The organism is Thermostichus sp. OS-CIW-20 (assembly GCF_054061455.1).
The window spans coordinates 1-48,828 of record NZ_JBSSEF010000020.1 but is presented as its reverse complement, the minus strand read 5'-3'; the positions used below and the strand labels follow the sequence as shown (position 1 = coordinate 48,828).

At 60.2% G+C, this 48,828-nt stretch carries 34 protein-coding genes, 2 tRNA genes, 1 pseudogene and 1 CRISPR repeat array; of the genes and pseudogenes, 18 read left to right on the top strand and 19 right to left on the bottom strand.

Annotation, left to right across the window (positions count from 1 at the left end; all coding sequences use genetic code 11):
* The first annotated feature begins 135 nt into the window (after nt 1–135).
* Nucleotides 136–918, top strand: coding sequence for an SAM hydrolase/SAM-dependent halogenase family protein (locus ACVWXC_RS08510; protein ID WP_011430711.1), 783 nt, complete (start codon nt 136–138; stop codon nt 916–918).
* Nucleotides 919–964: 46 nt separating this feature from the next.
* On the opposite strand, the gene ACVWXC_RS08505 is transcribed toward ACVWXC_RS08510, so the two are convergent.
* Nucleotides 965–1,438 carry an Hsp20/alpha crystallin family protein gene (locus tag ACVWXC_RS08505; protein ID WP_011430710.1) on the bottom strand — a complete coding sequence of 158 codons (474 nt, stop codon included), beginning with the start codon at nt 1,436–1,438 and terminating at the stop codon, nt 965–967.
* Nucleotides 1,439–1,942: 504 nt separating this feature from the next.
* On the opposite strand from ACVWXC_RS08505, the gene ACVWXC_RS08500 reads away from it, so the two are divergent.
* The gene (locus tag ACVWXC_RS08500; protein WP_457392127.1) at nt 1,943–6,070 is read left to right on the top strand and encodes a hypothetical protein; all 4,128 of its coding nucleotides are present in this window, start codon (nt 1,943–1,945) and stop codon (nt 6,068–6,070) included.
* A gap of 23 nt (nt 6,071–6,093) precedes the next feature.
* On the opposite strand, the gene ACVWXC_RS08495 is transcribed toward ACVWXC_RS08500, so the two are convergent.
* Together ACVWXC_RS08495 and ACVWXC_RS08490 are read right to left on the bottom strand one after the other, a co-directional pair.
* Nucleotides 6,094–7,155, bottom strand: a complete 1,062-nt coding sequence (locus ACVWXC_RS08495) for a histidinol-phosphate transaminase (RefSeq protein ID WP_011430707.1) — start codon at nt 7,153–7,155, stop codon at nt 6,094–6,096.
* Between the two features lie 83 nt (nt 7,156–7,238).
* Nucleotides 7,239–7,312 (bottom strand) — tRNA-Asp (locus tag ACVWXC_RS08490).
* A gap of 49 nt (nt 7,313–7,361) precedes the next feature.
* On the opposite strand from ACVWXC_RS08490, the gene ACVWXC_RS08485 reads away from it, so the two are divergent.
* Nucleotides 7,362–7,853: a hypothetical protein gene (locus tag ACVWXC_RS08485; protein ID WP_457410471.1), complete on the top strand. Its 492-nt coding sequence runs from the start codon at nt 7,362–7,364 to the stop codon at nt 7,851–7,853.
* An 18-nt stretch (nt 7,854–7,871) separates the two neighbouring features.
* Here ACVWXC_RS08485 and ACVWXC_RS08480 read toward each other — a convergent pair whose 3' ends face one another.
* Complete coding sequence (locus tag ACVWXC_RS08480) at nt 7,872–9,545, bottom strand: protein kinase domain-containing protein (protein WP_457392124.1); 1,674 nt, start codon at nt 9,543–9,545, stop codon at nt 7,872–7,874.
* A gap of 286 nt (nt 9,546–9,831) precedes the next feature.
* Here ACVWXC_RS08480 and alaS point away from each other — a divergent pair, with 286 nt between their 5' ends.
* On the top strand, nt 9,832–12,483 hold the full coding sequence (gene alaS, locus ACVWXC_RS08475) for an alanine--tRNA ligase (RefSeq protein WP_457410470.1): 2,652 nt from the start codon (nt 9,832–9,834) through the stop codon (nt 12,481–12,483).
* 50 nt (nt 12,484–12,533) lie between these two features.
* Nucleotides 12,534–13,502, top strand: a complete 969-nt coding sequence (locus tag ACVWXC_RS08470; protein ID WP_041438425.1) for a GDP-L-fucose synthase family protein — start codon at nt 12,534–12,536, stop codon at nt 13,500–13,502.
* On the opposite strand, the gene ACVWXC_RS08465 is transcribed toward ACVWXC_RS08470, so the two are convergent.
* The 3 genes from ACVWXC_RS08465 to ACVWXC_RS08455 form a co-directional block, all read right to left on the bottom strand.
* Complete coding sequence (locus tag ACVWXC_RS08465) at nt 13,499–14,236, bottom strand: DevA family ABC transporter ATP-binding protein (protein WP_011430702.1); 738 nt, start codon at nt 14,234–14,236, stop codon at nt 13,499–13,501. The two genes, ACVWXC_RS08470 and ACVWXC_RS08465, sit on opposite strands and share 4 nt — an antisense overlap.
* A gap of 178 nt (nt 14,237–14,414) precedes the next feature.
* On the bottom strand, nt 14,415–15,599 hold the full coding sequence (gene devC / locus ACVWXC_RS08460) for an ABC transporter permease DevC (protein WP_011430701.1): 1,185 nt from the start codon (nt 15,597–15,599) through the stop codon (nt 14,415–14,417).
* 9 nt (nt 15,600–15,608) lie between these two features.
* The gene (locus tag ACVWXC_RS08455) at nt 15,609–16,754 is read right to left on the bottom strand and encodes an ABC exporter membrane fusion protein (RefSeq protein WP_011430700.1); all 1,146 of its coding nucleotides are present in this window, start codon (nt 16,752–16,754) and stop codon (nt 15,609–15,611) included.
* A gap of 264 nt (nt 16,755–17,018) precedes the next feature.
* On the opposite strand from ACVWXC_RS08455, the gene murC reads away from it, so the two are divergent.
* Both murC and murB read left to right on the top strand, forming a co-directional pair.
* Nucleotides 17,019–18,551, top strand: a complete 1,533-nt coding sequence (gene murC, locus ACVWXC_RS08450; protein ID WP_099813067.1) for a UDP-N-acetylmuramate--L-alanine ligase — start codon at nt 17,019–17,021, stop codon at nt 18,549–18,551.
* The gene (gene murB / locus ACVWXC_RS08445; RefSeq protein WP_099883796.1) at nt 18,548–19,486 is read left to right on the top strand and encodes a UDP-N-acetylmuramate dehydrogenase; all 939 of its coding nucleotides are present in this window, start codon (nt 18,548–18,550) and stop codon (nt 19,484–19,486) included. Before murC ends, murB begins: the two co-directional genes overlap by 4 nt.
* Before the next feature lie 284 nt (nt 19,487–19,770).
* On the opposite strand, the gene ACVWXC_RS08440 is transcribed toward murB, so the two are convergent.
* From ACVWXC_RS08440 to ACVWXC_RS08430, 3 genes are read right to left on the bottom strand one after another with little or no spacing between them, the layout of a single operon-like run.
* A complete protein-coding gene (locus tag ACVWXC_RS08440) occupies nt 19,771–20,274 on the bottom strand; it encodes a cadmium resistance transporter (RefSeq protein WP_049749765.1) in 504 nt (167 codons plus the stop codon).
* A gap of 12 nt (nt 20,275–20,286) precedes the next feature.
* Nucleotides 20,287–20,427 (bottom strand): hypothetical protein, encoded by a 141-nt coding sequence (locus ACVWXC_RS08435; RefSeq protein ID WP_011430697.1) that lies wholly within the window; start codon nt 20,425–20,427, stop codon nt 20,287–20,289.
* Between the two features lie 4 nt (nt 20,428–20,431).
* Nucleotides 20,432–20,749 (bottom strand): hypothetical protein, encoded by a 318-nt coding sequence (locus tag ACVWXC_RS08430; protein ID WP_457392114.1) that lies wholly within the window; start codon nt 20,747–20,749, stop codon nt 20,432–20,434.
* Between the two features lie 95 nt (nt 20,750–20,844).
* Here ACVWXC_RS08430 and ACVWXC_RS08425 point away from each other — a divergent pair, with 95 nt between their 5' ends.
* Nucleotides 20,845–21,618 (top strand): DUF3598 family protein, encoded by a 774-nt coding sequence (locus tag ACVWXC_RS08425; RefSeq protein WP_457392111.1) that lies wholly within the window; start codon nt 20,845–20,847, stop codon nt 21,616–21,618.
* Here ACVWXC_RS08425 and ACVWXC_RS08420 read toward each other — a convergent pair.
* Together ACVWXC_RS08420 and ACVWXC_RS08415 are read right to left on the bottom strand one after the other, a co-directional pair.
* Nucleotides 21,584–22,366: an alpha/beta hydrolase gene (locus ACVWXC_RS08420; protein WP_457392108.1), complete on the bottom strand. Its 783-nt coding sequence runs from the start codon at nt 22,364–22,366 to the stop codon at nt 21,584–21,586. The two genes, ACVWXC_RS08425 and ACVWXC_RS08420, sit on opposite strands and share 35 nt — an antisense overlap.
* A 36-nt stretch (nt 22,367–22,402) precedes the next feature.
* Nucleotides 22,403–23,176, bottom strand: coding sequence for a ZIP family metal transporter (locus ACVWXC_RS08415; RefSeq protein WP_457392105.1), 774 nt, complete (start codon nt 23,174–23,176; stop codon nt 22,403–22,405).
* 467 nt (nt 23,177–23,643) lie between these two features.
* On the opposite strand from ACVWXC_RS08415, the gene ACVWXC_RS08410 reads away from it, so the two are divergent.
* Nucleotides 23,644–24,429: a DUF7933 domain-containing protein gene (locus ACVWXC_RS08410; RefSeq protein ID WP_457392131.1), complete on the top strand. Its 786-nt coding sequence runs from the start codon at nt 23,644–23,646 to the stop codon at nt 24,427–24,429.
* An 8-nt stretch (nt 24,430–24,437) separates the two neighbouring features.
* Here the strand turns inward: ACVWXC_RS08410 and ACVWXC_RS08405 are convergent, their stop codons facing one another.
* Together ACVWXC_RS08405 and aroB are read right to left on the bottom strand one after the other, a co-directional pair.
* The gene (locus ACVWXC_RS08405) at nt 24,438–25,439 is read right to left on the bottom strand and encodes an aspartate-semialdehyde dehydrogenase (protein ID WP_457392102.1); all 1,002 of its coding nucleotides are present in this window, start codon (nt 25,437–25,439) and stop codon (nt 24,438–24,440) included.
* Nucleotides 25,418–26,599, bottom strand: coding sequence for a 3-dehydroquinate synthase (aroB, locus tag ACVWXC_RS08400; protein WP_457392099.1), 1,182 nt, complete (start codon nt 26,597–26,599; stop codon nt 25,418–25,420). Before aroB ends, ACVWXC_RS08405 begins: the two co-directional genes overlap by 22 nt.
* 497 nt (nt 26,600–27,096) lie before the next feature.
* Between aroB and ACVWXC_RS08395 the strand changes: the two are divergent.
* Nucleotides 27,097–27,228, top strand: a pseudogene (locus ACVWXC_RS08395) (IS200/IS605 family transposase); the annotation flags it as partial.
* A 313-nt stretch (nt 27,229–27,541) separates the two neighbouring features.
* Here the strand turns inward: ACVWXC_RS08395 and ACVWXC_RS08390 are convergent.
* From ACVWXC_RS08390 to frr, 3 genes are all read right to left on the bottom strand, one after another.
* Nucleotides 27,542–28,477, bottom strand: a complete 936-nt coding sequence (locus tag ACVWXC_RS08390) for a M48 family metallopeptidase (RefSeq protein ID WP_099883810.1) — start codon at nt 28,475–28,477, stop codon at nt 27,542–27,544.
* A gap of 89 nt (nt 28,478–28,566) precedes the next feature.
* Nucleotides 28,567–31,278 (bottom strand): CBS domain-containing protein, encoded by a 2,712-nt coding sequence (locus tag ACVWXC_RS08385; RefSeq protein ID WP_457392095.1) that lies wholly within the window; start codon nt 31,276–31,278, stop codon nt 28,567–28,569.
* Between the two features lie 45 nt (nt 31,279–31,323).
* Nucleotides 31,324–31,872, bottom strand: coding sequence for a ribosome recycling factor (gene frr, locus ACVWXC_RS08380; RefSeq protein WP_457392092.1), 549 nt, complete (start codon nt 31,870–31,872; stop codon nt 31,324–31,326).
* A gap of 156 nt (nt 31,873–32,028) precedes the next feature.
* Here frr and ACVWXC_RS08375 point away from each other — a divergent pair, with 156 nt between their 5' ends.
* The 7 genes from ACVWXC_RS08375 (at nt 32,029) to ACVWXC_RS08345 (ending at nt 42,393) form a co-directional block, all read left to right on the top strand.
* Nucleotides 32,029–32,889, top strand: coding sequence for a PD-(D/E)XK nuclease family protein (locus tag ACVWXC_RS08375; protein WP_049749827.1), 861 nt, complete (start codon nt 32,029–32,031; stop codon nt 32,887–32,889).
* 79 nt (nt 32,890–32,968) lie between these two features.
* Complete coding sequence (locus ACVWXC_RS08370) at nt 32,969–34,090, top strand: ABC transporter ATP-binding protein (protein WP_457392089.1); 1,122 nt, start codon at nt 32,969–32,971, stop codon at nt 34,088–34,090.
* Entirely contained in the window at nt 34,084–35,013 is a 930-nt protein-coding gene (locus tag ACVWXC_RS08365; protein ID WP_457392086.1) for an ABC transporter permease, read from the top strand. The genes ACVWXC_RS08370 and ACVWXC_RS08365 overlap by 7 nt, the downstream gene beginning before the upstream one ends.
* A 139-nt stretch (nt 35,014–35,152) precedes the next feature.
* On the top strand, nt 35,153–36,709 hold the full coding sequence (crtH, locus tag ACVWXC_RS08360; protein WP_457392083.1) for a carotenoid isomerase: 1,557 nt from the start codon (nt 35,153–35,155) through the stop codon (nt 36,707–36,709).
* A gap of 159 nt (nt 36,710–36,868) precedes the next feature.
* Complete coding sequence (locus ACVWXC_RS08355; protein ID WP_457392080.1) at nt 36,869–37,690, top strand: cobalamin-binding protein; 822 nt, start codon at nt 36,869–36,871, stop codon at nt 37,688–37,690.
* Nucleotides 37,691–37,824: 134 nt separating this feature from the next.
* Nucleotides 37,825–39,991: a CRISPR direct-repeat array (repeat unit 36 nt; unit sequence GTTTCCAATTTCTAGGGATCCCCCCGAAGGGGGAAC).
* A gap of 310 nt (nt 39,992–40,301) precedes the next feature.
* On the top strand, nt 40,302–42,266 hold the full coding sequence (locus ACVWXC_RS08350) for an O-linked N-acetylglucosamine transferase, SPINDLY family protein (protein WP_457392077.1): 1,965 nt from the start codon (nt 40,302–40,304) through the stop codon (nt 42,264–42,266).
* Between the two features lie 43 nt (nt 42,267–42,309).
* Nucleotides 42,310–42,393: transfer RNA gene (locus tag ACVWXC_RS08345), tRNA-Leu, on the top strand.
* Here ACVWXC_RS08345 and ACVWXC_RS08340 read toward each other — a convergent pair.
* Nucleotides 42,394–44,523, bottom strand: coding sequence for a glycosyltransferase 61 family protein (locus ACVWXC_RS08340; RefSeq protein WP_457392074.1), 2,130 nt, complete (start codon nt 44,521–44,523; stop codon nt 42,394–42,396).
* Nucleotides 44,524–44,730: 207 nt separating this feature from the next.
* Between ACVWXC_RS08340 and ACVWXC_RS08335 the strand changes: the two genes are divergently transcribed.
* Nucleotides 44,731–47,430: a phycobilisome rod-core linker polypeptide gene (locus ACVWXC_RS08335; protein ID WP_457392071.1), complete on the top strand. Its 2,700-nt coding sequence runs from the start codon at nt 44,731–44,733 to the stop codon at nt 47,428–47,430.
* Between the two features lie 37 nt (nt 47,431–47,467).
* Here the strand turns inward: ACVWXC_RS08335 and ruvB are convergent, their stop codons facing one another.
* Nucleotides 47,468–48,580 (bottom strand): Holliday junction branch migration DNA helicase RuvB, encoded by a 1,113-nt coding sequence (gene ruvB / locus ACVWXC_RS08330; protein ID WP_457392068.1) that lies wholly within the window; start codon nt 48,578–48,580, stop codon nt 47,468–47,470.
* Between the last annotated feature and the right edge of the window lie 248 nt (nt 48,581–48,828).

Sequence of the window (48,828 nt, the reverse complement as noted above, 5' to 3'; positions counted from 1 at the left end):
CAGCATCGCGTAGTGACAACGGAAACGGACAGAATGCTATCGCTTCACCGCTGAGCAGTAATGCTCAGCAGTGTTCAGCGTAAATGTATCAGCTAAAAGTTCCCAGAGGGCTGGCAAGCGCTGCTTAGCTCGCCAATGAAGGTCATTAGCCTACTCACTGATTTTGGTCTTCAGGATCCCTACGTGGGCATTCTGAAGGGGGTGATTTGGGGGATCGCGCCCCAGGTTCAGTTTATCGACCTTAGCCACGAAATCCCGCCTCAGGACGTGGCAGCGGCCCGTTTTGCCTTGATGACGGCCTATCCCCATTTACCTTCTGAAACCATTCACCTAGCGGTGGTAGATCCAGGGGTGGGGAGCAGCCGAAGGGCAGTGGCCATCCAAACCCAAGGAGGCTATTTGGTCGGCCCTGACAATGGCCTCTTCAGCGGCGTTCTGGAGCAATCCCCACCTCTAGCTGCTGTGGAACTCAACCGACCCCGCTATTGGCGCACCCCCTCCCCCAGCCGTACCTTTCACGGGCGGGATATTTTTGCCCCCGTGGCCGCCCACCTGGCCAACGGGATCCCCTTGGCAGAGTTGGGGGATCCCTTGGATGTGGCCGAGCTGGTTCGCTGGGACTGGCCGCCACCTCAGGCAGAACCCGACGGCGGCCGCGGCGTGATCCAGTCCATCGACCGCTTCGGCAACGGCATCACCACTCTCCCTGGCAACTGGGTAGAGGGCCGCAACTGGAGGGCCTGGATCAAGGGGATCACCATCCGCTCCGCCGCCACCTTTGCCGAGGGAAGCGAGGGCGAGCTGCTTGCCCTGGTGGGCAGCTCCGGCTGGGTGGAGATCGCGCAAAACCGGGGCAACGCCAGCCGCACCTTGGATTTCAAAGTAGGGGACGAGGTGCGCGTGCAGTGGGATAGCTAGCCGAACTCCCTCCCCCCTGCCCCCTCTCGCTTGGGGAGAAGGGAGACTAGGCAGGCTGGCTTTCCACCGTTAAAGTTTCCGGCTCAGCTGCGGAAGTTGAGGTTCCTATCTGAACTTTGACCGCCCGCACGGCATCGGCCTTGGGCAGGGTGAGGGTGAGAATGCCATCCCGGTAGATGGCCGAGACTTTTTCCGGCTGAATGCTTTTGGCTAGCTTGAGGGTGCGTTGAAAAGGCTGAGGCTCCACCTCTTGGTAGCGTAATTCAGCACCTTCAGGGCCTTGAAGCTGGATCTCACCGCTGATGGAGAGCTGCTGGGCTGTGGCCTCGATGTGGAAGCGTTCCCGATTGGCCCCCGGCGCCCACAACTGGACGATGTAGGCTTCGCCGCTCTCCCAAACCTGTAATGGCGTGGGGAAGAAAGTGCGAGGGTGCTCTCCAGAGCTCTGCTGCCTCGGGAAGTCAAGGGTGCTTTGCTGCACGCGCACATCGAGGATGGGGGTGAAGTAAACCAATTGCATAGCCGCTCCTTGGGTAGTAGGGTGGACAATTCTTGAAAAACGGGTCAACAGGGGTAACAACCGGATCCCACCGTTCTACAGAACTCCCCCCACGTCGGAAAAAGCTGTATTGAGACGAGATGGGATCCAAACCCCGTTCTGCTTCAATGATCCAAGACCGCTGTTGCCAGCAGGGAGGGCAAACCGATCCAGCTAGGGGAGGATCCCATCACCTTTCTCCAAAGTTCACTTTGGACAACCTCATCTAGAGCCAGCGGGATCCCTGTCGCAACCTTTTCTCTGCCGGTTCGATCGGCTTCTGCTGAGAATGCTGCCGCCAGACAGCTTGACAGAGGCATGGGCGTTAGGGCCGCGCGGTAACAGCCTGGATTCTCTAACAGTTCAGCACAGTTTATCAAAGCTTAAAAGTCTAACTCTAGCTTCAATTGAAGTTGTTTGGTTAGTCTCTCAGTTTGGTAGCAAGTTTTGAGAGAGACCTGACAGACAAGGCAGGCCGCCTCTAAGATGGCCTTCAAACCAGGACAGCTTGAGCAGTGGGATCCCATGTACGTGTATTGCCCAGAAGAAGTTTTGGAGGCAGGAGCGCCATACAACCTTGAGGAGCTGATAGAACGGCTGGAGCAGGGGGATCGCACCCTTTTAAGCCGGTTGTTCGACGTTCGCTACCCCTACTGGAAACGCAACCTCCGGCGCAACGTTCGCTTGGTGGCTGATCTGCGCTATCTGGGAGAGGTGCCGGTTTTGGTCTTGTTTGGCCTTTGGGGGAGAGGCAGCCACGAGTACCGAGAGTTCCTGGAGCGGCGGCAGGATCCCAGCTATCAAGAGCGGGTGAGGAACTGGGTGTCTGACGATCAGCTACAGGCATGGCTGGCACAAAGGCAAGCGGAAAATGAACAAGAAGAAGCGCGGCAAAACCAGCTCCTCCCTCTGCCCAACGAACTGTACGATTGGACACAGTTTTTAAATACTCCCAACCGCCAGGAGCGGCTTGTGTTGGAAAGCGGGGAATGGGTTCGGCAAGTGCAAGCCCTTTCTCTAGAACAGCGGCGCCAAGTGTATCGGGCGGTAGAGCAATTCATCATTGGCGATGAGAAAGGGAATCTCTACTGGAAACTACCACTGTTTTATCCAGAAACTGAGGTTAGGTGCTGGCGGGAAGGCTCGATACATCTGGCTATCAGCCTGGTGCAGGTATGTGAGCAGGAAAAAGTCTTATCTCCATTTTTAATTGGAGTTTACGACCACGCTCCGGAGCAGAGAGAGCGGTTTGACCTGGGGCGCCGAACTTGTCTATTTGGGAGCGGGGCCGATCAGCCGGATATTCTCCAACACCCACAATCTTTAGAGATTTGGAAGCGATATGCCCGCCGCGCCTACCCCGACTACATAGTTGCAGATGAAAACGTCTGGCTGGAAATCCAGGAGACTACAGAGGGGAACTTAGCTTTGTCGATGGAGGAAGAAGAAATTCTCCAAAGCACCTCTATGCCTCTACTAATCAACGGGCGAGCTGGGAGCGGCAAATCTCTGATGTTGTATTACCGTTTTGCTGATTACTGCAGCCATTACCTGAAGGATTCAAGCAAAGGAAGCTTTCAGTACCGTCCTCTCTTTTTAACCTATAGCCCGAGTCTAGTACAGCAAGCCCGCAGCAAGGTAAGTACAATTTTGCGGGTCAACCATCGTTACCGAGAGAGAGGCAGTGACTTCTCAGAAGGGGAAATTGAGCGATGTCAAGCTTTCTTTAGCACCTTCCAGGACTACCTGTTAAGCTGCCTTCCACCAGAGAGACAAGAACGCTATCAACCGGAGCGATATGTCAATTTTTATCGATTCCGGAGCTGGTACCGCGGCCGCAGTGATGTAGAATTAGCTTGGCATACGATTCGTACTCTGATCAAGGGCTATGGAGTAAGCGACTACTTGGATCCAGATTGCTATCGGGAATTGCCTCAAGCCGACCGCACTGTAAATGTAGAAGTCTTTGATCGAATATACGAGCAAGTTTGGCCGGGTTATCAAGAACGAACTACCTACGGAAGCTACTGGGACGATCAAGATTTGGCTAGGGATGTGTTACAGAATGGTTTTCTTAGATCAATTCACCCAGTCATTTTCTGTGATGAGGTTCAAGACTTTACCCAGCTTGAACTGAATATTGTTTTCTGCTTGTCCCCCTGGGGAAAATATAAGTTGGATTGGGCTATCGAGCGTTTACCTTATGCTTTTGCTGGGGATCCTCTGCAAACTATCAATCCTACAGGATTTCGTTGGGGTGCCCTGAGGAGGTATCTCTACGAGCATATCCGTGCTTACTTGTTGCCCGGCCATTCTCTCGAGATTCCAAGTCCCCGGGAGTTAAAAAATAATTACCGCTGTAGCCCTCAGATTACTCGTTTTAGCAACCTTATCAACTTGTGGCGGCGAGTTCTTAGCAATGATCGGGGGATTTGCCCACAGCAGCCTTGGCGTTTTCAGGAACCGGGGAGGCCAGCTCAAAAGTTTGTACTGGATGGCCAAGACAAGAACTTAACTCAACATGAGCTGAGGAGTATGCTCAGGAACAGCACGGGTACAGTTTGCATCCTGCCTTGTTCTATAGGAGAGGAGCTGGACTACGTGCGCCAAGATCCCGACCTCCAGAGGGTTTTTGCCGAAGAGCTGGAGCAAAATCTCAAGCCGGCGCTGCTGCAGACTGTTACCGCTGTCAAGGGCATGGAGTTCAAAAAGATCATTCTCTACAAGTTTGGCGACTGCTATCGACAAAACTTTAGCCGAAGGCTTAACCACTACGCTCAAGAAGCTGCAGAGAAGGTATCCCTGCAACTACATTATTTTCTCAACCAGCTATACGTTGGTATTACCCGCCCCATCGAAGCCTTAGCTGTTGTGGATACTGCAGCCGGCTGGCGGGAATTCTGGGATCCTGCCTTGGAGATTGACTTTTGGCTCAATCACTCTCATTTGCAGCCCGATCGATCCCAATGGCAAACGCATCCGCCTGTACTGGCCGGCTTCGCTCAAGGCACTGGCATCCAATACTGGACGGATAAAAACTTACAGGATGTGCTGGACTTGGCTCTTGGGTTTCTTAGGCAAGGGGTAGAGGAGGGAAATCCTGAGCTCTTGGAAGATGCGCGCGCCTTTGCTCGGCAGGCAGGCAACCAGAAATTAGAACAGGAATGCCAAGCTTGGATCCTCAAGCTGCAGAGGGATTACGTTTCTGCAGGCCGTCAGTTTTTAAGCTTGGAAAGATCCGCCCTACCCAATAGAAATCTCATCCGAGAAGCCTGGGAGTGCTTTTGGAAGGCAAAAGCTTGGTCAGAGTTGCAGCAGCATCGTTCTACTCACTTTGCCAGGTGCTCCGAGATCCCTAACTACGGTCCTCTGGTGGATTTGATGGCGGTAACCCAAAGCAGCTCTGCCAAGTCCATGGAGCGCTTTCGACAGATAGTTCGAGTGCGAGATTGGTTGAGCGTTGAGGTCAGCCCGAAGCATTCGGATCTGACTTGGAAGGTTTGTGTGGAGAAGTTTTTGGCGGAGCTGGAGGAAGTTTTCGATAACCTAGGGACTTTTTGTCCTAAGCCGGAGGATCGTGAACTTTTTTGGCAAGAGACTCTTGAGGCTTTGAGGGAGCGTTTGGCCTTTCTTGGCCAGCGGCAGCCGTTCGCAGGGCAATATCACAAGATTCTCGGCATCTGTTATTTCCAGCAACAAAAACTTGAGGAGGCAGTTGCCATTTGGGATCAAGGTGGCCAAACGGAGCATTCCCGCTACTACCGAGCCAAGATCCAATTGGAGAAGCCGCCTGGCCAGGTGAGGTGGCTATCCAAAGACCGGCAGGACGCAGCAGTGGTGAGCAAATGGCAGGAGGCGGGACGTCCCCTCGCGGGCGAGTGGGAGGAGTACATCAACGACGTCATTCTCAGCCTGGAGCGCTTGAAAGAGTGGCCGCTGCTGCTGCGAATCCTGATCCGGCGCCGCGAGTGGTGCAGGCTTTGGGAAGTGGTTCAGGCCCACCCACAGGCGTGGCAGCGCGGACATGACTACGAGTTGGTGGCCAGCATGGCTCGAGACATGGAAACCAACTGGGATGAGCTGAGGTGGAAGCTCCCTGGACTGCGGGATTTTCTGCAGGAAGTGGTAAGCAGTGTGCGCGGGGAGCACGCTTGGTGGCTGCAGCCGCTGGAGGTGGGCCTAGCCTACGAGCGACTGGGCTGCTACCGAGATGCGCTCAGGTTTTATGAGCGCTTTGCTGAAAACAGAATCGGTAGAATCCCAAGATGGCAACGCTCTCAGATTCGGCAGCGCTGGCTTTTGGTTCACAAGAAGTACAGAGATTCTCTGCAGGCGGAGGGACGACCGACCGATCTTTTGGCGGAGGAGTTTAGCCGCGCTCGAGAGCGCTGGCGTGAGCAACTGCCCCAGGCAGAGCCCGAGCTGGAGGAATGGGATCCCTGGCCACATGACTTCGTGGAGCACCCCAGCCCTGTTCAAAGTTGGCTGCTGCAGCGGGAGCAAACTGAAGCTCAGAGACTGCAAGTGGCAATCCGCGAGGAACTGAAGCGGCTCAACGAGAGGCAGCTCCAGCAAGTTCATAGCCTGATTCAGCGATTGCTCGGCCCAGGTTGAGAAGGAGTTGGAAGTAGAGCCAACTACCGCAAGATCTGCCGCAGCCGCTCCAGGGCGCGTTGGTTTTCTTCAGGGGTGCCCACCGTTAGGCGCAGCCCGCCGCCGGTGCAGCGCACACAAGTTCCCAGCTCTTGCCAGGCCCGCTGCAGATCCTGGGGATCCCATCCTGCCACCCGGAAGTAGAGAAAATTGGCCTGGCTGGGCCACACCCGCACCCCCGGCAGTTCCTGCAGGGCTTGGTAGAGGGCATCTCGTTCCTGACGGATGAGGGGTAGGTCGGCCAAAAACTCCTCGGCATGTTCCAGGGCGATCTGAACGGCCCACTGGGAGATGGCCGAGAGATTGTAGGGCAGGCGGATGGAGTCCAGCACCTGGATAAGCTGCGGATGGCCGATGGCATAGCCCACCCGGTGAGCTGCCAGGCGAAAGGCTTTGGAGAAGGTGCGCAAGATAACCCAGTTGGGGTGCTCCGCCAGCTTGGGCAGGGCCGTGTGCTGGCTGAACTCAAAATAGGCCTCATCGAGGATCACCAAAATCTCGGCGGGCAACCCTTCAACCCACTCCCACTCAGCGGTGCTCAGGCCATTGCCGGTGGGCGAATTGGGATCTACCAAGCACACCACCCGCACCCGCTGCTCCGCTACGGCCTGTTGACACCGCCCCAGATCCAGAGCAAACGTCTCGGGATGGCGGGGCACCCGCACCACCGGGATCCCCAGGCTCTGGGCTAGGATGGCGTACATGGAAAAGGTGGGCTCTGCAACCAAAACGCTGCCCCGCTCGCCCACACAGGTGGCGATGAGCAGGGAGCGGATTAGCTCGTCGGAACCGTTGCCCAGGCTAATCTGGGCCGGATCTGCCCCGGCATAGGCGGCGATGGCCTGCTTGAGGCCCTGGTGATGAGCATCGGGGTAGCGGTTGCTCGGGATCCCTTTTTCCCAGAGGAGGGAGAGTTTCTGCTTGAAGCCCACCGGCCAATCCCAGGGAAACTCGTTTGCATCCAACTTGTCGGCAGCTTGGGGCGGCACGGCATCATAGGGCTTGAGGTGAAGCAAATCCGGGCGCAGATACCGCAAGGCACACATCTCCCTACCCTAACGGAGCAAGGTACCTATAATAGCAGGGCTGACCCGCTTGCCGATGTAGGCTACAGTGTTCCTAACAGGTACGGGGCTGACGGGGCTCGAACCCGCAACTTCCGCCGTGACAGGGCGGTGCTCTAACCAATTGAACTACAGCCCCAGGAGCTGCGAATACCTATTCTGAACTTAGATGAGGATGGTTGTCAATCATGGTATCTAGTCTGGCGGCCCAGGCAGCAACGCTGGTAGAGGAGGCCCCGCAGAACGGGATCCCGACAGCGGCGATGCAGCAGGTGGCGGAGGTGCTCACCCAGGTGGCCCAACACCTGGATCACCTGCAGTACACCACCTTGCGCTACCCCGATGGTGGCTGGCTGACGGTGCGGGTGGTGGAAAGCTCCGCCGGGGCGGACTCCCCCCCAGAACCCGAGCCCCCCGGCCATCTGTGGATCCCGGCCTTTGGCCACCTGGAAGATGCCCAAGCCACGCTAGCGGAACTTCGGCAGCAAGCGCCGGACTTAGAGGCCACCTCCTTTGGGGTTTTGAAGCTGCTGTTTTTGGCCCTGGGCCTTTCCCGCGCCGAAGGCATCGTCTTTTACGACCAGGCAGGGGATCGGCGGCAAGGGAAAGCCGTGGCCTGCCGACCTCTGGCGGAGCAGGTGAGCCAGGCCCTCCGCAGAGGCCTTCCTCCCATAGCCTAAGGCGGGAACGGATCTGCTCTAGCTCAAGATGGCACCCTGGCGGCGGGCGAACTCCCGCAGCTTCCTATCCATCTGTGCCCCTCGCAGATCCGCTTTGTAAAAGCTGGTGAAGCGCTTGCCCTTTTCTTCGGCTTGGCGTGGCAGGGAAGTTCTGCCGCCTGCAGACCAGAGCACCGACCCGGCTACCACCAAAGCCATCCCAGCCGCCCCCAAGGCATAAACCACATTGCGCGTGGCGAGATGGACGAGCAAAAACGCCAGGCTCCCGGCTCCCAAGAGCCCTCCCAGGCCTGCTAGGATCTCGCCCAAGGTTTTGGCCGAGCCGAGGAGCCGGCTCAAAAAGCGCAGCCAGCGGGGTTGCGGTGTGTTGAAGCGGATCCCGCGCAGATCGGCTCCCTGCAGGTTGGCCCCCGAAAAATCGGCCCCCCGCAGGTCGGCGCAGCGCAAGTCGTAACCGGCTAAGTTCTGGTTGGCAAAAGACTTGCCCCGCAGATCCGCCCCCGCCAAAGACGGGATGCGCGGCGGGGTGGCTGGCTTGATCTGCCCGCCGCCGGTGATGCGGCTGGCTTGGCCCAGTTGGGTAAAACCGGTGGTGCTCCCCCAGCCGGTGGGAACCGATCCCAGGGGCAGCATGTCTCCCGCGCCGGGCCGAGGGAGCGGCGTAGGCGAGAACCCATCTGTTCGGGCAGGGGGGGGAGAGGTTGAACGGCGTCTGGTCCAATCGTCGGAGATCAGCAACGGGCTGGAGCCGGCAGTCAAGGGAGAAGGGGGCAAGATGACCGGCGAGGAAGGCGGGCCCTCCTGCACCGGGATCCCTTGCAGAGCCCGCAACGCCTCGGTAGCCGTGGCAAAGCGCTGGCTGATAACCGGGTGCAGCATGCGGCGCAAAATGGCGTCGAACTCGGGGCTGAGCTGCAGGCGATCCGACCAATCCCATTGGCCCGTGTTGTGGTCGTAAAACTTGGCCGGCGACTCCAGGGTCATCAAGTTGAGGCAGGTGGCGGCCAGCGCGTAGAGATCGCTGGCGGGGCCTACCGCCTGGCCGGCCATCTGCTCCGGCGGAGAAAAGCCCAGGGAGCGAATGGCCGTTCCCTCCTCCGACAACGTGTGGCCTGGCCCAAGCTGCTTCACCGCCCCAAAGTCGATTAGCACCAGGCGGCCATCTTCTTTGCGGCGAATCAGGTTGGCCGGCTTGATGTCGCGGTGGACGGTGTTGTGGCTGTGGACATAGCTGAGGATGAGCAGCACCTCCTGCATCACCTGCCGAGCCTGTTCTTCGGAAAAAGGCCCGTTGCGCCGCATCTCCTGGGCAAGCGTGATCCCCTCAATAAACTCCTGCACCAAGTAGAATTTGCCGCCTTCTTGGAAGTGGGCGTAGAGCTTGGGGATTTGCGAGTGCTCCCCCAGGCGCTCCAACACCTCGGCCTCGCGGTTAAACAGTTCCTCCGCCAGCCTGGCCAGTTGGGGCGAATTTTCAGCCGGGCGCAACTGCTTGATCACCCGCCAGGGCTTGGAGGGCATGTCCTCATCGCGGGCCAAGAAGGTGGCGCCAAATCCCCCCTGCCCCAGACGCTTGAAGGCGCGATAGCGATTGCGCAGCAGCAGCGGCTGCCCGCAGAAGGCACAGGTGGAGGCAGCCGGGGGATTTTCCGGCCGCAGACAGTCCGGATTGAGGCAGTAGCAGTTGGGCATATCATTCAGGCGCTACCGGCTGACGTCTAGGTAACCGAGACGGGGCCGATGGGCGGGCAAGCAAGTTGCCAGAGATACATCTAGCCTAGACCAAGGAGAGAAAAATCTTGCGCATCCGCCTCGAACAGGCTGATCCTAGCGTTTGCCCACTTGGGCTCAATCAGAGAAATCGCTTAGATTGTGTCGCTTTGGGGAGCGACACTGGCCCCATCCGAGAGCGGGAGTTCAACTGCCCCAGAGCCAAAAAACCTAGAATTGATCAATACAGTTACCCTTTGCCTTGGCCATGTCTCCATCCTTCTCCGGTGCCGCCATCCGGCAGGCTTTTCTGGATTTCTACGCCCAGCGGGGCCATCAGGTATTGCCCAGCGCCTCCTTGGTGCCGGAGGATCCGACGGTGCTGCTGACCATCGCCGGCATGCTGCCCTTCAAGCCGATTTTCCTCGGCCATCAGGATCCACAGTACCCACGGGTCACGACTGCCCAGAAATGCGTGCGCACCAACGACATCGAGAACGTGGGACGGACGGCCCGCCACCACACGTTTTTTGAGATGCTGGGCAACTTCAGCTTTGGCGACTACTTCAAAAAAGAAGCCATCACCTGGGCCTGGGAGCTGGTGACAGAGGTGTTTGGCCTGCCGCCGGAGCGCCTGGTGGTGAGCGTCTTTCGAGAAGATGAGGAGGCCTTTGCCCTCTGGCGCGATGCGATCGGGATCCCACCCCACCGCATCCGGCGCATGGGGGAGGAGGACAACTTCTGGGCTGCCGGCCCCACCGGCCCCTGTGGCCCTTGCTCGGAGATCTACTACGACTTCAAGCCGGAGCTGGGGGATGAGCAGATCGACCTAGGGGACGACTCTCGCTTTTTGGAGATCTACAACCTAGTGTTCATGGAGCTGAACCGGGACAGCGAGGGCCGCCTCACTCCCTTGGCCAGGCAAAACATCGACACCGGCCTGGGACTGGAGCGGCTGGCTCAGGTGCTGCAGGGAGTCCCCAACAACTATGAGACCGATTTGATCTTCCCTATTGTGCAGAAGGCGGCCGAGATTGCCCGGGTGGACTACTTCCAGGCCAGCCCCGAGCAGAAAGTCTCCCTCAAGGTAATTGGGGATCACGCGCGGGCGGTGATGCATCTCATTGCCGATGGGGTGATCCCCTCCAACGTGGACCGGGGCTATGTGCTGCGGCGGCTGATCCGGCGGATGGTGCGCCACGGGCGCCTCTTGGGGATCGGCGAGCCCTTTACCCTGCCGGTGGTGGAGACGGCCATCCAGTTGGCGGAGGCCGCCTATCCGGAGGTGCGGGAGCGGGAGGCGGTGATCAAGGCCGAGCTGCAGCGGGAAGAGGAGCAGTTTCTCAAGACCCTGGAGCGGGGGGAACGGCTGCTGTTTGATCTGTTTGCCAACGTCACGGCCAGTGGCGCGCCCAAGCAGATCTCGGGTGCCGACGCCTTCAAGCTCTTCGACACCTACGGCTTCCCGTTGGAGCTGACCCAGGAAATTGCCCAGGAGCGCGGCTTTAGCGTGGATGTGCAGGGCTTCGAGCAAGAGATGGAAAAACAGCGGCAGCGGGCCCGCGCCGCCCACCAAACCCTCGACGTCACGGCCCAGGGATCCCTGGACGAGCTGGCCGAGTTTTTAATCGAGACGGAGTTTTTGGGCTACAGCCAGTCTTCTGCCCGCGGCGTGGTGGAGGCCCTGCTGGTGGAAGGGAAGTCGGTGCCCCAGGTAGAGGCCGGGCAGTCGGTGCAGGTGGTTTTGGATCGCACGCCTTTTTATGCGGAGTCCGGGGGCCAAATCGGGGATCGCGGCTACCTGGCCGGCGACGGAGTGTTGGTGCGGGTGGAGGATGTGCAGAAGCGGGGGGATCTGTTTGTCCACTTTGGCCGGGTAGAACGGGGGATCCTGCGGGTGGGGGATCCGGTGCAGGCCCAGATTGACCTGGCCTGCCGGCGGCGCGCCCAGGCCCACCACACAGCCACCCACCTGCTGCAGGCAGCCCTGAAAAAGGTTGTCGATCCCTCTATTAGCCAGGCGGGATCTCTAGTGGCTTTTGACCGGCTGCGTTTCGACTTTACCCTCTCGCGTCCCCTCACCCCCGAAGAGCTGCAGCAGGTTGAGGATCTGGTCAACACCTGGATTGCCGAGGCCCATCCTGCGCAAGTCTCCATCATGCCCCTGGCAGAGGCCAAAGCCAGAGGGGCAATCGCCATGTTTGGGGAAAAATACGGGGCCGAGGTGCGGGTGGTTGACTTTCCGGGGGTGTCAATGGAGCTCTGTGGCGGCACCCACGTCAGCAACACTGCCGAGATCGGCCTGTTCAAGATCATCTCCGAGAGTGGCGTAGCGGCCGGGATCCGCCGCATCGAGGCGGTAGCTGGGCCGGCGGTGCTGGAATACCTAAACGAGCGGGATAGCGTCGTGCGGGAGCTGAGCGCCCAATTCAAGGCCAAGCCCCAGGAGATCCCGGAGCGGGTGGCGGCTTTGCAGGCGGAGCTGAAGGCCGCCCAGAGGGCGCTCGAGGAGGCGCGCAGCCAATTGGCCTTGCTGCAGGCAGAGCGGCTCCTGCCCCAGGCTGTAGCTGTTGGCAATCTGCAGATCTTGGCGGCGGAACTGGGATCCACTCCCCCCGAGGCGCTGAAAACTGCTGCCGAACATCTGCTCCACAAACTGGGAGAAGGGGCAGTGGTGCTGGGATCGGTGCCGGAAGCTGGCAAGGTCAGCCTGGTTGCGGCTTTTAGCCCGGCGGTGCAGAAACTTGGTCTCAAAGCGGGCTCCTTTATCGGCGAGATCGCCAAGCTGACAGGCGGCGGTGGCGGTGGGCGGCCCAACCTGGCCCAGGCCGGCGGCAAACAGCCAGAGAAACTGGCCCAAGCCCTGCAGGTGGCCCAGGAGCGGCTACAGGCAGAGCTGTCTTCAGGCTTGGGCAGTTAGGAGCTGCCGCCTTACCCCATAATGAAAGCCGGGGATTTTCCGCGCCAGCCATGACGCCCAACAGCTTGTCCAGTGCCATCGATCTCAGCCAAAAGCGCATCTTGCTTACCGGAGGGAGCGGCTTTTTGGGCAAACACGTCCTGCAGCAGTTGCAACTCCTGGGGGTCAAGCCGGAGCAGGTGCGGATCCCACGCTCCCGCACCCACGACCTGCGCCGCTGGGAGGTCTGCCAAGAGGTGGTGCAGGGACAAGATGTCGTCATCCATTTGGCGGCCCACGTGGGCGGCATCGGCCTCAACCAGGCCAAGCCGGCGGAGCTCTTCTACGACAACCTGATCATGGGATCCCAGCTCATCCACGCCGCCTACCTGGCGGGGGTGGAGAAGTTTGTCTGCGTGGGCACCATCTGCGCCTATCCCAAGTTCACCCCCGTCCCCTTCAAGGAAGAAGATCTCTGGAACGGCTACCCGGAGGAGACCAACGCCCCCTACGGCATCGCCAAGAAAGCCCTGCTGGTGCAACTGCAGGCCTACCGGCAGCAGTACGGCTTCAACGGCATCTACCTCCTGCCGGTAAACCTCTACGGCCCCATGGACAACTTCGATCCGGAAAGCTCCCACGTGATCCCGGCCTTGATCCGCAAGGTGCATGAAGCCCAGCAGCGGGGCCAGAACTACGTCGAGGTGTGGGGAGATGGCAGCCCCACCCGCGAGTTTTTCTACGCCGAAGATGCGGCTCGGGGAATTCTCCTGGCCACCCAGCTCTACAACAGCCCTGAGCCACTCAATTTGGGCACCGGCGAGGAGATCTCCATTCGGGATCTCATCGCCCTCATCTGCGAGCTGATGGAGTTTCGGGGCGAGATCCGCTGGCAAACCGACAGGCCCAACGGCCAGCCGCGCCGCTGCTTGGACGTCTCCAAAGCCCGCGAGAGGATAGGTTTTGTGGCCAAGGTGAGCCTGCGGGAGGGGCTGCAGCGCACCATCGAGTGGTACCGCCGCCACGCCCCGGCAAACTAGGCAACAACCTGGCTCTCCAGGCGGCCATCCTCCATGTGCAACACCCGGTCGGCAATGTCGAGGATGCGGTTGTCGTGGGTCACCATGAGGATGGTGCAGCCCTGCTCTCGCGCCAACTTCTCCATCAGGGTCACCACCTCGCGGCCCGACTTGCTGTCCAGGGCTGCGGTCGGCTCGTCGGCCAGCACCAACTTGGGGTGGCTGACCAGGGCCCGCGCGATGGCTACCCGCTGCTTCTGCCCTCCCGAAAGCTGCTCCGGGTAGTAGTGGACGCGATCCCCCAAACCCACCGCCGCCAGCATCGCTTCTGCCTGCTGCTGCACCTGTTGAGGAGAAAGGCCGTTGTGCAGCTCCAGGGCCATGCGCACATTTTGGGCCGCCGTCAGGGAGCGCAGCAGGTTGTGGGCCTGGAAGATGTACCCCACCTGGCGGCGGATCTGGATGAGGGTGTTGGGCTTAGCGCCCCGCAGCTCCTGCCCCAACACCCGCAGGCTGCCCTCTTGCACCGAGCGCAACGCTCCCAGGAGCGTGAGCAGCGTGGTCTTGCCGGAGCCAGAGGGGCCGGTCAACAACACGATCTCCCCCGGCTGCAAAACGAAGTTGATGTCAAAAAGCACTTGCTTGCGCAGGGATCCCTCGCCAAAGTAGTGGTTCACCCCTTCGGCTTTGACCACCGGCTCAACGGCATGTTGGGTGGAAGCGAGGGCAGCTTGATCGAGAAGGGAAGGCAGCATAGGGAGCTCAAAATCTCAAACAACTTGGGTTGACAATTCAATTCAGTAACCGCTTGGGCCATCATCGGAACCGCCGCGATTGAACCATCCAGAAGCCTATTGAAGGGATCCCAGAAGTCTTTGGGCAGTTGATCAAGCTATTCAACAATCCATCTGCCTCCTCCATTCTTGCCAAAACTTAGAAAATGTCGGCGGGATCGGCTGCCCGCAGCCGCCGCACGGCAATGGCCCCCGAGATAAAGCACATGCTCACTGCCAGCAGCAGCACCAACACCGCCCGGTTGAAGGTCATGGCGATCGGCAGCAACGTAGCATTGGCCGTCAAATCGTAGAGCAAAACTGCCAGGGCAAAAGCTGGAATATACCCCAAGCCGGCCAGCAAAATAGCTTCTTGAAACACCACCCCCAACAGGTAAGTATCCGTGTAGCCCATGGCCTTGAGGGTGGCATATTCCGCCAGGTGATCGGATACATCGGTGTAGAGGATCTGATAGACAATCACAATGCCGACGATGAAGCCCATGGCCACCCCCAGGCCGAAAATAAAGCCGATGGCCGTGCCCTCCTCCCAGTAGCTTTGCTCCATATCGATAAACTCTGCCCGCGACAGCACCCGCACATCTTCCGGCAGCAAGGCCCGCATCTGCTGCACCAACGGCTGGGGATCCACTCCCGGCTGCAGCTGCACTACGCCGATATCCACCAGGCCGCGCTCCCGCTGGGGAAAGATGCGCAGGAAGTTGAGGTCGCTGGTGAGGATGGTGCCATCGGCGCCAAAGGTGGCCCCCATCTTGAACAGGCCCCCCACCTGGACGCGGCGGTTGCCTACTTCAGTAAAAACTTCTCGACCGGCCTCAAACCACTCCGGGATGGGGCCAAACTCGCTGCGGGAGCGGCGGTCGAAGAGCACCACGTCTGCTTTCTTGATCTCCTCCAACTTGTCGGGGGTCAGCTCCGGCAACTCCAGCAGGTCGGCAGAGGGATCCACCCCCACCACAAAGATGCTGCGGGTGCGGCGGGTCTGGGGGTTTTTCCAGAGGGCAAAGCCCACATAGACGGGCGAGATGGCCCGTACCCCCTCAAAGCCCAACGCCTGGTAGAGCCGCCGCTGGGAAAAGGTGTTCATGGCAATGAGGGCGTTGGACTGGGGGCTGACCAGGAAGATCTCCCCTTTGAGGGCGACGTGGAAGCGGATGGCGCTTTCCAAGAGGCTGTCCTGGAAGCCCAACTGCATGAACATGAGAATGCAGGCAAAGGCAATGCCCGCCAGGGCCACCAGCAGGCGGATCTTCTCCCGCGTCAACTGCAGCCAGGCCAAGGGGATGCGCCGCCCGATAAACGCTACGCTGAACAGGCCGGACATTCCCCCCTCCTACCCCTCGACCTCGATGGCCACATCCACCTGCAGGTTGGTCAGGCCGGCCACGCGGGCGCTGCTTTCCGGATCCAGGCGGATGTACACCTCCACCACGCGGGCATCCACATCGGCGGCGGGGTCGGTGTTGAGCACGTCTTTTTTGCCGATCTGCAGGCCCACCCGCTCCACCCGGCCCTGCAGCGTTTCTGGCAGCGCGCGGTTGCTGATGGTGGCCCGTTGTCCGGGCCGCACCCGCAGGATGTCGGTTTCGTAGACCTCCGCCACCACCATCATCTGGTCGGTGTTGCCCAGCTCGAGGATCCCTGTGTCGGCAGCGATAACTTCCCCAGGCCGCGTGCGGATCTTGAGCACCTGGCCGGCCCGGGGGGCGCGGATGAGGGTGCGCTCCAAGCGGGCCTCCGCCAGCTCCAGGTTGCGGGCCAGGGATCCCAGTTGCACTTGCGCTTGCGCCCGCCTCAGCCCCGCTTCAGCAGCTTGCACCTGGGCTTGGGCGTTGCGCAGATCCCGCTCGCGGGCCAGGCGCAGTTGATCCAGAGTGGCCTCGGCAGCCCGCAAGTCCTCCTGCCGTTGCCGCACCAGCAGAGCTTTCTGGTCTAGCTCCTGCTGGGAGATAGCCCCCTCCTGCCACAGGGCCTGGAAGCGAGCCAGGTTGGCCTCGGCATCGGCCAGCTCCGCCCGAAGGCGCTCCACCACCGCTTCCTGGGATCGGATCTGCATCTGTTGCGGTTCGTCTAGGCGGCTGAGGCGGGTGCGCGCCTCTTCCACTTGAGCTTGGCCAAAGCGGGTCTCGGCCTCCAGCCGGGCGCGGGCTTCTTGGAGTTGGGCAGCAGCATACTCCCGCTCGGCCAGGCGCTCTCGATAGCTTTCCAGACGGGCCAACACTTGCCCCGCCCTCACCCGCTCCCCTTCGGCCACTAGCAGCTCTCCCAGTCGCTCTCCCGGAGGGCCGGCCACCCGCACCACCTCTCCTTCCGGCTCCAGGCGACCCAGGGCGCCAACGCGGGGAGGTAGCCGCGTCTCCTCCGTTGCATTCTCTGATACGGATTGGGTGGCCGCCTGCTGGCTCAGGCCCAGCCAGGCCAGCCCAGTTCCGGCCAGCAATCCAGCTCCCGCAATAGACCAGAGTAGCCGCTGATTCATCGTTCCCTACTCGTTGAGTTTTGCGGTTGAGGTCGGTCGTTACAGTTGCAATTCTTTAATAAATGTAAAGTTTATGGGGCAAGGATGTCCAGGTTTTTCTCATGTGTTTATTTTTCGGGTATTCGTTTTTCTCCGGCTTGTCTTCGGTTGTCGACCTTCGTCGGCTACCTAACCCAAGGGATTCCTGATATGATCTGCCGTGTCCGGGGCCTTTCTGCAGGTGCCGATTTCTAGGTGTGGTGCGAGGAGTGAGGTGGAGTTGCGATGGTGGAAACAGTTGGGGGGAAAGATGCCGTTGCGCCGGCGCCAGCTCGTTCTCCATCTCCGCCTGCGAAAAATTTGGATCCGTTGAACCCGCTACTTCCGGCTTATCATTTTGTCGGGATCGGCGGGGTGGGGATGTCGGCTCTGGCTTACATTTTGGCCAAGCAGGGGTTTCGGGTTTCAGGGTCGGATATTGCCGCCAATGGCCGCACCCGTCGCCTGGAAGCCTTGGGGGTGCGCTTTATTCAGGGGCACACTCTGGAGGGTTTGGCCGGGGATCCCCAGGTGGTCTACTCCAGCGCCATTCGCCCCACCAACCCGGAATTAGCGGCGGCGCTGGACAAGGGACTAAAGGTTTGGCATCGAGCCGATTTGCTGGCTGCCCTGTTTAACCATCGTCCCAGCATTGGGGTGGCGGGCACCCACGGCAAGACCACTACTAGCAGCATGATTGGCTACATGTTACTGGCGGCGGGCTGGGATCCCACCTTGATCATCGGCGGGGAGATGGACGCCTGGGATGGCAATGCCCGTCTAGGCCAGGGGGAATACCTGGTAGCCGAGGTGGACGAGTCGGATGGATCCCTGGTGCGGCTCTATCCCCAAATTGGCGTGATCACCAACATTGAGCTAGACCACCCGGATCACTACGCCAATCTGGAGCAGGTGATCCGGGCCTTTCAGCAGTATGGGCAGCAGAGCCAAACCCTGGTGGCCTGTCTGGACTGCCCCAACGTGGCCACCCACCTCAAGGTGGACATCGGCTACAGCCTGGCCGGCCATCCCCAAGCCCAGTACCAGGCCCGTCAGATCCTCTACACTGCCGATTGCACCTCTGCCGAGATCTGGGAAAGGGGATCCCTCCTCGGCCAGCTCCGCCTGCAGGTGCTGGGATCCCACAACCTCAGCAATGCTCTGGCCGCGGTTGCCGTGGGGCGGCAGCTGGGCTTGGAGTTCCCCGTGATTGCCTCTGCTCTGGCCCAGTTTCCGGGAGTGCGGCGCCGCTTTGAGCACAGGGGCGAGGTGGGTGGGGTCACCTTTATCGACGACTATGCCCATCATCCCAGCGAGATTCGGGCTACGCTGCGGGCGGCACGGCTGCAGCAGCGGCGGGTGGTGGCGGTGTTCCAGCCCCATCGCCACAGCCGCTTGGCCAAGTTGTTCCAGGACTTTGCTTGCTGCTTTGCGGATGCGCAGGTGGTGGTGATCGTGCCCACTTATGGGGCGGGAGAAGCAGCGCCTGAGGGCTCCGACAGCTTGCGGCTGGCCGTGTCGGTGGCGGAGCACCATCCCCATGTACGTTATGTGTCTTCTTTGCCGCAATTGCCGCAGGTGTTGCCGTCTATCTTGCAACCTGGAGATCTGGCAATTTTTTTGGGCGCAGGCGATCTCAATCAACAGATAGCCGCTACGATGCGGGCCTATGCGGCTCGGCTGGGGGAGCAGCCTCTGGCAAACTTTGAAGGGAAATTGCCGGGGCAAGCGGAGGATGGGATCAGGGAGATGGGGGCTTCTGAGGTATTGGCATCATGACTACAGCTCCCTGCGTGCCCAATGCCTCAAGCGTTGCCCGACTCTCTGGACGGATTCAAGCGGGGATCCCCTTGGCCCCTCTGACCAGCTTTCGGGTGGGCGGCAAGGCGGAGTGGTATTGCGAGCCGCACAACAATCTGGAGCTGCAGCAATGTTTGGCCTGGGCGCGGGCGCAAGGGATCCCGGTTACACTGTTGGGGGCGGGCAGCAACCTGCTCATCAGCGATGCCGGCCTGCCGGGGCTGGTGATCCACACCCGGCGTTTGCGCGGGATGCAACTGTTGGAGGGGGGGAGGATCTGGGCCGCTGCCGGAGAACCTTTGGTTAACCTGGCGCGGGCAGCCGCCAAGCGGGGCTGGAGTGGCTTGGAGTGGGCCATCGGGATCCCGGGCACGCTGGGGGGAGCGGTGGTGATGAATGCCGGCGCCCACGGGCGCGCCATGTCGGACGTGTTGGTGGAAGTGCAGATTTTGGATGAAGAGCAGGAGCCCTGCCGCTTAGAACCGGTCGATCTGCAATTTGGCTACCGCCGCTCGCGGCTACAGGACTCTCCTTGGACGGTGACGGGGGCAACGCTGCAGTTACTCCCAGGCCGGGATCCGGCTCAGGTGCAGCGACAAACCCAGCGCCACCTCAACCAGCGCCTGAGCTCTCAGCCCTATCATCTGCCCAGTTGTGGCAGCGTCTTTCGCAACCCCGAAACCTATCCTGCCGGCTGGCTAATTGAGCAGGTGGGGTTGAAGGGGTACCGCATCGGTGGGGCCCAAATTTCAGAGCGCCATGCCAACTTCATCCTCAATTGTGGTCAGGCCAGCGCCAACGACATCTACCGTCTGATTTGCTTGGCCCAAGAAAAGGTTTATCAACGATGGTCGATATTCCTAGAGCCAGAAGTGCGCATTCTGGGATCTTTTGACGATCCTTTGATAAGTTAATTTGGCCTACCCCATTTTTTGATGATTGGATGGTTCTGATCTTGAACTGTCCTCACCAGTCCTTGATGGATTCTCGTTGATTATTTTGCGTCAGTTTATGGTTAGGGCACGGCTACTTTACGTCGCTTAATTGCACAACTAATTGCACAACTCAATCAGTCCCCCACAAGCGCGGAAGAACGCCGCTATTTGATTGGCGGGAACGGGAACACCGCCACGAAGATCTGAACTAGGATCCGGCTTCAGAGCGGCACAACGACTGAAACTCGAAGGGACTCCGCCCGCTACGGGATCCCGAGCAGCCATCGCCAAGTTTCGTTTTTGAACAGGATCCACACCCCTAATCTCATCAAAATCCAGGGTACCCAGCGCTCTCCCTGTTCAGCCAAGATCTTGGCCACTTCCGGTTGCACCGTCAGCCTTTGAGCCATGGCAAACCACAGCCCTTTCATCAAAAAGAAAATTATAGAAAAGAGAGCCAACTGGAGAGGGGTGCTGCCGGCAAACAAAGGAACGTACAAGCTGATGTTATCCCCGCCATTGGCAAAGGTGAGGAGCATGGACAGCAGAGCTGGCGAGGGCAAAAAGAGCAGCCCAGTCTTTGCGGGTGGTCGATCTTGCAGTTTTTCCAGCTCTTTCGACAGGGCTTCTTCCGCTTCAGATCGCCACAATTTCCAGCCGCCCACCGCCAGCGGGATCAGTCCCAGCAGGCCAATGGCAGATGGCGGCAGCACCAGGCCCCCCAAGTACCCCAAAAGGCTGATCAAGATCAATCCTGCCAAGCCCAAGTAGCCCCCCAGCTAAACCTGCCAGCCCTTCCAAGTAGGTTGGATCTGCACCTGGGCAAACAACACAACCAGCACAAAAAAGTCGTCGATGTGGGTGGCAATAAAGGCGAGGATCCCTTCCGCCAGCGTTGTCCAGAAAAGAGGGAGAGGCATGAGCTTAAGAAGTGGGGAAGAGGGCGCCGATATCGACAAGGTGAAGCTGCACCAGCCCGAGGATCGCCAAAGTGTAGGCAGTAGAAGAAGCCAAACTAATAACGAGATCGCGCTTTATGTTGCGGGGTTTATCCCCTTGCTCAACCACATCAGTAGCGCCAAACTGCATCAGGAGAAGGCCAATCAAGTTGGAAAGCCAGTACCCGGCAAGGGTTCCTCCCAAAAGCCACTGGGGCTGCCACAAGCTGCAGAGGTAGCCAAATCCATAGGCAATGGGTAGGTTGAAGAACAAATCGTTCCACCAGGAAAAGGGCGAGAGCATAAACCCCAAAACCAGTAAAATGCCACCTCGGAACTTCCTCCCCATCGGCTCTGTCTTCCGCGTTGCGTCTCCCTAATGTTACTTCACAGTGCTTCATGACAACCCAGAGAGAATGCCTGGCCCTGCACCTGGGAGAATGGCACGGGCTCTTTTCCGAGTATCGACCCACCGCCCACGGCTGGGAGCTGGTGGGCCAAAAGCGCAGCCTCATCACCTTTGAGGCTTTGGATCGGGACGCAATCCGCCAAACCAATGCCTACTACCCCCTAGAGGGATCCCCTACCCCAACAAGCCGCCAGAGCTGGGTCTATCAAGATTTCTCGCCCGGCTTGCGCTTTTTCCCCGATGGCTCCTTTTCCAACGGGCAGCTGCAGCTGGCACCGTTTGGCGATTTTGCCGTCGAGCAGGGCTTTCTTTGGGGAGAGCGCAAGGCGCGGGTGGTGCAGCAGTGGGATCCCCAGGGCCGCCTGGTGCGGGTGACGGTCATCTTGGAGCGGCGCGGCCAGGTGCTGGATCTTGGGGCCGACTTTCCTGCGCTGACCCAAGCGCAACTGGGAGAGGCCTTGCAAGGGCGATGGCGGGGGATCGCCCAGAGCTTTTCTGCTGCCGATAGCTTGCTCAGCGAAACTCATGTAGATCTCTCAGAGTGGGCCAGCCCTTGGGATCCCTTGCCGGGGGGGCTGTGGATGGGCGGGCCGGATCCCTTGCCCATCCCCACCCTTCATCGGGATCGCCGCTTTTCCCTCAGCCTGAGCTGGTTTCCGGAAGGGCCGGAGGGCCGCCACCTGCTGCGCCTGGTGCGCGACTACGACGAGGGCGGCGCCTGGCAGCGGGTTACGCTGATGCGGCTGGAGCGGGATCCGGGGTGAGAAAGGCGCAGACCTGGGCAAACACCGTCTCCCGCTCGCAGTCCAAGGTGAGAACGTGGTCGGAGCGCTCCAGCCAATGCAGGGTCTTCTCGGCGGATCCCAGCTCCCGGTAGAGCCACGCCGCCTGGTCGGGATCCACCACTGTATCTTGGCGCGGCTGCAGGATGAGGGTGGGAACTTGGATGCTGGCTACTTCCCCCCTGACCCGCTCGATGAGCTCAAGGGCGCTGCGCACCGCCGTTAGATTGAAGCTGCGCAAATAGGCCACTCTTTCTGCCAACGCGCGGACATCGCCATCCCGAATCGGCAGGCGAAAGCGGGGAACCTCTTCCAAGAGCCAGCCCAGGCTGTTGAGGTACTGCTCCGGGCGAAAGAGATAGTACCAGCGGTGGCGAATGGCAAAAAACGGCGCCAGCAGGATCAATTTGTGGACAGGGTGGGCAAAGGCCAGGTGCAGCGCCAACAGGCAGCCGGTGGAAAACCCCACCAGCGAAAGGCGCGGGTACTCCTGCTGCAGCGCCAGGTAATGTTCCAAAACCCGCCCGTACCACTCCGTCCAGCGGGAAGGGGGCATGCGGGGTGCCGGGCGGTCGTGGCCGGGATAGTTAAACCCCTGCACCGTCAGGCCGGCTGCCAACAGCCGCTCCGCCAGCCACTGCAACTCGTAGACGCCACCCCCCAACCCGTGCAGCAGCAGGCAGGCGTGCTCCCGTGATCCCCGCCACAGAAAAGGCTCGTTGCTCAGCATTGAAAACCTCGCGTCAAGACAGGACAGGATCCCTTTCTAGCCCAGCGCAATATCGAGCAGCAGCATCAACACAAACCCACTGAGAACGCCAAAGGTGCCCTCCCGCTCCAACCCCTGCCGGTGCGACTCGGGGATGATCTCATCCGAGATCACAAACAACATCGCACCAGCGGCAAAGGCCATGCCCCAGGGCAGCAGCGGCTGAGCCAAAGTGACCACCGTCGCTCCCACGATGCCGCCGATGGGCTCTACCAGCCCGGTCAGCAGGGCAATGGCAAAAGCAAACAGCCGCGAATACCCCTGGCTGGCCAGCGACAAGGCCACCACCAGCCCTTCCGGCATGTTCTGCAGGCCGATCCCCAGGGCCAGCGCCAACCCATCGCTGACTTGGCCGGTGGCAAATCCCACCCCCACCGCCAGGCCTTCCGGGAAGTTGTGCAGGGCAATGGCAATGATGAAGAGCCAGATCCGCTTTAGGTGGGCGCGGTTCTCCCCTTCAGCCCCTTTGAAAAAGTGCTCGTGGGGAAAAAGCTGGTGGGCACTCTCCAGAAAGATCGCCCCCAACAACAGGCCCGCCACCATCACCACGGCCGCCCCGAACTGGGAATATCCCAGCGCCAGCGCCGCCTCGGTGCCCGGCACCACCAGTGAAAACGAGGTGGCGGCCAACATCACCCCACCCCCAAACCCCAGCAGGATCCCTTGCACCCTCTCCGAGAGCGAGGGAAGAAAAAGGGCCGGCAAAGCCCCCAGCCCCGTTGCCAAGCCGGCGATAAAGCTAGCCAGGGATCCCATCGCGATTGGATGCACAAGATCCTCCTTACCAAGCCAAATGCTTTTCAATTTTTCCCTTTTTTTGCCTGCCTGGGAAACCCTCCACCAGCTCTTTTTCCTTGACGGCTGAAAATGACTCTCTGGCTGCTTAGCCTAGGGATCCTGAAGCTGCCAAGCAGTATAAACCTAGGTGTCAGTGCTTCTCATCACTCCCAACAAGCTGGTTTCGAGGCTAAGCTTTCTCTAGTTGAGCGGCCACTCCTCCTGCGGAAAACAACCTGTTGGTGTGTTTAGGTGGCGATAGTGAGGAAAAAGCAATGAAGAAAAAAGCAATTGCAACCCTTGTAACTCTAAGTCTGGGCGGAGTTTGCTTAGGGCTAGCCGGCTGCGGTGGCGGCGGAAGCGGTGGGACGATAGTGCCTACACCGACACCTACGCCGACTCCGACACCTACGCCGGGTGCCCCGACTTTTAGCAAGGCATTTAATCCTACCTCGGTCTCGCTGGCTGCTGCTGACCCTAATCCCAAAACAACTCTGACCTACAGGATTACCAACACCGCTGCCCTGCCCCTGACTGGTCTAGCTTTTTCCGACGACTTGCCTAACGGTTTGGTCATTGCCAATCCCAATAACCTGAACAATGGCTGTGGGGGGACGGTGATAGCTCCACCAGCAACCACTTCCATCTCGTTGGTCAACGGCTCATTGGCAGCCAACGCTAGCTGCACCATCAGCCTGGATCTTCAGGTTACAGCCACGAGACCGGGATCCCTGACCAGCTCCGCGGTACCCCTGAGCAACAACCAAGGGCTCAATGCCACCGCTGCGGCTATCAACCTAACGGTAACGGTGCCAGCTCCCACCTTTACCATGGCCTTTGATCCCAGCACGAGTGTCGCAGCGGCCAGTGGCAACGCCACCGGAACCTTGACATTTACCATCACCAACAACGCAGCCATTCAATTGACGGGCTTGGCCTTTGAACACACCTTTCCGGCGCCTCCTAATACTCCTCCTTTGCAAATTGCCGCTGGGGCGGCTTTTATACCTTCGTGCGGCTCCCCCACTCTCACAGCCACGGCGGGTACGGCCGTCATTCGATTCACCGGAGGACGAGTAGCCCCAGGACAAACTTGCATAGTGGACATCCCTGTCCAAGTGGCAGTACCAGCAACCGCGACCTCAGGCACCCTCTACACCTACGTCAACAACCCGGTGAGGTTGACCAGCGAGGAGGCTGCCCCTGTTACAGTGGGGCCAGTAATCTGGAGAGTTCGGGTGCAGTGAATTAGTCCTTACAAAAGCAGCTCGGCAATTTGAACGGCGTTGAGGGCCGCACCTTTGCGGATTTGATCCCCGCACAGCCACAGCTCCAGGGCCTTGGGCTCGGAGATGTCTTGGCGGATGCGGCCCACCGCCACTTCATCCTTGCCGGCCACGTCGATGGGCATGGGAAAGCGGTTCTGCTGCCAATCTTCAATGAGCACCACCCCAGGGGCCTGGGCCAGGATTTGCCGGGCTTTTTCCACAGGGAAGGGCTGTTCAAACTCCAGGTTGAGGGCCTCGGCGTGGGTACGTAGCACCGGCACCCGCACACAGGTAGCTGTCAGCCACAGGTTGGGGGATCCCATAATCTTGCGGGATTCGTTGACCATTTTCATCTCTTCCTGGCAGTAGCCGTTCTCTTGCAGGGGGCTGTTGTGGAGGAAGAGGTTAAAGGCAATGGGGTAAGGGAACACCTGGGGCTGCAACGGCTGCCCCTGGAGGTAGGCGCGGGTTTGCTCTTGCAGCTCCACCATGGCGCGGGCCCCGGCCCCGCTGGCGGACTGGTAGGTGGCGGCCACCACGCGGCGCAGCGGGATGTGGCGATGCAGGGGGTAGATGGCCACACACATTAGGATGGTGGTGCAGTTGGGGTTGGCGATAATTCCCCGGTGGCGAAAGGCTTCCTGGGGGTTGACCTCCGGCACCACTAGCGGAACATCGGGATCCAGGCGAAAGGCGCTGGAGTTGTCGATCAGCACCGCCCCCGCCTCGACGATGGTTTTGGCCCAGGTTTTGGAGACACCGGCACCGGCAGAGGCCAACACCAGGTCTAGGCCCCGGAAGGCCGCTTCTGAAACTGGTTCCACCGGGATCCGCTCCCCCTTGAAGGTCAAATAGGTGCCCGCCGAGCGGGGCGAGGCCAACAGCTTCAACTCTGCCACCGGAAAGTGGCGCTCTTCCAGCAGTTTCAGCAGCTCCGCTCCTACGGCTCCTGTGGCCCCTAGGATGGCTACCCGTTGTTGCCGTCCCATGCTTTCTTGTCCTCAGGTTTTCCTAATTCTAGGGTTCCAGAGGTGGCTGTAATCGAGGCCAAAGCAGCCTGCACCTCTGCCAGCTCGACTTGATCGGTCAGCTCGGCCTGGCCGATGCGGCGGGGCAGAACGAAGCGAATCCGCCCCTGTTTGACTTTCTTGTCGGCCTGCATTGCCTGCAGCACTGCCTCCCAAGGGATCCCGGCAGGCCAGTGGCTGGGCAGTCCTGCTTTCTCGATCAGGCGTCGTTGCCGTTCGGCTTCGGTGGCACTCCACCAACCCAGGCGGCGGGCAATCTCCCCGGCAGCTACCATGCCGATGGCAACAGCCTCCCCGTGCAGATAGCGGCGGTAGCCGGTGGCAGCTTCTAGGGCATGGCCGAGGGTGTGGCCGTAGTTGAGGATGGCCCGCAAGCCCCCTTCGCGTTCGTCCTGCTGCACCACCCAGGCTTTGCACTCGGCACAGCGCCGCAGCAGATAGTGCAAGTCTGAGGGGGCAAAATCGGTGTAGCGGCCTAGCCTGGGCTGCTTTTCCAGAAACTCAAACAGGTCGGCGGCCTGGATGACACCGTATTTGATCACTTCCGCTAGGGCAGAGGTAAACTCCCGCCGGGGCAGGGTCTGCAACACCGTTGGATCCATCCACACCAGGCGCGGCTGATAAAACGCCCCAATGAGGTTTTTCCCGCCAGGATGGTTGACACCGGTCTTGCCGCCAATGGCCGCATCCACCATGGCCAAAAGCGAAGTGGGCACCTGCACCCAAGGGATCCCGCGCAGCCAAGTGGCGGCGGCAAACCCCACCATATCCCCAATGACCCCCCCTCCCAGGGCCACGAGGGTGGAAGAGCGCTCCAGGCCAAAGCTCAAGGCAGCATCGTAGATCTTGGCCACCGAGCGCAGGGTTTTGTAGCGCTCGCCGGCGGGCAACAGAAAAAGACGGGCAGCAAACCCCGCTTGTTGCAACCCTTGCATCAACTTTTCGCCAAAATGCTTGGCAATGCCGGGGTGGCTCACCACCAGCGCCTTGCCCGAAAGTCCCCTGGCTTGCAGTTGGGATCCCAACTGGATAAGGCTGTGGCCGCCGGAGCCTTCGGGGGACTGGATGAGAATGTCGTAGGAGCCGTGGGGAAGCTTGACGGGGATCAGACAGGGATCCATAGGTGCTGCTGTTGAAGAGATGGGATCCATTGACACTCCCAGCGCCTAAAGGCGGGGGATTCTTACGCAGTCCACAAAAGAACCCGTAACGGCGTTGTCAAAGCGCCTCTAGACAGTTCCTGAAGGCCGCGGCAGGTTTGGTCTTAAACTCATTCCTTCTTGCCAGGAGAGCCTCAGCTTTTTCTTAAAGCTACTGAGTGCCTCAGTTACAGACTTACAGGTCTGTTGTGCGGCGGAAACATACATTGCGATGAAGTGCTTGTTTTGGGTTCTCGCCATCTCAGCACAAAGCTCACCATAGCTTGCCCATCGCTTCGTTTTGAAATAGACTTGTCTCGCATAGTACAAAGCACAGTTGTACACTTTATTAGACTGTTGACACAAGTACTCTAATAGGGGGACTAGCTCTCTGTTCCTGACTCGAACCTGCTGACAGCCGTACTCCATCATTGTTGGCAAGCGGCATGACAACCGCAGTCTAACATGGGCAAGCGATAGTGCGAGAGGAAAGTCAACGGTACAATCACTACAACCATGCTGTGGGGCTAGCGGTTGTTTATCTTATTTTTTGGCCAAAGAGAAGGAAAAAGGTCTTGGTAGGAGAAGTCAGGAAGAGGTTGTTTGAGCTATGAAACTATATCAACGACCCCCATCATGGGTAAGCGACTAAAGTGGCTAGCGAGCTTTTCCGCCCTGCACTCAAGTGCGGGGCTACCAAGCTATCCTTTTGTGTGGCACGTTCTGTTGCTTGATGTTCTTCCCATGCCTCCTGGCTTGCCCAGTCCTACGGCCCACTGCAAGTGAACCGCGCAGCGGGGCAGGTAGGAAACCCTTTCTCAGCTTACAAGGCTACCCTCGCCTACTGCTCGCGCCAGCGGTGCGAAGCGTTCCCCCCAGATGCGAACCTCCACCCTACGGGGAAAACGGATCCCAGCGGCCTACTCAGGGCAAAACCGGCAGCACCGGCAGAATCTCAACTTCGGTGCGCTGGGTTTGGGGGAGAGATTGCGAAGGCCAAGTGGGGCCGCCGGAGCCATAGGCAGCAGGGCTGACCATGCTGTGCTCGGCGATAAGCTGGTTGAGGCGGGCGATGCGCTCCGCGACAGGGGGATGGGTACGCAAGAAGTCCGGCAGGGATGGACGGGATTGCAACTTGGCCAAAAATTGCGACATGCCCCTGGGATCGAAGCCAGCGCGATAGGCGGCCCACAAACCTTTTTCGTCGGCAACAAACTCGTTTTCGCGGCTTTGCGGTCGGCGCACTCCCAGCTCCAGGGCTAGGGCGGCCAAGGTGTTGTCATCGAGTCCCAGCAATTGGGCGCCGAAGCGGGCGGCGGCAGCCTGCTGCAGTTGCTGGAGGCCGTGACGTTCGCTGATATGGGCGATTTCGTGGCCCAAGACAGCAGCAATTTGGTCGTCGTTGTCGGCAGCTTCCAGGGCGCCAGTGGTGATGTAAACAAAACCACCCATCGTGGCAAAGGCGTTGATGTCTGGATCCTCCACCACCTGAAAGGTATAGGGCAAGTTAGGGCGTTCGCTGTGGGCGGCCACCCGCTGGCCGATGCGGTTCACCCGCTCCACCCAATAGAAATTTGAACTGACGCGAATCTGTCCGCGGGCTTTCAGTTGCTGGTCGATCTGGCGGCCCAAGCTCACCTCTTGGGCGTCGTTTAACTGGCTCACCTGCAGCCATTGCAGGCCGTGGATCAGCAGCCGAACCAGGTCTTGGGCCTGGGCAGGGGATCCCATCCCGGCGGCAAGGATGGCCAGCAGAGCAAAGGCAACCGGCTTGGCCACGCGGCAACTCCGCCGCTGGGGGGGGATGGGGCCCACCGACGGGATTGCCTCGACAGCAGAGCGAGGTTTCAATACCCGCATTGGATCCCTCCAAGACAACCTTCTCTCAGGCTAGCGATCTGGCAATGGGATCGTCCTACCAGAAATGGGCAACCCCTCTACTCTTTTGGCTACTTTGGCTGAGATTGCAGCAAGGGGAAGTGTTTCCGCAGCCAGGCTTCTGCCTCAGCGCGAGTGGTAAGCTCGCCGTTGAGGGTGAGGCAGCGCAGGCGCTCCAAGATCTCCTGAAAAAGAGGGCCCGGCTTGTAGCCCAGGCAACGCAAATCGTGCCCGTTGAGGGGTGGCTTCACCCAATGCCACTCCTGCAAGTAGCGCCAGAGCAGCCGCCGCGCTGGCTTGGCGGCCAGCCCTGCCAACAGGATCACCGCCGGGATGCGCAGCCCCTGCAGCAGCCGTACTACCTGAGCCGGAGACAGGGATCCGGTCTCCAGTTGGGCCAAGAGGGCTTGGTAGTGGGAGAAATGGCTGAGGCGTTCGATGCCCGCTTGGGTGAGGTGGAGCTGGCTGGCTACCTGGGGTGCCTGGGGCAGGGGCAAGAGCAAGGCTTCCAGGCGCAGTTGCCAGATCTCCTGGGATCCCAGCTCGGGGTAGCGGCGGCGGAAGTGATAGGCCCAGCGGCCCACCCGCTGCAGCCGCCGGTACAGGGAGGGATCCCAGGTCAAAGCGGGGTGAATGCAGCGCAGGGCTCCCCATGCCGCCAGCCGCTCAAAAGCCAAGGGCCAGTCGCGGGAGCGGAGGATGTAGGCCAGCTCCTGCTTGAGGCGCTCCCCGCCAACGGCATCGTGGAGGCCGCTGGCTACAGCCGTGCGAATCCATTCTTCGGTGGTCGGATCCAGGGCAAAGCCCAGGTGCACGGCAAAGCGGACGGCCCGGTAGATGCGGGTGGGATCCTCGATGAAGCTGTTGGGGTGGAGGGCGCGGATGATCCCCTTTTGCAGATCCGCTTGCCCGCCGAAAAAGTCCAGCAACTGCCCCCGCTGCGGGCCGTTGAGGCGCAAAGCCAGCGCATTGATGGAAAAATCCCGCCGGTAGAGATCCTGATGGATGGATCCCATGGCCACTTCAGGGGGCGAGGCCGGGTAGGGGTAAAACTCGGTGCGGGCGCTGGCAATATCCACACAAAAGCCCCCTGGCCAGATCAGGGCTGCCGTCTGGAACTTGCCGTGGATCTCCAGGCGTGCCTCCGGGAAGTGCTGCTTGAGGGCTTTTCCCAGGATCAACCCCCAGCCCGGCGGATCCGTCCCTTGGGGGGTCGAGGGGTAAGGCCCATCCACCACCAAATCCAAATCCAGCCGTTCCAGGCAAGAGGAGGGCTGCCGTCCCCACCGGTGCAGCAGCAGATCCCGCACCGCCCCCCCCACCAGATACAGCCGCAGACCCTTTTCATCGGCAAGGCGGGCCGCCACCTCCAGTAAGCGGCGGTGCTGCGGCGACAGGGCCGGAAAGGAGAGATCCAGGGGGCAGGAAAGCTCAGGAGCGGCCAACCGGGGCGAGAGAGCCGGCAGCTCGTGCAGGTGCCGCAACACGTCGGTGCGGGTAACGATGCCCACCAACTGGCCATCCTGGAGCACGGGCAGACGGCCAATGTCCCACTGCACCATCAGCCGCTGGATCTCCGCCAGGGGCGTGTCGGGGGAGAGGGTCTTGACGTCGGTAGTCATGTAGCCCTTGACGGGGGCATGGCCAAAGCCGTGGTGCAGGGCAATGTCGATATCTCGCCGCGAGATCACTCCCACCAGGCGGCCCTGGCCATCCACCACCACCAGGCCGGAGTGGCCATAGCGCAGCAGCACCCGCTGCGCCTCCTGGATAGTAACCTCCGGTCGGATGGTGCGCACCGGCGAGGACATCAAATCCTTGGCCGTCACAGGCGGCGGGATCCGCTCTTTAACCGCCTGGCTGAGGTCGCTCAGCACCTGGGCGGGATCGGGCAGGGGCTGGTCTGGAGAAGCTTTTAGGGTAGCGGCTGCCGCACAGTCGTGGCCGCCGCCACCGTAGCGGGCCATCACTCGGCCCAGTTGGGCAAACTCCTGCCGCGCCCGCCCGATGAGGCTAAGCCGCTCCCCCTGTCGTGCCACCAAGAGCAGCACGTCCACCCCTGTCAGATCCATTAGCCGCATCACCAGGCCGGCCAAGCCGGGCACAAACTCCGGCAGCTCCAGCAGCCACGTTCCCAAGCGGTACTCCCCCACCGCCTCCACCTGCATCTGGGCCAGTCCCTGGCTGAGCAGTTCCTGCATCGGGGGGGTGAGGCCATCGCCCAAAAAGCGCCGCAACAGCACCAGGTTCACCCCCTGCTGCAACAGCCAGGTGAGGGCGGCGGCATCGCGGGCGGTGGTCTCCGGGAAGGTCAGGGATCCCGTGTCCATGTGGAGGCCCAACGCCAGCGCCAGCCGCTCGAAAGGGCTGAGGCGGATCCCGGCCCCCTGCAGCCGCTCCACCAGGAGGGTACAGGTGGAGCCCACCGCCTCAATGTGAGCGCTGACCTGCTGCTGCGGCCACAGCTCTTCCAGCGGGGTGGCCGGCAGGTGGTGGTCGAAAATCTCGATCTTCGCCCCAGGAACGCTCAGCCAGGCAGCAGCCTTACCGAGGCGATCCGGGTCGTAACAATCCACCAGGATCCAGCGCTGGACCTGGCGGGGATCCACCGAACGCAGCTCGATGAGGGGAAACTCGTCCCGGTAGAGGGCCAAGAACTCCTGCACTCCCGGCAGGGATCCGCCAGTCAAGGCAATGCGGGCGCCTGGATACAGCCGTGCTGCGCCCACCGCCGCTCCCAAGGTGTCGAAGTCCGCCGACTGGTGACACAGGATGAGATCCATGCTGGCAGCAGCGCCTTGCTGGCATAGGCCCACAGAGAGGGGCGTTTAGATTGTAGTCAGCTCCTTTTCTTTTTCCGCCAGCAGCTCATCAATCTTTTTGATGTAGCGGTCGGTCAACTTTTGGATCTCTTCTTGCCGACTCTTGGACTCGTCTTCGGAGATCTCGCCGTTTTTCTCCTGCTTGCGCACGGCGTCAATGGCGTCGCGGCGGATGTTGCGAATGGAAACCCGCCCCTCCTCTGCCAGCTTGGCCACCTGTTTGGTTAGCTCTTTGCGCCGCTCTTCCGTCAGGGGGGGGAGGGTGAGGCGGATGACCTTGCCGTCGTTGCTGGGCGTCAGGCCCAGGTCGGAGGCGAGGATGGCCCGCTCAATCGCTGCCAGAGTCGAGGGATCAAAAGGCTGGATCAGGAGAGTGCTGGCATCTGGAGTGGTGATGCTGGCTAGCGCCTTCAGGGGAGTGGGAACGCCGTAGTACTCCACCTGAACGCGATCCAGCAGGCTGGCGTTAGCCCGCCCGGTGCGCACCGTGTTGAAGGAACGCTGGGTGGCCTGCACCGCTTTGCTCATTAACTCCTCGATCTCAGCTAGCTCCACGACCTTTTCCTCGCTCTCGAAACAGTTTGCAGACGCTCAGACACTAGCGGCAAAAAACCAAGACCTCTAGCACGAGCCTGAGCTTAATTTTATCTTGTCTAGATCCGCGCGCGGCTCTAGAAGCCATTCTCCAGTCCTAGCGGCACTAGAATGGCCATGAACTCCTCTTCTTGGTCCATGCCTGGGATCCCTGCTGCTTTTTCCCCGCTGAGGTTGACGCTTGAGCAGGTCAACCTCTCAGCTTCGGCTCTGGCGCTGTTGGACTACTGCCCCCGCTTGTTTTGCTACGTGTACCTGGAGCGGCTGATTTGGCCGGCAGCGGATGCCTTTGAGCACGAAGCGGAGCAGCAGCGGGGACGCCAGTTTCACCGCCTGGTGGAATCGTACAGCCGCGGGCTCCAGGTGGAGCCGCGCTTGTCGGCCTTGGAGGAGACAGTACGCCAGTGGTGGCAGGTGTTCTTGGCCAGTCCCCATGCCCAGCCGCAGGGGCGGGTGTTGGCGGAACTGCCCCTCTGGCAACGGATTGAGGGGTTTAAGCTGATGGCTCGCCTGGATCGGCTGGTGATTGCGCCGGGATCCCTGCACATTGTCGATTGGAAGACGGAGCGGCAGCGCCCCCCCGACGAACAGTTGGCCCAGGACTGGCAGGTGCGCCTTTACCCGCTGTTGCTCTGCGGGGTGGCCGCTCAACTGCCCCTGGCAGGCCCTTTTGAGCCGGAGCAGGTGCAGCTTACCTTTTGGTATGTGCAGCACCCGCAGCAGCCTTTTCAGTTGCGCTACAGCGCCGCCGCCTACGAGCGGGATCTGGCCCACCTCAAAGCCACCCTAGGCCGCCTGCGGCAACTGGAGGCGCAGGCCTTTCCCGCCCTCCCCTACGGCGAACGCTGTGCCAGTTGCCTGTTTTGCGCCCGTTGCCACGGGCTCATGCCGCCAGGGATCCCTTCCCAGAACCTGACGGACTGGGTTTGGCCGGAAGCGGAGCCACTAGAGGAAACGCCTGAGGCGGAATGGCTATAGCCGCCGGGATCTCGGTGACCCCAATCGCTCTCCAAACCTGCATACTGAGTTAGAGAGTATTGCAGGGTTGCTAACTGTGGTGGCAGGAGTCATTGCCGGCACTTCCAGGGATCCCGACTGGGATGTGGAGCTCAAGGGGCTCCGCAAGCGCTTTGGCGATTTTGTGGCCCTCGACGGCATTGACTTGCAGATTCGGCGGGGCGAGTTTTTTGGCCTGTTGGGGCCTTCCGGCTGCGGCAAGACCACGCTGCTGCGCATCATCGCCGGCCTGGAGATGGCTGACGCTGGCGAGGTGGTGATCCGGGGGCGCCCGGTGGGCCATTTGCCCGCCCACAAGCGCAATGTCAACACGGTGTTTCAGAGCTATGCCCTTTTTCCCTTTATGACCGTCGAGGAAAATGTTGCCTTTGGCCTGCGCATGCGGGGGGTGCGAGGGGAGGCGCTGCGCAAGCGGGTGGCCGCCGCTTTGGAATTGGTGGAGATTGGGGATCTGGCCAAGCGCAAGCCGCAGGAGCTCTCCGGCGGGCAGCAGCAGCGGGTGGCCCTGGCCCGCGCCTTGGTCAACGAGCCGGAGGTGCTGCTGTTGGATGAGCCGCTCTCGGCTCTGGATGCCAAGTTGCGCAAGCAGCTTCAGGTGCAGTTGTGCGAGCTCCAGCGCCGCCTGGGCATGACGTTTATCTTTGTTACCCACGACCAGGAGGAGGCCTTGGTTACCAGCGACCGGGTGGCGGTGATGCGGGCTGGGCGCATTGAGCAAGTGGGCCCCATTGACGAGGTGTACGAGCGGCCGGCAACAGCCTTTGTGGCGGACTTTTTGGGGGCCAGCAACCTCATCGAGGGGATCGCCTGTGGCACCGATTGCGTCGATACGCCCCTGGGCAAGCTCAAGGTGCCCGGGATCCAGCCCACCCTGGAGCCAGTGCAGTTGGCCATTCGGCCGGAAAAGATTCGGCTTTCTCGGAGCGGCTGGGATCTGCTGCCCAACCAAGTGCCCGTGCGGGTGGAAAACCTCATCTACACGGGGGCAGAAAACCAGTACCTCCTGCGCACAGCTAGCGGCCAGCAGCTCAAGGCCCTCACCCTCAACGCCGACATCGAAGACCAGGATTTTGCCATCGGGGAGGCCCTAGTGGCCCATCTTCCTCCTAAAAACTTGGTGCGCCTGCGGCCGGATCCCCGGCGGGAGGGTCCCCCATGCTGAAGCGCTTGGAGAAGCCTGCCCAAGTGCGCGCCGGGGAATTGCTCACGCCCTGGCAGGAGCTGCTGCACAGCCTGATCTTTGCCGCGCCGGGGGTGCTGTGGGTGGTAACGTTTTTGGTGCTGCCGGGGCTGCTGCTCTTGGCCTGTAGCTTTCTCAGCCGCGGCGAGTTTGGCCAGGTGGGCCTGCCCCTGACGTTGGCCAACTACCTGCGCATTCTCGGCTATGGCCCCCTGGGCTGGACGCCCATCTACTGGCAGATCTTGGGCCGCAGCCTGCTGGTGGCGGCCGTCACCACCTTCTTCTGTGTGCTCCTGGCCTATCCCCTGGCTTTCTTCATTGCCGCCCACCCGCCCCGACAGCGGGATCTGTTGCTGACGCTGGTGGTGGTGCCCTTCTGGACCAACTTGGTGATCCGCACCTATGCCTGGATGGTGGTGCTGGCTCCGGAGGGGTGGCCGGCACGGCTGGCGGCCTGGCTGGGCTGGATCCCGCCCCAGACAGCTCTCTACCCCAGTTGGCTGGCGGTGTACCTGGGCATGGTCTACACCTTCTTGCCCTACATGGTCCTGCCCCTCTACACGGCCATAGAGCGCATCGACTGGCGCCTGGCAGAGGCAGCCAGGGATCTCTACGCCAACGGCTGGCAGGTTTTCCTGTGGGTGCTTTTGCCCCATACGCTGCCGGGGCTGGCGGCGGGCCTGATCCTGGTGGCAATTCCGGCGCTGGGCATGTTTGTGGTGCCCGATTTGTTGGGGGGCAGCAAAACCTTGTTGATTGGCAATGTCATCCAGATGCAGTTTGGCGCCAGCCTGGACTACCCTTTTGGAGCGGCCCTCAGCTTTCTGGTTACCGGGCTGAGCCTGGGGCTAATCTACGCCTATAGCCGCTATGTTGGCAGCCGCGGCCTAGAAGAGCTGATCTAAGTCGCTGGCAAGGGATCCCCTCACCCCCAGCCCCTCTCCCTTAGGGAGAGGGGAGTTAGGGATCCGGGAGATGGCGGATCGCCGCTTGCTGGCAAGCTCTGGTAGGTTGAGGATACTGGCGTTGTGCGAGAGGGATCCCTTGACCCAAACTCTGCTTCCTCAGGCTTCCGCCCAGCTCAAGTCCTCTCCCCCGGCAACGTGGGATGTCATTGTCATCGGCGCTGGGATTGGCGGCCTGGTGGCAGCTACCCAGTTGGCGGCCAAGGGCTACCGGGTGTTGGTGCTGGAAAAATACCTCATCCCTGGTGGCAGCGCCGGCTACTTTGAGCGCCCGGATCCCAACGGCAAGGGGGTCTACCGCTTTGATGTCGGGGCTTCCATGATCTTTGGCCTGGGCAGGCAGGGCACCACCAACCTGCTTACCCGCGCCTTGGCTGCCGTGGGCCAGTCTTTGGACTCCATCCCCGACCCGGTGCAGATTGCCTACCACCTGCCCCAGGGGCTCAGCCCGCGCGTACACCGGAACTACGAGGAGTTTTTGCAGGAGCTAGCTAGCTATTTCCCTCAGGAAGCGGGCGGCATCCGCCGTTTTTACGACAGCTTCTGGCCTATCTTCAACAGCCTTAACGCCACGGAGCTCCTCTCTTTGGAGGAGTGGGGCTATCTCTGGCGCTCTTTTGTCAGCAACCCGCGCGCCTGCCTGACTTTAGCCCGCTACTTGCCGGTGAATGTGGGCCAGGTGGCGCGGCGCTACCTCCGCCATCCGGCGCTGCTGCGCTTTGTGGATATGGAGTGCTACTGCTGGTCGGTGGTGCCGGCGGAGCGCACGCCCATGATCAACGCTGGCATGGTGTTCTGCGACCGCCACTACGGTGGCGTCAACTACCCCAAGGGAGGGGTGGGGCAGATTGCTCAAAAGCTGGCCCAGGGGCTAGAGACCTGCGGGGGGCAAATCCGCTACCGAGCGTCGGTGCGGCGGATTTTGGCAGAACGGGGCCGGGCCGTGGGCGTCGAGCTCTCCACGGGGGAAAAGCTCTTTGCGCGCAAGATCATCTCCAATGCCACCCGCTGGGATACCTTTGGCCGCCTCTGGCCGGGATCCTTTCCGGCAGCGGAGCGGCGCTGGCAAAGCCGTTATCAACAGTCCCCCAGTTTCTTGAGCCTGCACTTGGGGGTGCGGGCCGAGGCCCTGGCCGGTGAGCGCTACTGCCACCACATTCTTCTCGAAGACTGGCAAGCCATGGAGGCGGAGCAGGGCACGATCTTCGTCTCCATCCCCACCCTTTTGGATCCGGAGCTGGCCCCACCAGGCCGCCACATTGTCCACGCCTTTACCCCCAGTTGGATGCAGACGTGGCAGGGCTTGAGCCCAGAGCAGTACCGGCAGCAAAAACAAGCGGCAGCCCAGCGCCTTATCCGCCGTCTGGAGGCCCTTTGGCCAGAGCTGGGATCCCACATTGAACTGCAGGAAGTGGGCACGCCCCGCACCCACCGCCGCTTCTTAGGCCGCGTTAATGGTACCTACGGCCCTATCCCTCGCGGCACTCCCTGGGGACTCTTGGGCATGCCCTTCAACCGCACGGCCATCCCCAACCTCTACTGCGTGGGGGATAGCACCTTCCCCGGCCAGGGACTCAACGCCGTCGCTTTCTCTGGCTTTGCCTGCGCCCACCGGGTAGCGGCGGACTTTTCCTAAAGCTGTTTCCAATTTCTAGGAACCCCCCGCAGTCGTCTTGCATTGAACCCCTTCCCACTGCAAGAGCTCTTGCATGAGCGTCGGGGTGAGGCATCGAAGCGGGCAGCCTAGAGCGCCCATTTGGCAAACCAGTTCGTAGACTCGCTCGAAGAAATCCCGATGATTGGCAGACATGTTCCGCGACCGCGATTGCCAGAGCGCATCGTGTGCTTGACGGAGGAGACGGCAGAGACGCTCTACGCCTTGGGGGCTGGGGATCTCGTCGTCGGCATTTCTGGATTTACGGTGCGTCCGCCGGAGGCGCGGAAGAAGCCGAAGGTGTCCACCCTTCTGGATGCCAACATCGAACGGATTTTGGCGCTGCAGCCCGATGTTGTGCTTGCATGGTCCGATCTGCAGGCAAACATTTGCGCTGAGCTCATTCGCCAGGGGGTGGAGGTTGTCTGCTTCAACCAGCGCACGGTTGAGGGGATCCTCTCCATGATCCTGCGCCTTGGGGCACTGGTAGGGCGAGCTGCTCAGGCACGGGCATATGTGCGCTCCTTGCGGGAGGGATTGCACCGAGCTATGCAGCGTGGACAGCAACGGCGCCGCCGTCCACGGGTCTACTTCGAGGAGTGGGATAACCCCTTGATTACAGGCATCGGCTGGATCAGCGAACTCATTCGTTTGTGTGGAGCTGAAGACATCTTTTCCGAATTCAGTGCCTATCCCGATGCACGGCGCCGGATTATAGCTGAACCGGCAGGGGTCGTGCGGCGCGCTCCAGACATCATCCTGGTGTCCTGGTGTGGCAAGAGGTTCAAGCCTGAGCGGCTTCACAGCCGCCCTGGGTGGGAGACTATCCCGGCGGTCTGGAGCGGACACGTCTACGAGCTGCCGTCAGAGGTGATTCTGCAGCCCGGTCCGGCTGCCTTGACCGATGGGGTGCAGTTGCTGCTGCAGATCTTTGACCGCTGGGAGGCCCAATCCTCCGCCTAAGCTTTGATGCTGCTTTCGATAGGGTTGTGGGCCTGGACGGCGTCATACTTGAGCCCGAAGTCTTCTAGCGCGTACAGCACTGCCCGATTGTGGCTGCTGCACAGGCGCGTGAAGTTTGGGAGCACCTGGCGGTTGTTTCCAATTTCTAGGAATCCCCACGAAGGGGGAACAAGCTGAACGATGGCGTAGTGATGTCGGCTCCCAGCCCGTTTCCAATTTCTAGGGATCCCTCCGAAGGGGGAACTTTCCCATTATTACGAGAGTCATGATAGCAGACGAGCAGGAGTGTTTCCAATTTCTAGGGATCCCCCCGAAGGGGGAACCGTGTTCGAGCCGTACTTCGACGGCGAAGAAATTTACTGGTTTCCAATTTCTAGGGATCCCCCCGAAGGGGGAACATCAGGCAACTATACTCAGAAGCCTGGGAAGAATTGTTTCCAATTTCTAGGGATCCCCCCGAAGGGGGAACAGTATTACAACTGAATAATCCTGGGTAACTCCCAGAGTTTCCAATTTCTAGGGATCCCCCCGAAGGGGGAACGTGCATATAACGTTTGACCATTTTCAAGCAGAGGGGTTTCCAATTTCTAGGGATCCCCCCGAAGGGGGAACATCATTCATCCGTTCTTTCCAGTGACGTTTATTTGCCCTAGAGTTTCCAATTTCTAGGGATCCCCCCGAAGGGGGAACCTGAACTAACTCACCGCCAGCGTAAACGCGCAGAAGCTGTTTCCAATTTCTAGGGATCCCCCCGAAGGGGGAACGGTATTGGCAGGACTGGAATGGTAAACCGATCAAAGGTTTCCAATTTCTAGGGATCCCCCCGAAGGGGGAACTTCGGGAGGCCCTGAGGATGGTCGAGATCATCGACTAGAGGGTTTCCAATTTCTAGGGATCCCCCCGAAGGGGGAACAAGGACAAGCTCAAAGCTTGTCCTTGTTTATTTTTAGGTAGGTTAATTAGTTTCCAATTTCTAGGGATCCCCCCGAAGGGGGAACTATTTGAGATCCATCCCCGGACCCCAACGTTTGTAACGTTTCCAATTTCTAGGGATCCCCCCGAAGGGGGAACCCCGAGCTGGAACCGCGTATTACGCGGTCGAATTTGAATGGTTTCCAATTTCTAGGGATCCCCCCGAAGGGGGAACTACCTGCCCCCCGGGGAGTAGACCATCTCATTCTCTTGTTTCCAATTTCTAGGGATCCCCCCGAAGGGGGAACTTTCCCGTGTATTTGATATAGGAGTCATAAAATTAATTAAGGTTTCCAATTTCTAGGGATCCCCCCGAAGGGGGAACTTCTAGTTGCAACACGTGCCCTTGCTCTAGCTGAAGGTGATATTCTGTGTTTCCAATTTCTAGGGATCCCCCCGAAGGGGGAACAAGACTTAAAGCCGGGTGAGGTGATTGTACCTGTGGGTTTCCAATTTCTAGGGATCCCCCCGAAGGGGGAACCGGAGCCTGGTCCACTCCGTCAGTGAGGACAAGAAGGCCCCGTTTCCAATTTCTAGGGATCCCCCCGAAGGGGGAACTGCAGAAATTGTTAGAGAGAGAGTAAAAGGTTCAAGCATTGCAGTTTCCAATTTCTAGGGATCCCCCCGAAGGGGGAACTTGATTTTCTTAACCGGGTTCGGAACGGGAGAAAGCTCCTTGTTTCCAATTTCTAGGGATCCCCCCGAAGGGGGAACTTCAAGACGATAAATAATAAAGTTAAGTACAGCTTTCATAAGTTAAAGTTTCCAATTTCTAGGGATCCCCCCGAAGGGGGAACCTACGTGAGCTGACCGTATGGTCAGTGAAAGACAAGAAGTTTCCAATTTCTAGGGATCCCCCCGAAGGGGGAACTCTGATCACCTACCCCAACCCACATGGGGAACTTGAATATGGTTTCCAATTTCTAGGGATCCCCCCGAAGGGGGAACTACAAGGGAGGTAACTGTGTTCACCAAAGAGGAAATTCTTCGTGTTTCCAATTTCTAGGGATCCCCCCGAAGGGGGAACGAGATAGACGAGATCTTCCAGACTGTTAAGAAGGAAGTTTCCAATTTCTAGGGATCCCCCCGAAGGGGGAACCAAAGGCATTTACTCCCTTAAGTCAGGTAAAAGGGCAGTTTCCAATTTCTAGGGATCCCCCCGAAGGGGGAACAGGGCGGCGGTATACGCCAACCTCAACGACGAATAAATAAGTGGTTTCCAATTTCTAGGGATCCCCCCGAAGGGGGAACTTGACTATGAAACCTCTCTAGATGATGTTGATTCTGGTTATGGTTTCCAATTTCTAGGGATCCCCCCGAAGGGGGAACTCTACCCCTATTAAACCCAAGCGGGGCAAGGAATGCAAGACCTATTTGCGAGGGGGTCGGTCGAAGAGGGCAAAAAAAGGCCTTGCAGAGGAGGGGTGAGAGGCCTGAAAGCCTTGTGGCGCAAGGCATCGAGCGGGTCAACGAAAAAATCGGCTTTTGCGGGTTTTGGCGAGGCGCTCGCAGAAGCGTTGATACCGTTTTTATGTGCTTTTGGCAACATGAGACCTAGGGAGAGGAAGGCGGCGAGGGGGGTTCTAATCGGAGCTGGAGGGCCTATAGTGAGGAAAACTCTCCAGCTTCCCTTGTTTCAATGTCGGATCTCGCCCCCAAGGATAAGCTGCTGGCCGGGATCCAGGCCCAGCAGGCTGGCGACTTGCGAACAGCGGAAGCCATTTACTCGCAAATTCTGGCGGAGTTTCCCGATCAACCCGATGCCCTGCACCTGCTGGGGACGGTGGCCCACGCCAAAGGGGAGGGGGAATGGGCGGCTGCTTTGATTGCCGAGGCCATTGAGCTCAATCCCCGCGTAGCCCTTTATCATCACAACCTGGGCGTTGTCTATGAGTCTTTGGGGCAACTGGAAAAGGCTCTATCTTGCTATCGGCAGAGCCTGAGCCTCAATCCCAAGGCTTACCTTTCTGCCTTTCAAGCGGGCAAGATTCTTGTTAACCTAGGCCGCCACGAAGAGGCAATCTCCTTGCTGGGATCGTTGTTAGAAAATCCAGATCCACTAGCAGGGATCCCTTGGGCTGAGGTGCATTTTTATCTGGGGATAGCCCATCGCGAGCAAGGGGAACACAGCGCGGCTCTGGATCACCTGGAAAAGGCATGGACTTTGGATCCTAACTTGGTGCAAGCCCGCTGGCTTTACCACCTCTATCTGCCGGCTATCTATCAGGATGAACAGGAGCTGCACCGCTTTCGCTTGCGCTTTGTAGAACACCTGGATCGCCTCATTCAGGAGACGCCTCTAGACACCCCAGAGCAGCGGCGGCTTGCCTTTTTAGGCTCAAGCTGGGGAACGCCTCACCTTCTGCAGTACCAGGGCTACGACGACTTGGAGCTGCAGAAGAAATACGCTCAGTTTGTGCAGCGCATTGTCCAATCCTGCTACCCCAATTGGCAGTGTCTTCCTCGGCAGCCAGGGGATCCCCTGCGCGTTGGGTTTGTCTCGGCCTCCATGCGGGCTTGCTCCTACAGCCGCCTTTCTTTGGGATGGGTGAAATACTTAAAAGCCAGCGCCGAGTGGCCTTTTCAGGTGTTTGCCTACCATCTGGATCCCAGAGTTGATTTCATGACCGAGCAGTACCGCCAGTATGCCGATGTCTTCCGGCACATTCCCACTGGCTTTGAAGATGCTGCCCGCCAAATTTTGCAGGATCAGCTTGATGTTTTGGTGTATTTGGAAATTGGACTATCGCCTCTTATTCTGCAACTAGCTTCCCTGCGTCTAGCCCCAGTGCAATGCTCCACTTGGGCTCATCCCATTACTTCTGGACTTTCGACCATTGACTACTTCCTATCTAGCGACCTGATGGAGCCAGAAGATGGACAAGCCCACTACAGCGAAACCTTAGTCCGACTGCCCCGACTGGGTACCTGTTTTGAAAAGCCGGTTTTGCCTCCCCAGAGACGTTACCGCCAGGACTTTGGTCTACACCAGGATGCCGTCGTTTATGTCACCTGCCAGTATTTGGGCAAGTACCTGCCGCAATACGACTACCTTTTTCCAGCTATTGCTCGGCAAGTGCCCAGTGCCCAATTTGTTTTCTTAGCTTTGCCCAATGCCGCCATTGGGAGACAGTTTTGGCAGCGTCTTTCCCAGGCTTTTTCTGCTTGGGGTCTGGCCATAGAAAACCACTGCCGCCTCCTGCCCCAATTGGATCACCAGGACTACTTGGATCTCAATCGCTGCGCCGACGTCATGCTGGATTCCTACGGCTGGTCGGGGGGGATCACCACTCTGGAAGCCGTTGCTGCCGGCTTGCCGGTGGTCACCTGCCCTGGCCGGTTCCTGCGGGGCCGACATACCTACGCCATCCTCAAAAGGATGGGCCTTGATCTTTTGATTGCCCAAGACCTCCAGCGCTACGAAGATCTAGCCGTGCAACTGGGAAGGGATCCCCAATTTCGGCAGCAAATCGCTCAGCAAATCCAAGAGCGGCGCGACCTGCTTCTTGAGGATCGAGACTGCGTGGCGGCCTTAGCTCATTTCCTGCGCCAGGCTGTCTGCCAGAAGCTGGCATGCCATACTCTCCCTATAGAAGCCTCCTAGTCCCCCACAGCAAACCCTTTGGTAGAGTAGTACGGCTACTCCAGGGATCGTGGCGGAATGGTAGACGCTACGGACTTAAAATCCGTTGTTCCTCAAGAACGTGAGGGTTCGAGTCCCTCCGATCCCATTACTGCAGCCCTGTTTGCTCTAGCAAGGCAAGTAGAGCCGGAACCGGCACCCAGGCATCCTCCCGATCCAGCTCTGGGCTAGCCAGCAGGGCCACCAGGGCGGGGTCGCAGGTTGGGGCCACTAGGGGAAAGTAGTTTAGCCCCACCACCTGGGCAAGGCTCCAGAAGTAGGGGAGCACGGCGTTGCTAGGGAAGATCTCGATGGCAACCGTGCCAGGTTGACAAAAGGCAAGGTTGGTCAGGCCCGCCCCGTGGATCCCCATGACTGCCTCTGCTTTTTGCATCAAGGCTATCTGTTCGGCTAGGGAAAGGACTTCCAGTTGCACAGGCACAAAGCCCCAGGGGCGCAAGGCCTCCAGCACCTCCGCCTCGTTGATGACCCGCCGCCAGCGTGCAGCACGACGGCTAATGTAAACCCGCCGCGGCAACAAGGGATCCGCCGCCTGCCCCAGAGGAACCAGTTGCTGCAGCACCTTCCAGCCCCTGGGGGTTAGACACCCCACCGGCCCAGCCAGCGAGGGCACAATGAGGTTCTGCGCTTGCAGATGGGATCCCCCCACCTGCTCGAAGCTTAGAAGGCGTTCTGTGGGGATCCCCAGGGCAGCTAAGCTCTGCACTTGGAAGGGCTTGCCCTGGTAGCCATGGATCAAGATGGGAATGTCCTTTTCGAGGAAGCCGGCGCGGCGTAGGAGCTCGAGGGCGGGCAGGATGTCCACCATCCAATGGAAGTAGTTGACTGCCCCCAGGGGCAAGAGGGCAGCAGAGCCCTCCAGCGGAATTGGCGGCGGCAGGTGAGGCAAGTCCCAAATGGGGTGGTGTTCCAGGTGCTCCGACTTCCAGTCCCAGTCGAGAAACTCCGGCGGTGGCAAGCCGGGGGAGACATCGGCCAGCAACTCCCTCCTACGGGTAAGCACGGCGCTGGCAAAGCTGGCGTAGAGGTGGCGGGGATAGTGGCCCACGTGCACGGATCCCTGCGGGATCTGGGCCACAAAGGTCTCGGCCAAGGGGATCCGCTGTGAGCGCAGCTTTTGCCCAAGGGCAGGGTCAGCCGTCGGAGGGGCTTGCAGGTAGAGAACCCCTTCTGGATCCAACACCCGGTAGCTGCCCTCGCCGGTGGCCTGGTGCCACTGCCGGGTGGTGAGGTAGCCCTGGCTGGGCACGGGCAGGGAGTCGCCGGCCCTGGGCGATGGGCTCTGGCAAGCCGCAGAAGGGGGAGCTGCCTCTGCAGGGATCCAGCGCTGCCGCCAGAGGCGATACCGCTCTTGCCAAAGCTTGCCCGGGGATCCCTGGAGGGCTTGCTCCAGCTCCAGCCGCAGGAGGCTGTCTCTGCCGCTGCCTTCACACCAAGCCTGCAGCCACTGCCGCTCGGCAGCCAGCGCCTGCTGGAACTTCTCCCAAGCTGCCTGGGAGTTGTCCCGCCGCACCCGGGCCTCCGCCCAGTAGCTGTAGAGCTCTGCTGTCTGGGTGCCCCGCGCCGCTGCCTCCTGAAAGCAGACCACCGCCTGCTCCAGCTTCCCCAGATCCAGCCAAGCCAGGCCCATCTGCACCCAGGGATCCCCCCAGTCTGGCCTTAGCCTCGCTGCCTCCTGGAGAGGGGAGAGCGCCTCCCGCAGCCGGCCCAACTTGAGCAGGGCCAGACCCCAGCGCCAAAAGCTTTCCGCGGCTGTTGGATCCCAGCGGCAGGCTTGCTCAAACCACTCTGCTGCTTCTAGCCACAGCCGACGGCGCTCCTGGACTCGGCCAAGGCGATGGGCGGCCAGCGCCTGCACAGGTTCTAGGTCGGCGGGAAGGGATCCCTCCACCAGTTGCCGATACAAGGCTGCCGCCTGCGGCCAGTGGCCTCTTTCCCACAGCCCCTCCGCCAGCTCCTGCAGCCCTTTTGCCCAGCAGCGGCTAGCTTCTAGCTCGCCCAGGCCTTTTCCCATTAGCAGCGCCACTCCCTCCTGCCAGGTAAGCTGGGCTTCCAGCTCTCGCCCTAGGAGCAGGTAGGCGGCTCCCAACCACCAGTAGAGCAGGGGATGCTGGGATCCCTGCTCCAACTGCTGCAGCAGGTCTTGGGCAACCGACTCGTAGGATCCCTGCTCCCAATGGCTCTGGAGAGGGTCTTGGGCAAGAGGGGTAGAGGCCATGGCTTTTGCTGAGAAGGGAGCTGAGCAGGAGTGTTACAAACTGCAACAACCTCCCCACTCCGGGTGCATCCCCCTAGTATTCTAGGCTTGGCTTCTCCCTCAGGGGTCCGGCGTCCCTACTTCCTCGACGGCAAGAGGGAGGTGGAGCAGGGCTCGTAGTTTTGGTTGGAAACTTTTCGGTAATCGATAAGCGGAGTTTAAGAATCGATGGGTATCAACGCATCCGGCGGCGCCGTCCTCTCCAGTCCGCGTCTTTACCAAACTCTGCCCCTATCGACCATCTCCCAGGCGGAACAGCAGGATCGCTACCTGTCGCGCACTGAGCTGGATCGCCTCGAGGACTTTTTCTCCACTGGCCTAAAACGGCTGGAGATTGCCGAGGTTCTTGCGGCCAATTCTGAAATCATTGTCAGTCGGGCCGCCAACCGCATCTTCACCGGCGGCTCCCCCATGGCCTATCTGGAGCGGCCAGAAGCCACCCAGGATGAGAAAGAGGCCTTCAAGCTGGGCACGGCCTTCTACGTGGAATCCACGGGGGGCTTTATCGAGGCCATCCGCAACCTCTTCAGCGCCAGTGGCGTCGAGATCCCGCCCAACTTCCGCCCCATCAGCATCGCCCGCTACGGGGCTGCCAACATGCGCAAGTCGCTGCGGGATCTAAGCTGGTTCTTGCGCTACGTCACCTACGCCCTTGTGGCCGGGGATCCCAATATCCTTGTGGTTAACACCCGTGGCCTGCGGGAGATTATCGAAAATGCCTGCTCCGCCGAAGCCACCATCGTTGCCCTCCAGGAGATGAAGCGGGCCTCGGCCAGCTACTTCCGCAGAGATGCTGAGGCGGTGGCCATCATCAACCAGTATTTTGACGTCTTGTTGAGCGAGTTCATTGCCCCTGCCCCCTCCGACAAGCTGCGGCAGCGCAATGCCAGCACCGCCGACGGCCTGCCCCTGCAGGGACTCCAACTGCCTCAGGTCTACAGCTTGGCGGCAGAAAAAGTGCCCGTCTTTGCCATGAAGCCGGGGCTCTCCAACGCCGAGAAGGAGGAAGTGATCAAGGCTGCCTACCGGCAGGTGTTTGAGCGGGATATCCGCCGCGCCTATGGCCTCAAGCTGGCCGACCTGGAGTCCAAGGTGAAAAACGGCGAGATCTCCATGAGGGAGTTCATCCGCCGCCTAGGCAAATCAGACCTCTACCGCAAACAGTTCTACGAGCCCTACATCAACAGCCGTGTGGTGGAGCTGGCCTTCCGCCACTTCCTGGGGCGGGCCCCAGAGACCCGCGAGGAGGTGCAGACCTACTTTGCCATCGTCTCCAGCAAGGGCTTGGCAGGTCTGGTGGACGCCCTGGTCGACAGCCGCGAGTACAGCGACTACTTTGGCGAGGAGACGGTGCCCTACCTGCGCAAGCTGGGGGTGGAAGCCCAGACCAGCGCCAACTGGGGGCCCAAGTTCGACCTTTACAACTACGCGGCTCCTCGCCGCAAGGTGCCACAATTTATCACCCTCTTCGCCCGCTACAACCGTCCCCTGCCGGATCAGCACCCCTATGGTGTCGGCAACGATCCGCTGGAGATCCAGTTTGGCGCCATCTTCCCCAAAGAGACCCGCTCCCTCAACGCCAGCCCGGCCCCCTTCAACAAGGATGTCAAGCGCATCCTTATCCGGCGCGGCTTTGCTCTCACCAACGCCCGCACCAACCCCAAGGCGGTCGGGGATCCCGGCAGCCTTGGCCCCAAAGTCTTCAAGCTTACCCAGACCCCTGGAGATCGCAGCCGGCGGCTGGGGGTACGGGCTGGGATTGTTGGCAGCGAAGTCTCGACGCAAGCGGTCATCCGCGCCTGCTACCAGCAGGTGTATGGCTATGTGCCCTACGCCGGCCAACGGCTAACCCGCTGGGAAATCAAGCTGGAATCCGGAGAAATCAGCGTCAGAGAGTTTGTCCGCCAGTTGGCCAAGTCGGATCTCTTCCGCAACAAATACTGGTCTAGCCTCTACGTCTGCAAAGCCATCGAGTTCATCCACCGCAAGCTGCTGGGCCGGCCCACCTACGGGCGGCAGGAGATGAACCGCCTGTTCGACATCGCCTCCAAGCAGGGCTTCTACGCCGTGGTGGACGCCATCCTCGACAGTGAGGAGTACCAGCAGGTCTTTGGGGAAGATATCGTGCCCTACGAACGCTACCTCACCCCTGCTGGCCTAGCGCGGCGGCGGATGCGCCCTGGATCCAGCGACATGGCCGTGGTTACCCGGCCCATCCGCACCGACGACGATATCCCCCTCTTTGTCAAGCTGGGCCAGCCCCAGGACAAGCCCTCCGGCGAGCTGGAGATCCAGCGGCGAGTCCAGCAGGGGGTGCCCAAGGTGCGCCAGGAGGTACCCATCTTCAAGCTCACCAGCCTGGCCAACAAAGCCGAGGTCAACAACCTCATCCGCGCCGCCTACCGGCAGATCTTCGAGCGCGACATGGACATCTACAACATCAGCGCCGAGCTCAGCTCTGCCGAGTCCAAGCTGCGCAATGGCGAGATCACCGTCAAGGAGTTCGTCGAGGCGCTGGGGTGCTCGGAACTGTACCGCTCCGAGTTCTACGCTCCCTATCCCAATACCAAGGTGATCGAGCTGGGCACCAAGCACTTCCTGGGCCGCGCACCCCTAAACCAGCAGGAGATCCGCAAGTACAACCAGATCTTGGCCACCCAGGGGTTGAAGGCCTTCGTGCGCGCCCTGCTCAACACCCAGGAGTATCGCGATCTCTTCGGCGAGGACACGGTGCCCTACCGCCGCTTCCCCACCTTGCCGGCGGCCAACTTCCCCAACACCCAAGAGCTGTATGGCCGCCTCACCAAGCAAAACAAGGAGCTCGTGGTGCCCAGTTTCAGACCTGTTGGCAGCAACGATCGCAGCTAGCTCAACCCCCCTCTCCCCTGGTGGGAGAGGAAAACCATTAGCTCCACACAGGCAGAGGGGACTGGGCTGTGTAGCCTAAGTGCTGCAGGGCAGCGGGGGTAACCACCCGACCCCTTGGCGTGCGCTGCAGGTAGCCAATCTGCAGCAGGTAGGGCTCGTACACCTCCTCAATTGTCTGGGGATCTTCACCTGTCGCTGCGGCCATGGTCTCCAAGCCCACGGGCCCTCCCCCAAACTGCTCCACCAGTACCGTCAGCAGCTTGCGATCCGTCCAGTCCAAACCCATGGGATCCACCTGAAACAGCTCCAGGGCAGCGGCTGCCACCTCACGGCTGATGTGGCCATCCCCCCGCACCTGGGCATAATCGCGCACTCGCTTCAGGAGGCGGTTGGCAATGCGCGGTGTGCCTCGGGATCGGCGGGCAATCTCCTCGGCTCCCGCTCGGTCAATGGAGGTGTTCAAGAGGCGAGCGCTGCGCAACACAATTTCCGCCAGTTCGTGGGGCTCATAGAAGCGCAGCCGCTGCACCTGGCCAAAGCGATCCCGCAGCGGCGAAGTCAGAGCGCCAATGCGGGTAGTGGCCCCGATGAGGGTAAAGCGCTCCAGGGGTATGGAGGTGATGCGGGCCGAGCGTCCCTTGCCAACAGTGATGTCGAGGCGAAAATCCTCCATTGCTGGATAGAGCAGCTCTTCGGTTACCTTGGGCAGGCGGTGGATCTCGTCGATAAACAGCACGTCCCCCTGCTTCAGGCGCACCAAGTAGCCGGCAATGTCACGGGGGCTCTCCAGCGCCGGGGCCGTGGTCATGTAGAAGCGGGATCCCATCTCCGCCGCCAGCACCGCGGCCACCGTGGTTTTGCCCAAGCCAGGCGGGCCGTAGAACAGCAGGTGATCCAAAGGCTCCCCGCGGGCGCGGGCCGCTGCAATAGCGATGGAGAGCACTTCCTTCAGCTCTGTCTGGCCAATGTACTCTGCCAGGGTGCGCGGGCGCAGGGATTCTTCTTGAGCTTCGCTGGGGTGAGCCTGCGGTTGCAGTAGCCCTTCCGCCCTAGCAAAAGCCAATTTCGACTCTCTTCTGCGAGCAGAACTCTTTTGCTGCCGCTGCCCGGGATCCTCAGCCCCCGCAGCCCGAGAAGAAATGATCGCCATATCCTTTACTCGCAGATGCGATAGCCCTACTCTAACTGACTGGGGGAAAGATCCTGGTGAAACCGTTTGCCATTTTGGTCTCCCACCTGGATCGGAGAGGGCGGTAGAAGAAAAAACCCCCCAGCGTCTGCCAGGGGATTCAAGAAGGACTGGTCGACTAGGTCAGGAGTGGATTAGCCGCGGATGGCCGGCGCCACTTCCACCGCCGCCAGGTCCAGCGGGAAGTTGTGCGCATTCCGCTCGTGCAT

Coding starts and splice junctions, on each gene's coding strand:
- ACVWXC_RS08510 (WP_011430711.1), top strand. CDS start 136: ATGAAGGTCATTAGCCTACTCACTGATTTTGGTCTTCAGGATCCCTAC.
- ACVWXC_RS08505 (WP_011430710.1), bottom strand. CDS start 1,438: ATGCAATTGGTTTACTTCACCCCCATCCTCGATGTGCGCGTGCAGCAA.
- ACVWXC_RS08500 (WP_457392127.1), top strand. CDS start 1,943: ATGGCCTTCAAACCAGGACAGCTTGAGCAGTGGGATCCCATGTACGTG.
- ACVWXC_RS08495 (WP_011430707.1), bottom strand. CDS start 7,155: ATGTGTGCCTTGCGGTATCTGCGCCCGGATTTGCTTCACCTCAAGCCC.
- ACVWXC_RS08485 (WP_457410471.1), top strand. CDS start 7,362: ATGGTATCTAGTCTGGCGGCCCAGGCAGCAACGCTGGTAGAGGAGGCC.
- ACVWXC_RS08480 (WP_457392124.1), bottom strand. CDS start 9,545: ATGCCCAACTGCTACTGCCTCAATCCGGACTGTCTGCGGCCGGAAAAT.
- alaS (WP_457410470.1), top strand. CDS start 9,832: ATGTCTCCATCCTTCTCCGGTGCCGCCATCCGGCAGGCTTTTCTGGAT.
- ACVWXC_RS08470 (WP_041438425.1), top strand. CDS start 12,534: ATGACGCCCAACAGCTTGTCCAGTGCCATCGATCTCAGCCAAAAGCGC.
- ACVWXC_RS08465 (WP_011430702.1), bottom strand. CDS start 14,236: ATGCTGCCTTCCCTTCTCGATCAAGCTGCCCTCGCTTCCACCCAACAT.
- devC (WP_011430701.1), bottom strand. CDS start 15,599: ATGTCCGGCCTGTTCAGCGTAGCGTTTATCGGGCGGCGCATCCCCTTG.
- ACVWXC_RS08455 (WP_011430700.1), bottom strand. CDS start 16,754: ATGAATCAGCGGCTACTCTGGTCTATTGCGGGAGCTGGATTGCTGGCC.
- murC (WP_099813067.1), top strand. CDS start 17,019: ATGGTGGAAACAGTTGGGGGGAAAGATGCCGTTGCGCCGGCGCCAGCT.
- murB (WP_099883796.1), top strand. CDS start 18,548: ATGACTACAGCTCCCTGCGTGCCCAATGCCTCAAGCGTTGCCCGACTC.
- ACVWXC_RS08435 (WP_011430697.1), bottom strand. CDS start 20,427: ATGCCTCTCCCTCTTTTCTGGACAACGCTGGCGGAAGGGATCCTCGCC.
- ACVWXC_RS08430 (WP_457392114.1), bottom strand. CDS start 20,749: ATGCTCTCGCCCTTTTCCTGGTGGAACGATTTGTTCTTCAACCTACCC.
- ACVWXC_RS08425 (WP_457392111.1), top strand. CDS start 20,845: ATGACAACCCAGAGAGAATGCCTGGCCCTGCACCTGGGAGAATGGCAC.
- ACVWXC_RS08420 (WP_457392108.1), bottom strand. CDS start 22,366: ATGCTGAGCAACGAGCCTTTTCTGTGGCGGGGATCACGGGAGCACGCC.
- ACVWXC_RS08405 (WP_457392102.1), bottom strand. CDS start 25,439: ATGGGACGGCAACAACGGGTAGCCATCCTAGGGGCCACAGGAGCCGTA.
- aroB (WP_457392099.1), bottom strand. CDS start 26,599: ATGGATCCCTGTCTGATCCCCGTCAAGCTTCCCCACGGCTCCTACGAC.
- ACVWXC_RS08390 (WP_099883810.1), bottom strand. CDS start 28,477: ATGCGGGTATTGAAACCTCGCTCTGCTGTCGAGGCAATCCCGTCGGTG.
- ACVWXC_RS08385 (WP_457392095.1), bottom strand. CDS start 31,278: ATGGATCTCATCCTGTGTCACCAGTCGGCGGACTTCGACACCTTGGGA.
- ACVWXC_RS08375 (WP_049749827.1), top strand. CDS start 32,029: ATGAACTCCTCTTCTTGGTCCATGCCTGGGATCCCTGCTGCTTTTTCC.
- ACVWXC_RS08365 (WP_457392086.1), top strand. CDS start 34,084: ATGCTGAAGCGCTTGGAGAAGCCTGCCCAAGTGCGCGCCGGGGAATTG.
- ACVWXC_RS08355 (WP_457392080.1), top strand. CDS start 36,869: ATGATTGGCAGACATGTTCCGCGACCGCGATTGCCAGAGCGCATCGTG.
- ACVWXC_RS08350 (WP_457392077.1), top strand. CDS start 40,302: ATGTCGGATCTCGCCCCCAAGGATAAGCTGCTGGCCGGGATCCAGGCC.
- ACVWXC_RS08340 (WP_457392074.1), bottom strand. CDS start 44,523: ATGGCCTCTACCCCTCTTGCCCAAGACCCTCTCCAGAGCCATTGGGAG.
- ACVWXC_RS08335 (WP_457392071.1), top strand. CDS start 44,731: ATGGGTATCAACGCATCCGGCGGCGCCGTCCTCTCCAGTCCGCGTCTT.
- ruvB (WP_457392068.1), bottom strand. CDS start 48,580: ATGGCGATCATTTCTTCTCGGGCTGCGGGGGCTGAGGATCCCGGGCAG.